The 54,915-nt window shown below is 69.5% G+C and carries 54 protein-coding genes and 2 pseudogenes; 24 read left to right on the top strand and 32 right to left on the bottom strand.

The window, feature by feature from the left end:
* The first annotated feature begins 71 nt into the window (after positions 1-71).
* The 3 genes from CJZ86_RS13235 to CJZ86_RS13225 are packed head-to-tail and all read left to right on the top strand — an operon-like array spanning position 72 to position 1,682.
* A complete protein-coding gene (locus tag CJZ86_RS13235) occupies positions 72-977 on the top strand; it encodes a YihY/virulence factor BrkB family protein (protein ID WP_094586543.1) in 906 nt (301 codons plus the stop codon).
* Positions 978-1,026: 49 nt separating this feature from the next.
* Positions 1,027-1,263, top strand: coding sequence for a glypican (locus tag CJZ86_RS13230; protein ID WP_094586541.1), 237 nt, complete (start codon positions 1,027-1,029; stop codon positions 1,261-1,263).
* Positions 1,263-1,682, top strand: coding sequence for a hypothetical protein (locus tag CJZ86_RS13225; RefSeq protein ID WP_094586539.1), 420 nt, complete (start codon positions 1,263-1,265; stop codon positions 1,680-1,682). The genes CJZ86_RS13230 and CJZ86_RS13225 overlap by 1 nt, the downstream gene beginning before the upstream one ends.
* A gap of 19 nt (positions 1,683-1,701) precedes the next feature.
* Here CJZ86_RS13225 and CJZ86_RS13220 read toward each other — a convergent pair whose 3' ends face one another.
* From CJZ86_RS13220 to CJZ86_RS13200, 5 genes are all read right to left on the bottom strand, one after another.
* Positions 1,702-2,109, bottom strand: a complete 408-nt coding sequence (locus CJZ86_RS13220) for a DUF2834 domain-containing protein (protein WP_094586537.1) — start codon at positions 2,107-2,109, stop codon at positions 1,702-1,704.
* Positions 2,106-2,423, bottom strand: coding sequence for an exodeoxyribonuclease VII small subunit (gene xseB, locus CJZ86_RS13215; RefSeq protein WP_094586535.1), 318 nt, complete (start codon positions 2,421-2,423; stop codon positions 2,106-2,108). The genes CJZ86_RS13220 and xseB overlap by 4 nt, the downstream gene beginning before the upstream one ends.
* Positions 2,424-2,506: 83 nt before the next feature.
* Positions 2,507-3,697: an exodeoxyribonuclease VII large subunit gene (xseA, locus tag CJZ86_RS13210; protein WP_094586533.1), complete on the bottom strand. Its 1,191-nt coding sequence runs from the start codon at positions 3,695-3,697 to the stop codon at positions 2,507-2,509.
* A gap of 4 nt (positions 3,698-3,701) precedes the next feature.
* Positions 3,702-3,896, bottom strand: a complete 195-nt coding sequence (locus CJZ86_RS13205; protein ID WP_094586531.1) for a hypothetical protein — start codon at positions 3,894-3,896, stop codon at positions 3,702-3,704.
* 142 nt (positions 3,897-4,038) lie between these two features.
* Positions 4,039-4,185, bottom strand: a complete 147-nt coding sequence (locus CJZ86_RS13200; protein WP_015109196.1) for a CAB/ELIP/HLIP family chlorophyll-binding protein — start codon at positions 4,183-4,185, stop codon at positions 4,039-4,041.
* Between the two features lie 201 nt (positions 4,186-4,386).
* On the opposite strand from CJZ86_RS13200, the gene CJZ86_RS13195 reads away from it, so the two are divergent.
* Positions 4,387-5,202: an HAD family hydrolase gene (locus CJZ86_RS13195; protein ID WP_094586529.1), complete on the top strand. Its 816-nt coding sequence runs from the start codon at positions 4,387-4,389 to the stop codon at positions 5,200-5,202.
* Between the two features lie 7 nt (positions 5,203-5,209).
* Here the strand turns inward: CJZ86_RS13195 and hrpB are convergent, their stop codons facing one another.
* From hrpB to CJZ86_RS13180, 3 genes are all read right to left on the bottom strand, one after another.
* Positions 5,210-7,774 (bottom strand): ATP-dependent helicase HrpB, encoded by a 2,565-nt coding sequence (hrpB, locus tag CJZ86_RS13190; protein ID WP_094586527.1) that lies wholly within the window; start codon positions 7,772-7,774, stop codon positions 5,210-5,212.
* Complete coding sequence (locus tag CJZ86_RS13185) at positions 7,771-8,154, bottom strand: DUF8663 family protein (protein WP_094586552.1); 384 nt, start codon at positions 8,152-8,154, stop codon at positions 7,771-7,773. Before CJZ86_RS13185 ends, hrpB begins: the two co-directional genes overlap by 4 nt.
* 64 nt (positions 8,155-8,218) lie before the next feature.
* Positions 8,219-8,509: a DUF2973 domain-containing protein gene (locus CJZ86_RS13180; protein WP_094586525.1), complete on the bottom strand. Its 291-nt coding sequence runs from the start codon at positions 8,507-8,509 to the stop codon at positions 8,219-8,221.
* Between the two features lie 252 nt (positions 8,510-8,761).
* On the opposite strand from CJZ86_RS13180, the gene CJZ86_RS13175 reads away from it, so the two are divergent.
* Complete coding sequence (locus CJZ86_RS13175) at positions 8,762-9,919, top strand: trypsin-like peptidase domain-containing protein (RefSeq protein ID WP_094586523.1); 1,158 nt, start codon at positions 8,762-8,764, stop codon at positions 9,917-9,919.
* A 46-nt stretch (positions 9,920-9,965) separates the two neighbouring features.
* On the opposite strand, the gene CJZ86_RS13170 is transcribed toward CJZ86_RS13175, so the two are convergent.
* From CJZ86_RS13170 to CJZ86_RS13155, 5 genes are all read right to left on the bottom strand, one after another.
* Entirely contained in the window at positions 9,966-10,235 is a 270-nt protein-coding gene (locus CJZ86_RS13170) for a hypothetical protein (RefSeq protein ID WP_094586521.1), read from the bottom strand.
* Positions 10,236-10,506: 271 nt separating this feature from the next.
* Positions 10,507-10,671: a DUF8642 family protein gene (locus tag CJZ86_RS17145; RefSeq protein ID WP_190612268.1), complete on the bottom strand. Its 165-nt coding sequence runs from the start codon at positions 10,669-10,671 to the stop codon at positions 10,507-10,509.
* A gap of 125 nt (positions 10,672-10,796) precedes the next feature.
* Positions 10,797-12,554, bottom strand: coding sequence for an ABC-F family ATP-binding cassette domain-containing protein (locus CJZ86_RS13165; RefSeq protein WP_094586519.1), 1,758 nt, complete (start codon positions 12,552-12,554; stop codon positions 10,797-10,799).
* A gap of 240 nt (positions 12,555-12,794) precedes the next feature.
* On the bottom strand, positions 12,795-13,040 hold the full coding sequence (locus tag CJZ86_RS13160; protein WP_094586517.1) for a DUF8665 family protein: 246 nt from the start codon (positions 13,038-13,040) through the stop codon (positions 12,795-12,797).
* Between the two features lie 90 nt (positions 13,041-13,130).
* Entirely contained in the window at positions 13,131-13,439 is a 309-nt protein-coding gene (locus tag CJZ86_RS13155) for a DUF8682 family protein (RefSeq protein WP_015109185.1), read from the bottom strand.
* 248 nt (positions 13,440-13,687) lie between these two features.
* Here CJZ86_RS13155 and CJZ86_RS13150 point away from each other — a divergent pair, with 248 nt between their 5' ends.
* On the top strand, positions 13,688-14,020 hold the full coding sequence (locus CJZ86_RS13150) for a ribbon-helix-helix domain-containing protein (protein WP_094586515.1): 333 nt from the start codon (positions 13,688-13,690) through the stop codon (positions 14,018-14,020).
* Here the strand turns inward: CJZ86_RS13150 and CJZ86_RS13145 are convergent.
* From CJZ86_RS13145 to CJZ86_RS13120, 7 genes and pseudogenes are all read right to left on the bottom strand, one after another.
* Positions 14,009-15,154 carry an anhydro-N-acetylmuramic acid kinase gene (locus CJZ86_RS13145; protein WP_094586513.1) on the bottom strand — a complete coding sequence of 382 codons (1,146 nt, stop codon included), beginning with the start codon at positions 15,152-15,154 and terminating at the stop codon, positions 14,009-14,011. The two genes, CJZ86_RS13150 and CJZ86_RS13145, sit on opposite strands and share 12 nt — an antisense overlap.
* A gap of 20 nt (positions 15,155-15,174) precedes the next feature.
* Positions 15,175-15,879, bottom strand: coding sequence for a potassium channel family protein (locus tag CJZ86_RS13140; protein WP_094586511.1), 705 nt, complete (start codon positions 15,877-15,879; stop codon positions 15,175-15,177).
* Between the two features lie 49 nt (positions 15,880-15,928).
* Positions 15,929-17,308 (bottom strand): potassium transporter TrkG, encoded by a 1,380-nt coding sequence (locus CJZ86_RS13135; protein WP_094586509.1) that lies wholly within the window; start codon positions 17,306-17,308, stop codon positions 15,929-15,931.
* Positions 17,305-17,940 (bottom strand): peroxiredoxin, encoded by a 636-nt coding sequence (locus CJZ86_RS17395; RefSeq protein ID WP_233134021.1) that lies wholly within the window; start codon positions 17,938-17,940, stop codon positions 17,305-17,307. The genes CJZ86_RS13135 and CJZ86_RS17395 overlap by 4 nt, the downstream gene beginning before the upstream one ends.
* An 84-nt stretch (positions 17,941-18,024) precedes the next feature.
* Positions 18,025-19,287, bottom strand: a pseudogene (gene hflX / locus CJZ86_RS17390) (GTPase HflX); the annotation flags it as partial.
* A gap of 347 nt (positions 19,288-19,634) precedes the next feature.
* The gene (locus tag CJZ86_RS13125) at positions 19,635-20,303 is read right to left on the bottom strand and encodes an HAD-IA family hydrolase (protein WP_094586505.1); all 669 of its coding nucleotides are present in this window, start codon (positions 20,301-20,303) and stop codon (positions 19,635-19,637) included.
* Complete coding sequence (locus CJZ86_RS13120) at positions 20,300-21,529, bottom strand: NAD(P)/FAD-dependent oxidoreductase (protein ID WP_094586503.1); 1,230 nt, start codon at positions 21,527-21,529, stop codon at positions 20,300-20,302. The genes CJZ86_RS13125 and CJZ86_RS13120 overlap by 4 nt, the downstream gene beginning before the upstream one ends.
* 51 nt (positions 21,530-21,580) lie before the next feature.
* Here CJZ86_RS13120 and CJZ86_RS13115 point away from each other — a divergent pair, with 51 nt between their 5' ends.
* Together CJZ86_RS13115 and CJZ86_RS17550 are read left to right on the top strand one after the other, a co-directional pair.
* On the top strand, positions 21,581-22,414 hold the full coding sequence (locus CJZ86_RS13115; protein WP_094586501.1) for a phosphoadenylyl-sulfate reductase: 834 nt from the start codon (positions 21,581-21,583) through the stop codon (positions 22,412-22,414).
* Position 22,415: 1 nt separating this feature from the next.
* Positions 22,416-23,189, top strand: a complete 774-nt coding sequence (locus tag CJZ86_RS17550) for a type III pantothenate kinase (RefSeq protein WP_094586499.1) — start codon at positions 22,416-22,418, stop codon at positions 23,187-23,189.
* Here CJZ86_RS17550 and bcp read toward each other — a convergent pair.
* The gene (gene bcp / locus CJZ86_RS13105; protein WP_094586497.1) at positions 23,159-23,626 is read right to left on the bottom strand and encodes a thioredoxin-dependent thiol peroxidase; all 468 of its coding nucleotides are present in this window, start codon (positions 23,624-23,626) and stop codon (positions 23,159-23,161) included. The genes CJZ86_RS17550 and bcp overlap by 31 nt on opposite strands.
* Before the next feature lie 185 nt (positions 23,627-23,811).
* Here bcp and CJZ86_RS13100 point away from each other — a divergent pair, with 185 nt between their 5' ends.
* Positions 23,812-24,522 (top strand): alpha/beta hydrolase, encoded by a 711-nt coding sequence (locus tag CJZ86_RS13100; protein ID WP_094586495.1) that lies wholly within the window; start codon positions 23,812-23,814, stop codon positions 24,520-24,522.
* A gap of 86 nt (positions 24,523-24,608) precedes the next feature.
* Here the strand turns inward: CJZ86_RS13100 and CJZ86_RS13095 are convergent, their stop codons facing one another.
* Positions 24,609-26,843 (bottom strand): AAA family ATPase, encoded by a 2,235-nt coding sequence (locus CJZ86_RS13095; RefSeq protein ID WP_094586493.1) that lies wholly within the window; start codon positions 26,841-26,843, stop codon positions 24,609-24,611.
* Between the two features lie 144 nt (positions 26,844-26,987).
* Here CJZ86_RS13095 and CJZ86_RS13090 point away from each other — a divergent pair, with 144 nt between their 5' ends.
* The 8 genes from CJZ86_RS13090 to CJZ86_RS13055 all read left to right on the top strand — a co-directional run bounded on the left by CJZ86_RS13090 (position 26,988) and on the right by CJZ86_RS13055 (position 38,705).
* Positions 26,988-28,061, top strand: coding sequence for an efflux RND transporter periplasmic adaptor subunit (locus CJZ86_RS13090; protein WP_233134020.1), 1,074 nt, complete (start codon positions 26,988-26,990; stop codon positions 28,059-28,061).
* Positions 28,062-28,071: 10 nt separating this feature from the next.
* Positions 28,072-31,482 (top strand): efflux RND transporter permease subunit, encoded by a 3,411-nt coding sequence (locus tag CJZ86_RS13085; protein ID WP_094586489.1) that lies wholly within the window; start codon positions 28,072-28,074, stop codon positions 31,480-31,482.
* Positions 31,482-31,766, top strand: a complete 285-nt coding sequence (locus tag CJZ86_RS13080; RefSeq protein ID WP_094586487.1) for a hypothetical protein — start codon at positions 31,482-31,484, stop codon at positions 31,764-31,766. The genes CJZ86_RS13085 and CJZ86_RS13080 overlap by 1 nt, the downstream gene beginning before the upstream one ends.
* A 52-nt stretch (positions 31,767-31,818) precedes the next feature.
* Positions 31,819-33,000: an efflux RND transporter periplasmic adaptor subunit gene (locus CJZ86_RS13075; RefSeq protein ID WP_094586550.1), complete on the top strand. Its 1,182-nt coding sequence runs from the start codon at positions 31,819-31,821 to the stop codon at positions 32,998-33,000.
* 6 nt (positions 33,001-33,006) lie between these two features.
* Positions 33,007-36,306 carry an efflux RND transporter permease subunit gene (locus tag CJZ86_RS13070; RefSeq protein ID WP_094586485.1) on the top strand — a complete coding sequence of 1,100 codons (3,300 nt, stop codon included), beginning with the start codon at positions 33,007-33,009 and terminating at the stop codon, positions 36,304-36,306.
* Positions 36,307-36,396: 90 nt separating this feature from the next.
* Entirely contained in the window at positions 36,397-36,888 is a 492-nt protein-coding gene (locus tag CJZ86_RS13065; protein ID WP_094586483.1) for a hypothetical protein, read from the top strand.
* 259 nt (positions 36,889-37,147) lie between these two features.
* Positions 37,148-37,999 (top strand): lytic transglycosylase, encoded by an 852-nt coding sequence (locus CJZ86_RS13060; protein WP_233134019.1) that lies wholly within the window; start codon positions 37,148-37,150, stop codon positions 37,997-37,999.
* A 76-nt stretch (positions 38,000-38,075) separates the two neighbouring features.
* Positions 38,076-38,705, top strand: coding sequence for a GUN4 domain-containing protein (locus CJZ86_RS13055; RefSeq protein WP_158219569.1), 630 nt, complete (start codon positions 38,076-38,078; stop codon positions 38,703-38,705).
* Here CJZ86_RS13055 and CJZ86_RS13050 read toward each other — a convergent pair.
* A complete protein-coding gene (locus CJZ86_RS13050) occupies positions 38,659-38,904 on the bottom strand; it encodes a hypothetical protein (RefSeq protein WP_094586477.1) in 246 nt (81 codons plus the stop codon). The genes CJZ86_RS13055 and CJZ86_RS13050 overlap by 47 nt on opposite strands.
* Positions 38,901-42,161 (bottom strand): efflux RND transporter permease subunit, encoded by a 3,261-nt coding sequence (locus CJZ86_RS13045; protein WP_233134018.1) that lies wholly within the window; start codon positions 42,159-42,161, stop codon positions 38,901-38,903. The genes CJZ86_RS13050 and CJZ86_RS13045 overlap by 4 nt, the downstream gene beginning before the upstream one ends.
* A 351-nt stretch (positions 42,162-42,512) precedes the next feature.
* Between CJZ86_RS13045 and CJZ86_RS13040 the strand changes: the two genes are divergently transcribed.
* The 5 genes from CJZ86_RS13040 to gltS all read left to right on the top strand — a co-directional run bounded on the left by CJZ86_RS13040 (position 42,513) and on the right by gltS (position 47,162).
* Positions 42,513-43,274 carry a proteasome-type protease gene (locus CJZ86_RS13040; RefSeq protein WP_094586473.1) on the top strand — a complete coding sequence of 254 codons (762 nt, stop codon included), beginning with the start codon at positions 42,513-42,515 and terminating at the stop codon, positions 43,272-43,274.
* A 26-nt stretch (positions 43,275-43,300) separates the two neighbouring features.
* Positions 43,301-44,287, top strand: coding sequence for a glutaminase A (glsA, locus tag CJZ86_RS13035; protein ID WP_094586471.1), 987 nt, complete (start codon positions 43,301-43,303; stop codon positions 44,285-44,287).
* A 73-nt stretch (positions 44,288-44,360) separates the two neighbouring features.
* Positions 44,361-45,401, top strand: a complete 1,041-nt coding sequence (locus tag CJZ86_RS13030; RefSeq protein ID WP_198960147.1) for an AI-2E family transporter — start codon at positions 44,361-44,363, stop codon at positions 45,399-45,401.
* An 81-nt stretch (positions 45,402-45,482) separates the two neighbouring features.
* Entirely contained in the window at positions 45,483-45,944 is a 462-nt protein-coding gene (locus tag CJZ86_RS13025; protein WP_353615228.1) for a hypothetical protein, read from the top strand.
* Between the two features lie 6 nt (positions 45,945-45,950).
* Positions 45,951-47,162, top strand: coding sequence for a sodium/glutamate symporter (gene gltS / locus CJZ86_RS13020; RefSeq protein ID WP_094586467.1), 1,212 nt, complete (start codon positions 45,951-45,953; stop codon positions 47,160-47,162).
* A gap of 24 nt (positions 47,163-47,186) precedes the next feature.
* Here the strand turns inward: gltS and CJZ86_RS13015 are convergent, their stop codons facing one another.
* Both CJZ86_RS13015 and CJZ86_RS13010 read right to left on the bottom strand, forming a co-directional pair.
* Complete coding sequence (locus tag CJZ86_RS13015; RefSeq protein ID WP_094586465.1) at positions 47,187-48,503, bottom strand: carbohydrate porin; 1,317 nt, start codon at positions 48,501-48,503, stop codon at positions 47,187-47,189.
* Positions 48,504-48,516: 13 nt separating this feature from the next.
* Positions 48,517-50,163, bottom strand: coding sequence for an alpha-D-glucose phosphate-specific phosphoglucomutase (locus CJZ86_RS13010; RefSeq protein WP_502690434.1), 1,647 nt, complete (start codon positions 50,161-50,163; stop codon positions 48,517-48,519).
* 152 nt (positions 50,164-50,315) lie between these two features.
* Here CJZ86_RS13010 and CJZ86_RS13005 point away from each other — a divergent pair, with 152 nt between their 5' ends.
* Positions 50,316-50,768, top strand: a complete 453-nt coding sequence (locus CJZ86_RS13005; protein WP_094586463.1) for a hypothetical protein — start codon at positions 50,316-50,318, stop codon at positions 50,766-50,768.
* A gap of 12 nt (positions 50,769-50,780) precedes the next feature.
* On the top strand, positions 50,781-51,023 hold the full coding sequence (locus tag CJZ86_RS13000; protein WP_094586461.1) for a hypothetical protein: 243 nt from the start codon (positions 50,781-50,783) through the stop codon (positions 51,021-51,023).
* Here the strand turns inward: CJZ86_RS13000 and CJZ86_RS12995 are convergent.
* The 6 genes and pseudogenes from CJZ86_RS12995 to CJZ86_RS12970 form a co-directional block, all read right to left on the bottom strand.
* Positions 51,004-51,468 carry a hypothetical protein gene (locus CJZ86_RS12995; protein ID WP_190612307.1) on the bottom strand — a complete coding sequence of 155 codons (465 nt, stop codon included), beginning with the start codon at positions 51,466-51,468 and terminating at the stop codon, positions 51,004-51,006. The genes CJZ86_RS13000 and CJZ86_RS12995 overlap by 20 nt on opposite strands.
* A 14-nt stretch (positions 51,469-51,482) precedes the next feature.
* Positions 51,483-52,712: an FAD-dependent monooxygenase gene (locus CJZ86_RS12990; RefSeq protein WP_233134016.1), complete on the bottom strand. Its 1,230-nt coding sequence runs from the start codon at positions 52,710-52,712 to the stop codon at positions 51,483-51,485.
* Between the two features lie 29 nt (positions 52,713-52,741).
* On the bottom strand, positions 52,742-53,020 hold the full coding sequence (locus tag CJZ86_RS12985; protein WP_094586457.1) for a hypothetical protein: 279 nt from the start codon (positions 53,018-53,020) through the stop codon (positions 52,742-52,744).
* Between the two features lie 17 nt (positions 53,021-53,037).
* Complete coding sequence (locus tag CJZ86_RS12980; RefSeq protein ID WP_094586545.1) at positions 53,038-54,414, bottom strand: phospholipase D-like domain-containing protein; 1,377 nt, start codon at positions 54,412-54,414, stop codon at positions 53,038-53,040.
* Between the two features lie 143 nt (positions 54,415-54,557).
* Positions 54,558-54,767: a DUF8677 family protein gene (locus CJZ86_RS12975; protein WP_094586455.1), complete on the bottom strand. Its 210-nt coding sequence runs from the start codon at positions 54,765-54,767 to the stop codon at positions 54,558-54,560.
* Positions 54,767-54,915: pseudogene (locus tag CJZ86_RS12970) on the bottom strand (DUF4912 domain-containing protein); the annotation flags it as partial. The pseudogene CJZ86_RS12970 and the gene CJZ86_RS12975, both read right to left, overlap by 1 nt.

Below are 54,915 nucleotides of genomic sequence, written 5' to 3'. Positions count from 1 at the left end.
ATGGGCCCCGGGCCTGGGAGAGGGCAGGATGCAGGCATGCTGCAGCCCCAACCCCTGCCGATGGTTCTGTCGTGACATGGCGTCGTCGCTTTCGTCCGTTCTGGAAGGCCTATCTGCTGTGGCTGCGCGCGGACTGCGTGGACCTGAGTGCCGCTTTCGCCTATCACACGCTGCAGTCGTTCTTCCCGGCCCTGCTCATTGCGCTGTCGGTGGCTTCGCGGCTGCTCGGCCGCGACGTGGAGCGCTTCGATCGGCTGATCGTGCTGGTCGGCCAGGTGCTGCCCGCCTCCGCCCTGCCTGGCTTCGAAGCCACCTTGCGACGCTTCACAAACCAGGGATTCGGCGCCGGCATCCTCGGCCTGGTGCTTCTGGCGCTCAGCGCCAGCAACATCTATCTCACCCTGCAGCGCGGGGCCGATAGGCTCTGGTGGAATCGGCCCTTCGGCTTCGATCACCTGCGCTGGCAGGAGCACGTGCGTCGCTTCCTGGCCCTGCGCCTGAAGTCCCTGGTGCTGCTGCTGTTCGTCGGCCTGTTGATCGTCCTCGACCAGCTCTTCAGCACGGTGCGGCTCTTCGGCTCCAGGGGCTTCCATGACCAGCTGCAGGCCTTTCTTCCGGAACCCTTGCTGTGGGTCAGCTCCCTGTCCTTCGGCCTGGATCTGCTCGTCTCCCTGCTGATCGGTTTCGGCGCCACGCTTCTGTTCCTGTGGATGCTGCCGTCGCGCCGGATTCCCTTCCGCCCGCTGATTCCCGGGGCTCTGCTGGTGAGCGGCAGCCTCACCCTCTCCAACCTGCTGCTGGGCAGGAGCCTGCTCGCCCTCGGGGCGCGCTTTCAGGCCTACGGGGTGGTGGGCGGTGTGCTGCTGTTGACGCTCTGGGTGTGGCTGGTGGGTGCCGTGCTCTATTTCGGCCAGTGCTTCAGTGTGGTGCTTTCCGGCGGTGCCGCTGGGGGGCCATCGACACCTCTGCCGCGCTGAGGATCGACCCGTTTCGGGTCAGGATGGACTGATCTGATTGGATCGACTCTTGGCCAAGCCTGCCCTCAGGATCCCGCCTCTTCCGGCCAGCCTGGCGCTGGTGTCCATGGCCGTCGGCGCGGTGGTGCTGATCGGTCTCACCACCCTGGCGCTGATTCCGCTGCTGGTCGGCATCGGCCTGCTGGCGGCCTGGCTGGTGGCGGCCCTGCTCCTGGGCTGGGCCGGCCTCGAGGGCCTGGCGGCCCTGGAGCGCTGGATCGAGAACGATCCACGCTTCCAGCGCTGATGGAACGGCGCATTCCCTGGTTGTGGATCGGTGTGGCGGCGGCTCTGGTGCTGGTGCCCACCTCGGCCGGCCGCCTGCTGCTCGATGTCATCGGCGGACTCACCCTGACCCTTCTGCTGCTGCCGCTGCTGGCGGGCGGGGTGGCCCTGATCGGTTGGCAGATCGTCCGGCGTCGCCTGCGCACCTGCCCCAGCTGTGGCTTCGCCAGCCTGGGCACCGAGGTCTGCCCGGCCTGCGGCAGTCTGTTCACGTCCGGCGATGGATCAGAAGCGGCGCCGGAACCCTCCGGCCCGTTCTTCTGGGGATCCGGGTCAGACAGGGAGATCGACGCCCGCGACGTGACGATCAACGTCGACGCCGTCGATGTGGAGGCCAGCGCCAGCGGGGAAACGGGCGGCCGCGGTGGCGATGGCTCCTGAGCCCGACACGCGCTGAGTCTCATGCGGCCGGATCCGGTGCCTCCGTGCTGAGGCGGGCCAGCTCCAGCAGCCGGCGTTCACGCAGATGCAGGAACAGGGGGGCCCCGAAGGCGAACGCGATCGTCACGCAGCTGAGCAGAACCCAGACGAGCCCGCGCATGCCGAGCCGGCGGCTCTCGCGCACCATCCAGATCGTGACGGCCGTCGCCCCGATCGCCAGGTCTCTGGAGAGGGACTGGGCGGCGGGATTGACGTTCGCCTGGCGGATGAACAGTCCCAGATCGAAGGCCGCCCCCTCGCTGCGGATGAAGTCCAGATTGGCCAGCCAGGGGAGCACCCCGCCCGCCACGGCCAGCAGCAGATAGAGCCAGGCGATCCAGCTGATGCCGCCGGGGCCGCTGCTGGTGGGCTGGGCGTCGTCACTCATGGGGCGTAGGACGTGGGGGCCAGGTCCGGCTGGCCGGGATCCCATTGCATCACCTGCTGCTCCACCCGGGCCAGCACCGCCTCGCAGCGTTCGGCGTAGGCCAGCGCCCGCCGATAGAGATCGGCCATCGACTCCACGTCCAGGTCCTGGTCCTGCAGCTGGGCCAGGCAGAGCTCAAGGGCCGTCTGGGCTTCCCGGAAGCTCAGGTCCTGGGCCACGTCGTGCACGTCGTTCCCCTCACCAGCGGCGTCCTGGCTGGAGACGTCATCGGCGGGCTGGGCCGAGGCTCTGGATCGGGGCGAGGACTTAGCCATTGGAGCAACGGGGGGCAGGAGTGGCGAGGAGTGCGCGGCGGGGTGGCGGCGGATCCGATGGAGAGAACGTGGGGGTCTGGGGCTCAGGGACCGGGGCCGTCCGGCTCGACCGCCCGCACCTGCAGGGCCACCCGACCGTCCGCCAGCTCGGCGGTGATCCCTTCCCCTGGCTGCAGCTGGGCCACCGAACGCAGCAGGCGTCCGTCACCATCCCGGAGCAGGCTGAATCCCCGGGCGAGCAGGTGGCGCGGCGAGAGCGCCTGCAGCAGCTGGCGTCGCTGGGCCAGCCACTGGCGCCGCTGGCTGAGCAGCCGGGCGGGGTGGAGCAGGCGCAGCTGGTCCTGGCGTGCGCCCAGCCGTTGGCGGGCGGAGGCGATCCGCAGCGTCAGCGTGCGGTGCAGATGGCCCCGTTCCTGCTCCAGGGTCCGGATCATCTGGCTGCGGTCCGGCAGCAGGGCCACCAGAGCGGCCGTGGGAGTGGCCGCCCGGTAGTCGGCCACCAGATCGGCGATGGTCACGTCATCCTCATGGCCGATCCCGCAGATGACGGGCCAGGGACAGGCCGCCAGGCAGCGGGCCAGGGACTCCCCGTCGAAGACGGCCAGATCCTCCCGGCTGCCTCCGCCGCGGGCCAGCACCAGGGCCTCGAGGCCGAGGCGGTCGGCCTGTTCGCCGAGGCTCTCGATGGCGGCCACGATCTGGGCTTCCACGTTCCCCTGCACGGGGATCGGCACCACCAGCAGGTCGGTGGCGGGCCAGCGTTCCCTGGCGGTGCGCAGCATGTCAGCCAGGGCGGCGCTGGGCACGCTGGTGAGCAGGGCGATGCGGCGGGGCCAGCGGGGCAGCGGTCGCTTCCGCTCCGGGTCGAGGAGCCCCTCCGGCTCCAGCCGGCTGCGCACCTGCTCGAACTGGCGCAGGACGGTGGTCAGGCTGGGGCGCACATCCAGCACCTGCACCGTGAGGCTGGCCCGCGCCGCCCAGAAGTTGAGCTTGCCGACCACCACCACCCCATCCCCCTCCTGGGGCACGAAGCTGAGCTTCTGAAGCTGGGACGACCAGATCACCCCCTGGATGCTGGCCTGGCCGTCGACGAGGGTCAGCCAGAGATGGCCCTTCTTCTGCTGGGGGCGCCCCACGGTGGCCTCCAGCAGGAAGCGGGGGGCGAAGCCCCGCTCCAGCAGGGCACCGATGGCCTGGTTGAGCTCGGCGACCGAGTACCTGGGGATGCCGTCGTGCTGGCGGGGGGACGCGCTGCTGCCAGGGACCGTGAGCATGGAATCAGTGCTTGAGCTGGCGGTAGCAGAGCCACCAGTAGAGACTCAGCAGGCCGGCCACAAGGGCCACGGCCCGGCCCACCGGATGGTCGATCCGGACCAGGCCCGCTCCGGCGATCACCAGCGCGCTGCTCAGCAGCCGGGCGCCGTCGCGCCGGTTGCCGACATAGAAGCGGGGAGCGGTGGCGGAAGGGGCCATCGGGGGGCGCTGCCTGGGTTGGGCCTCAACCTAGGACCGCTTGGGACAGCTGCCTGAGCCATGAAAAAGCCGCCGGCTGGGCCGGCGGCCTACGTCTTTAACGGGCTTCAAGGACGCTGGTGCTGGGGGAGACAGCCGGGCTTCAGCCGAGGCCGACCTGGGCCAGAATGCCCTGGCCGGTGAGAATTTCGGTCGCCAGGCCGATCACGAAGCCCATCATGGCCAGGCGGCCGTTCCAGGTTTCGGCGAAGTTGACGAAACCGAAGCGGGGCTGGGAAGCGTCAGACATGGAAGGAACCCTCGGTGGAGCCCTGACTGTAACGAAACATGGAGTGGTCTTGACAGTGGCAGGGACTACAAAGCTGGGTGTGGGTTGCACGGTTGACAGCCGCGCCCGGCCATGGCACTGAGGCCTCCACGGGTGCCAGGCCCCGGCCCCGGCGCCGGCCCGTTGCCGGCAGCTGGCTCTGCCTCCGTCTGGGGTCCCGGGTTGGAGGACCGCCGGCGGGCGCCCCGGGCCCGCCTCCAGCGCCATCTGGCGGCGCCCCTGCCCAGCGAGACCGATCTGGTGCTGGTCACCGACCTCGACGGCACCCTGCTGGAGGGGTCCGTCCCGACGCGCCGCCGGGTCTACCGCTGGCTGGCCTCCCAGCGCCACCGGGTCCTGCAGGTGTTCAGCACCGGCAGGGATCTGCGCTCCGTCGCCCGGCTGCTGGCTGCGGAGGCCGCCCTGGGACTCCATCCCCCCCATCTGGTGATCGGTGATGTGGGCTGCACCGTGGCCTGCGGCGCCAGCCTCACCCCCCTGGCCCTGGCCCTGGAGCCGATCGAGGCCCTCTGGCGGGGACGGGCGGAAAAGGTGCTGCCCCTGCTGGCCCTGGTGCCGGGCCTGTCCCCCCAGCCCCTCAGCAGCGACCGGCGCCTGGCCTATGGCATCGACCCGCTCCGGCTGGACACCAGCCGGCTGGCGGCCATCGAGGCCCATGGGGTGGACTGCCTGGTCTCCGGCGACAAGTACCTCGACGTGCTGCCGCCCGGCGTCAACAAGGGCAGCACCCTGCTGGGCCTGCTGGAGTGGCTCGAGCTGGAACCGGCCCGGGTGGTCACCGCGGGGGACTCCCTCAACGATCTGGCCATGTTCGAGACCGGCCTGCAGAGCGTCATGGTGGGCAATGCCGAGCCGGGCCTGGTGCGGGCCCTGCCGGGGCTGGCCCGCACCTACCGCGCCCGCGCCCATGGCTGCAAGGGCATCCTGGAGGGACTGCGCCACTTCGGCTTCGGCCATCTGCTCGACGGCCTGCCCTAGGCAACGCTCAGCGACTCTCCCCGCGTGCCTCCCGGGCCAGGGCCGCCTTGGTGCGGGCACTGGCGACGCCCTGGCGGGGATCCTCGGGCCAGGGGTGGCGGGGGTAGCGGCCGCGCAGCTCCCGGCGCACCTCGGCGTAGCCCTGGCTCCAGAAGCCGGCCAGGTCGCTGGTCACCGCCGCCGGGCGTCCCGCCGGAGACAGCAGCTCCACCCGCACCGGCAGCCGGCCGTCCAGCACCGTCGGCCCTTCCAGGCAGCCGAACATCTCCTGCAGCTTCACGGCCAGCACCGGCGTGCCGCTGCCGTAGTCCAACGGCACCCGGCGGCCGGACGGCACCGGCTGGCTGAGGGGCAGCAGCCGATCCAGTTCCCTGCGCAGGGACCAGTCCAGATCCCCCCAGAGGATCTCCGAGAGGTCGAGCTGCTGCAGGTCCTGGAGGCTGCGCAGGCCCCCGAGGTGGGGGCCCAGCCAGGCTCCCGGGTCCTGCTGTAGCCGCTCCGGTGAGCGGTCGGGCCAGGGCGCCCCCAGGTGCCGGTGGGCCAGCATCAGGCGCTGCTGCAGCTGGCGGCTGGTGCGGCACCAGGGGAGCACCTCCAGTCCGAGCCGTTCGAGACCCTCCAGCAGGGCTCGCTCCACCAGCTCCCCGCTGGCGTCCGGCCAGGGGCGGCGCTCCAGCACCAGGGCCCCGCTCCGCCGCAGCCGCTCGCACCGCACCCGCTGGTCGGTGCCATCCCAGCGGGCTTCGGTCTCCTCCTCGATCTCCTCCGCCACCAGCTCCTCCAGGCCGCTGCGGGAGAGGGCCACCGCCAACCGCACCCGGGCCTCCTGGCCCTGGCCGTCGACGCTGGCGATCGCCAGGGCTTCGGCGGCGGCGAGGGGATCCCCCGGGGGCAGCACGGCGCCGCGACCGCCGCGCATCAGGAAGCGCCCGTCGCCCCGGCCCCGCCCCAGGGCCAGCCGTTCCGGATAGGCCCAGGCCAGCAGCTGGGCGGCACGGACGTCGTCAGAGCCACCGCCGGAGGCGAACGCTGCGGGGGCCGCCACCGGGGCCGCCGCCTTCCGCCCCTCCCGGAGCTGGCGCAGCAGCTGGCTCTGGAGGTTGGTCCAGGGGGCCCGGCCCGCGCCGCGCCCACTCCCCTCCGGGCCCGGGCTGCGCCGCAGCCAGTCGAGGCGCCGCATCAGATCGCTGCCGGCCTCGCGGCGGTCAAGGGGATCGCGCTCGCTGAGCAGCACGGCCATGGCCGTGGCGAGGGACTCCCAGCCCCTTTCCTTTGCCCGCAGCAGCATGTGGGCCAGGCGCGGATGCAGGCCCAGCCGGGCCATGGCCCGCCCGTGGCCGGTGATGCGCCCCTGCCCATCGACGGCCCCCAGCTGCAGCAGCAGGTCGCGGGCCTCCGCCAGGGGCCGGCGGGGGGGCGCGGTGAGCCAGGGAAGGCTGTCGTCCTCCGTTTCGCCCCATTCCGCCAGCTGCAGGGCGATCGGCAGGGGATCCACCTCGAGCAGTTCCGGGGGATCGAAGGCGGCTCGCCGCTGCTGCTCCGCCGGGGACCAGAGCCGCAGGCATCGCCCCGGCCCCAGCCGCCCGGCCCGCCCACTTCGCTGCTCGGCGCTGGCCTGGCTGGCAGGCTGGGTGACGAGGCCGTCCATGCCCGTGGCCGGATCGAAGCGGCTGCGTCGGCTCAGGCCGCTGTCGATCACCACGGTCACCGCCGCGATCGTGAGCGAGCTCTCCGCCACCGACGTGGCCAGCACCACCTTCCCAGCCGCCCCCTGGGGAGCCGCAATGGCCCGTCCCTGGGCCGCCAGCGGCAGCTGGCCGTGCAGGAGGGCCAGCTCCAGCCCCTCGCCCCACGCGGTGGCCTCGATGGCCCGCCGTGCCGTCTCCAGCTCCCCCAGGCCGGGAAGGAACACCAGCGCGGTGCCCCGGGGTTCGGGTTCGGCCAGCCAGTGGCCTTCGAGGGCCCGCAGCACCTGGCGATCCAGCCGCTCGTCCGGCCGCGGCGGCTGGTAGGTCACCGCCACCGGATGGCTGCGGCCTTCGCAGCTGATCACGGCGGCCCCATCCAGCTCGCTGGCCAGGGGCGCCAGATCGAGGGTGGCGGACATCACCAGCAGGCGCAGTTCGGGACGCAGCAGGCTGCGGGCCTGGCGCACCAGGGCCAGGGCCAGATCCGCCTCGGCCTGGCGCTCATGGAATTCGTCGAAGATCACGCAGGCCACCCCGTCCAGGGCGGGATCGGCCTGGAGCCGGCGCAGGAACAGGCCCGCGGTGACCACCTCCAGCCGGGTGGCCGACGAGGTGCGGGACTCCAGGCGCACGCTGTAGCCCACGCGCCCGCCGACGGGTTCACCGAGGCCGGCGGCGAGGCGCTGGGCGGCATTCCGGGCCGCCAGCCGCCTCGGTTCCAGCAGCAGCAGGCGACCCTCAGCGCCGAGGCTCTCGAGCAGGGCGAGGGGAACCCGGGTGGTCTTGCCGGCGCCGGGTTCGGCCTGGAGCAGGAGGGTGGATCCGGGCCCGAGGGCGGCGGTGATGGCCGCGAGGCGGCCGTCGATGGGCAGGGACGGGTTCAGCGCACGTGGCGGAGGCCATCCACCGGGTGATAGGCCTCACCGGTGGTTTCCTCGTAGACGATGGCGGGAAGGCCGGTCTCGAACATGGTCTGGAGCGCCTCCTTCAGGTAGGGGTTCCAGCCGCCGGTGGTCACCTTGCCGTGGCGCACGGTCCAGTCCCAGGTGCCCTGGAGGTCACGGGGGATGCGCCCCTCCCGGTCGCGCCGGGCCACCAGATCCTGGGATTCGACGATGCCGACAAGAATCGGATCCTTGCCGTAGGACGGCGTCAGGCTGAGCTCGAGCCGGATCGGGTCGTCCTTCACCATCTTGAGTCGAAACCGTGGCGGCAGCTTCAGTGCTCCGAGCACGGCCGCCACGATTCGCGTTCTCTGATCCACCATCGATCTCCGCCGGTTGGCGCATTCACCTCAGGGAGCCTATTCAGCGACCGGCCGGCCGCGCTCAGGTCGGGTCGGCGGGGAAGGCGGGCTGCTCGTTGTCGCCGCTGAATCGGACCGTCAGCAGGTCCTCCTGGGTCAGCTGGCCGTCCGCGTCCAGCAGCTCCGGGTGGATGGTGAGACGGCCGGTGCGATCACCGGCGGGGCCGGCTGGATCGGTGGCGGCGGCTCCGGCATCACCGGGACGGGGAATGGCGCGGAAGCCCTGGCCCATGACCCGGAACGCCTGCCACAGGAGAACGATGAAACAGGCCCCGTAGACGATCGGGAAGATCTGCGAGAGGAGGGAGGTCATGGCGCGATGGGAACCCCGCAGTCCGCGGACTCTCCCCCATCATCACCCGTCCGACGGAGCGGTGGTGGTGGCCAGCATCCAGGCCCAGAGGGAGGTGCAGGCGGCTCCGAAGGCGAGAAAGGCCAGCAGCAGGCGGCTTGTGTCCATGACCCGATAAAAAACTTTACAAAGCATAGCCGGTCAGGCCGGTTTGCCTCCCCTTTCTCCTTCCCGGGGACTTCCCTACGGTTTTTCCATCTGAGCTTTTTCACGATGCGTTCCTCCCGCGTTCTTGCCGCGGCCGCCGCCGGGCTGGCCACGGTCACGGCGGCGGCCACCGCCACGGTCACGGCCACCACGGCCCTCGTCAGCCCGACCCTCACCTCCCCCGGTCTGGCCAAGCCGGCCGCGGCCGTGCTCGGGCGGCAATCTTTCGTGGCGGCGGCGATCCGTCGGGCGGGCCCGGCGGTGGTCACCATCGACACGGAACGCACCGTCCAGTCAGCCGCCACCGGGGGCCTGCCCCGGGGTCTGCTGAACGACCCCCTGTTCCGCCAGTTCTTCGGTATCCCCCAGCAGGGTGCCCCCTCGCGGCGCACCGAACGGGGCCAGGGAAGCGGGGTGATCCTCCAGGCCGATGGGCTGGTGCTCACCAACGCCCACGTGGTGGACCAGATCGACCGGGTGACCGTGGGTCTCGAGAACGGCCAGCGCGTCGAGGGGCGGGTCGTGGGCCTCGACAAGCTCACCGACCTGGCGGTGGTGCGGCTGGTGGGGGCGGGCCCCTGGCCCGTGGCGCCCCTGGGCAATTCCGATGCCCTCCAGGTGGGCGACTGGGCGATCGCGGTGGGGAACCCCTTCGGCCTCGACAACACCGTCACCCTGGGGATCATCAGCAGCCTCAACCGCAACGCCAGCAAGCTCGGCATCACCGACAAGCGGCTGGATCTGATCCAGACCGACGCCGCCATCAACCCGGGCAACTCCGGCGGACCGCTGCTGAACGCCGACGGCGAAGTGGTGGGAATCAACACCCTGGTGCGTTCGGGGCCGGGGGCCGGACTGGGCTTCGCCATTCCGATCAACCGTGCCCGCGGCATTGTCAGTCAACTGGTGGCGACCGGCCGGGCCACCCACCCCATGATCGGCGTGGGGCTGGATGAGGTCCGGGCGGGAAGCGGCTCCGGGGTTTCCCAGGGTGCGGTCGTGGTTTCGGTTCAGCCCAACGGACCGGCGGCTCGGGGAGGTCTCAGGACCGGTGATGTGATCGTCGCGGCCCAGGGGGCCGTGGTGAAGGATCCCTCCCAGGTGATCAACGCCGTCGAGCGGGCGGGGGTGGGGGGAACCCTCAACCTGACGGTGAACCGTCAGGGGGCGATGGTGAACCTGCGGCTCATCCCTGGCGACATGGCCCTGCTGCGTCAGGGATGAGGAGGTTGCCCGAGCTCATGGCCTAGAGGAGGCTTGAGCTCGGCCCTCAGAGGACGTCCATGCCCCCCTTGCTGCTGTCGGGGCGAAGGGCGTCGAGCAGGCCGGCGTCCATGGTGAGTTCGGCGCCGAAACGGGCGGGGGCACCCAGCTGCTGGCGCATGACCCACTGGGTGGCGGCCTTCTGGCTCTGCCAGGCCTGCAGGAGTTGCTTGGCCAGACCCCGCAGGACCTGCGGATCGCCCGTGGCGTCGATCGCCCGGGTCATGCGCTCCAGTTCGAATTTCTGACCGAGGCTGAGGGCGAGAGGTTCGGACATGGTGGGCTGTGCGATGGGGCGTTTCTGACCGGCCCAAAGCTACGAACTGTTTCAAGATGCCACGTAGCGGCTGTTACAGGGCCTGTGCCCTGGTTAGGAAATCCGCTCAACCCCTGGCTCTGGTCCGTTTCCCCTTGCCGCCGGCCCTGTGCCGCGCTAGCCCTGCGCCGCGGTGGGCCCTTTGCGGCGGTATGTCCCTTGCGCCGGTATAGGGATGGGCCTGTCCCGTCCAGGCCCTGGCCCCATCGGCATCAGCGGCGCGAGCCTGACTTCAGTGGCGCTCGCGCAGCTCTTCCACGCAGCGGGTGACGCACTCGCCGTCCTCAAGGGAGCAGGTGGTGATGCATTCGAAGTACACCTCCATGGCATCGCTGGTGCCGGCGGTGTCCTCGCGGTCCACGGTCCAACCGTCGGTGACGACGTTCTGGATGGTCATCGCTGCTCCTGGATGGGTGACCCTGTCAGCCTATGCACACAGAACCGCCCACACCAGAGAAATGAGTCTTCCTGCCTAGGCAACGATGAAGTTGTATTTTGCGCCGCGCCCCTGACGGCGCCGCCTCAGCTGTCGGCGGTGCCCGCGGCTTTCCCCTTGGACGTGCCGCCGCCCTTCTGGGCGGCTTTGGCCTTCTGCTTCTGCCGCTGTTCCTCGCGTCTGGCGGCGAGGCGGCGCTCCTGCTCCAGCCGCTCGCTCTCTTCGGCCTCCTCCCGTTTCTTCTCCTGGTAGTAGGCGTAGTCGCCGCGGTAGAGCACCAGCTCCCCGTCGCGCACCTCGACGATCCGGTTGGCCACCCGGCCGATGAAGAAGCGGTCGTGGGAGACCAGCAGGGCGGCGCCCTCGTAGGCCATCAGGGCCTCCTCCAACATCTGTTTGGCGGGGATGTCGAGGTGGTTGGTGGGCTCATCGAGCACCAGCAGGTTGCAGGGGGTGAGCAGCATCAGGGCCAGGGCCAGCCGGGCCTTCTCGCCGCCGCTGAGCTTGGCCACCGGCTTGAAGACCGTGTCGTTGCTGAAGCCGAAGCTGCCCAGCAGGGAGCGCACCTGGGTCTGGGTCCAGTCGGGAACGGCCTCGAACAGGGTGTCGATCACCGTCTTGGTCAGATCCAGGGCTTCGGCCTGGTTCTGCTCGAAGTAACCGGCCACCACGTGGTGCTCCCCCAGGCCCGCCTGGCCCTCGAGGGGAATCTCGTAGCCCATCACCAGCCGCAGCAGGGTGGACTTGCCCGCGCCGTTCGGGCCGACGAAGGCGATCCGGTCACCCCGCTCCACCTCCAGGTTCGCCCCCAGGAACAGGATCTGGTCGTCGTAGCCGTGGGTGAGGTTCTCGATCGCCGCCACCACCCGACCCGAGCGCGGGGCGGGGGGAAAGGCGAAGCGCGGCCCGCTCACCGATTCCAGCGGCGCCTCGATCCGCTCCACCTTCTCCAGCAGCTTCTCGCGGCTCTTGGCCTGGGTGCTGCGGGTCGCACTGGCCCGGAAGCGGTCGATGTAGGCCTGCTGGCTGCTCAGTTCCTTCTGCTGGCGCTCGAAGGCCGCCTGGCCGGCCTCCCGCTCCAGGGCCTTCTGCTCGAGGTGCTGGCTGTAGTTGCCCAGGTAGGTGCGCGAGACGCCGCGTTCGGTCTCGACGATCTGGTTGCAGACCCGGTCGAGGAAGGCCCGGTCGTGGCTGATCACCACCAGGGGAACCGTCTGATCCACCAGGTAGCTCTCCAGCCACTGGATCGTCTCGACGTCGAGGTGGTTGGTCGGTTCGTCAAGCAGCAGCAGATCCGGCTCCTGCAGCAGGATCTTGCCCAGGGCGATGCGCATCTGCCAGCCGCCGGAGTAGTCCCCCACGACCCGCTCGGCGGTCTCCTGGGTGAAGCCGATGCTGGGCAGCAGCTTGTCGATGCGGGCATCGAGCTCGTACCCATGCAGGGCCTCGAACCGACTCTGCAGCTGGCCGAGCTCGTCGATCAGCCGGTCGAGCAGGTCCGGATCGGCGGCGGCCTCCTCGCTGGCCATCGCCTCCTCCACCTGCCGCTGGCGGTTGAGCACCTCGGCCGCCTCCCCGAAGGCCTGGAACAGTTCCTGGCGGACGCTGCGGGCCAGGTCGACATCGAACTCCTGCTGCAGGTAGGCGATGCGGGGATCCCCCTGCCGCACCACCTGGCCGCTGGTCGGCTCCTCCAGCCCGGCGATGATGCGCATCTGGGTGGATTTGCCGGCCCCGTTGACCCCCACCAGGCCGATCCGGTCCCCCGCTTTCACCTCCCAGGTGATGTCCTTGAGCACCTCACCGGTGGGATAGATCTTGCCGATGCGTTCGAGGCGCAGCACGGAGCGGAAGGCGGTCGCGGTGTGCGCATCATCCCCTGCGGGGCGTCCTGCAGACTGTCGATCGGGTCCGGTCGCGTCGTCAGGATGATCAAGCGCCTCGAGCAGATCGCCGCCCTGGTGGTGGCGGCGGGACTGGCGCTGACGAGCTACTGGCTGTTCTTCAGCTGGGCCCAGGGAGGGGGATCCCAGCGTCGGGAGCAACCCCGCCGGCCCCAGCAGGAGGGCCTCCGGTCGCCGGCCTCAGAGTCCGCCCCGGGCCTTGATCAGCCATTGCTTGGTGGCGCCGTCATCGAGGCCGGCCAGATGGGCCTTCACCTCCTCCGCGCTGACCGGCAGGCCCTCCTGCTCGCCGAGGGCGACGATCCTGCGCAGGGCGCCGCTGGGGTCCTGAAGGGCCTGGCGGAACAGTGACTGGGTGAGCTCCACGTCGTTGCTGATGCGTCCGTAGAGCTCTGCTGCGTTGCCGGTGGCGTTGCTGGTGGTCATCCTGGCCGGGATTCTTTCCTGACCTTATGGGCACCGGGGCCGTGGGCGCAGCCCCTTGCGGGTGGTTCGTGAGGGAGGGTGCGCAGCGGATCAGGCGGCGCGGGGACTGGTGTCCTCCTCGGCGCCGCTGGCGGAGGCGTCCTCCATGCTGCGGGCATCGAGGCAGAGCACCTTGCGCAGCTGGGCGTAGTTGGCGGCCAGGGACTGGCGCCCCTCCTGCTGGGCGCCGAACTCGGCCCGCTGCAGCACATGGTGCAGATGGGTGAGCAGGTAGGTGCTGATCACGGCCGACACCAGCACATCGCTGCGTTCCGCCGTGCTCCGCCGCCGGCTCTGGCGGGTCTTGGGCTGCAGGGGGGTCTCGGAAGCGGTCGGACGGGACTGGGTGGTGCGGGCCATGGCGGAAGCGGCCGGTGGGCCGTCGGAGAGGACGGGGTGGGGACGGGGGCGTGGAGCAGGTGGGCTTGGGCCTGGGACTGGTTCTGGGCTGGGCTTGGGCCGGTCTGGAGCTGGAGAAGGGGATCCCGAGGGGGCGGGATGGTCCACAACCCTACTTTTGGATACTACCCATGACGGTCACTGTACACTTTTTCCTATCCCGCCGGATCCCAGCGGCACCCTCTCTTCGGCCCCCACCCAGAGGCACCGTGCCCACCCGTCAGACCTCCTCCAGCGGCAAGCCCAAGTCGCCGCGGATCCAGGTCGTCCTGCCGGAGGAGCTCTGCGCCCGGCTGGCGGCCCTGGCGGAGAGCGAGTCGCGCACGGTCAGCAACATGGCCAAGGTGCTGATCCAGCAGGGGGTGGAACGGCTGGAGCGGCAGCGTCCCCCCGAGCCGGCCGCGGCGCCCTACCCACTCGGGCCCGCCGTCGCCGCCGATCGCTTCCGCCGCGAGCTCGAGCAGCAGGAGCAGGCCGGCACCCGTCGGCTGCGGGGTGCGCCCCGCCGGCTGCGCCTGCGCCAGCCCCCCTCAGCCCCCTGACGGCGGCGGCAGGGCCATCACGCCCAGCACGGCGGCCCGCCGGGCCCCGGTGACCGAGGGCAGCGAGCCCGGATGGCCGTGGTGCCGCCACCAGGCCAGCAGGGCGAAGGCCAGGGCCTCCCGCTGGTCATCGGCGATGCCCTGGCTGGCCAGCGGCAGCACCGCCGTGCCGTGGCAGCGCCGCCGCAGCTGCTCCATCAGGAAGCCGTTGCGGGTGCCCCCGCCGGCCACCAGCAGCTCCAGCGGCCGTGGGCGTTGGGGGCGCGCCAGGTCCTGGCCCACCACCGCCGCACTGAAGGCCGTCAGGGTGGCCAGGGCATCGGCCGGCTCCACATCGGCGCCGAGCTCCGCCAGGCGCCGATCGAGATCGGCGGCCCCGAACAGCTCCCGGCCCGTGGACTTGGGCGGCGCGGCCTGGAGGTAGGGCTCCCGGAGCCATTGCTGCAGCCGTTCCTCGTCGATGCGGCCCTGCCGCGCCCAGGCCCCGTCGGCATCGAAGCTCAGCCGACCGCCGCTGAAGCGGGCCACCGCCAGATCCAGGAGCGTGTTGGCCGGGCCGCAGTCCCAGCCCAGCACCGGCGCCTTGCGGTCGGGACCGGCGGGGGGAGGCAGCAGGGTGAGATTGGCGATCCCCCCCAGGTTGAGCAGGGCCCGCCAGCCGCCGATCCTTCCCAGCAGGGCGTCGTCGGTCGCCGGCACCAGGGGGGCGCCATGGCCGCCCAGGGCCAGATCGATGCTGCGGAAGTCGAACACCACCGGCCTCCCCAGCAGCTCCGCCAGCAGCGGCCCCTGCAGCAGCTGCCAGCTGGCCCCGCGGCGCTCCCCCTCCGGCGGGCGGTGCCAGAGGGTCTGGCCGTGGCAACCCACCAGTTCGGCCCGGCCTTCGGAATCGCAGGCGCGGGCGGCCAGGGCCTGGTGCTCGGTGAGCTCCTCGGCCAAATGCAGCAGGGCCTCGGCGTCCAGAGGCACCCCCTGACCGACGGCCACGAGCCGCTCGCGCAGGTCCGCCGGGTAGGGGGTGTGGGCACTGGCGAGGATGCGCCAGCGCGGCCGGGCCGGGCGACCCTCCAGGTTCACCAGCACCGCATCGATGCCGTCGGCGCTGGTGCCGCTCATCAGCCCCAGCACCCGCATGGCTGTCCTTCGCAAGGGAATCAGTGGGAAGGCAGGGCCTCAAGGGCTTCGCTGCTGCCCATCACCACCAGCAGCTCGGAGGCGTTGAGCACATGGGAGGCGGGCGGGTTGACCGTGAGCTGGTTGGCGGGGCCCGCCGCCAGCACGCTGACGTTGTAGTTCTTGCGCAGGTTCAGATCCCGCAGCGACTGGCCGACGAAGGAGCCGGGAACCTTGATCTCCTCGATGCTGTTGCGGTCGTCCAGCCGCAGCCGCTCCAGCAGGTTGGGCCGGACCAGCTCCATGCCCAGGCGGGTCCCCTGCATCTTCGAGGGGAAGACCACCTTGTCGGCGCCGACGCGCCGCAGCATCTTCTCGTGCAGATCGCTGGTGGCCCTGGCGATCACCTGCTGGACCCGGCTGCCTTCGCTGTCCTTGACGATCAGGGTGGCCGTGATGCTGGCCGCGATCGGCTCGCTGATCGCCACCACCACCGTGCCCACGTCGAGGGCGCCGGCGGCCCTCAGGGCCTCCTCGTCGGTGCAATCCACCACGCGGGCCTCGATGGCCGGATCCATCTGGCGCAGTTCATCGATGGCCCGCTGGTTGAGGTCGACCGCCAGCACCTCGGCCCCGTGGCGCAGGAGCTCCTTGCACACGGCACTGCCGAAGCGGCCGACGCCGATCACGGCGTAGCTGTTGGAGGTGTCGGACTCGCTGCCCTGCCACTGCCACCACTGGTTCATGAAGACGACGACGCAACGGGAATGGGCCGGTGAACGAAGGGGACCGGGTTCAGATGTAGAGCTCCTCGCGGGGAAAACCCACCCGATTCTGGGGCCGGCTGCCATAGACGGCAGAGAGCAGAAGGAGAATACCGATCCGGCCCACGAACATCCCCACCATCAGCACCAGCTGGCCCCAGCGGTTGAGCTGACTGGTGACCCCGACGTCGAGGCCCACGGTGCCGAAGGCGGAAACACAGGTGAACAGCTTCTCCAGAAAGGTGAAGGCCTCGCTGCCGGGGGTGCCGGCGGTGGTGTTGCCGAGCCCCAGCAGCAGGGCCATCAGCAGGATGAACAGGCCCGATCCGAGGGTGACACCGACCGCCTTGAGAATCACCTTGGCGGGGATCTCCCGGTTGCGCACCACCACTTCGTCGTGGCCGCGCAGGGTGGAGCGGGTGGCGGCGATCAGGGCAGCGAAGGTGGTGGTCTTGATGCCGCCTCCGGTGCCGCCGGGGCTGGCGCCGATGAACATCAGCATGATCATCAGCAGCAGCCCCGAATCGGAGATTGTCTCCAGGGTCAGGGGCACGGTGTTGAAGCCGGCGGTGCGGGTGGTGATCGACTGGAAGATCGTCACCTGCAGTTTGTCCCAGAGACTCAGCTGCTCCACCATCCCTTCGGTGGCGAAGTGCTCGGTGAACAGCAGGCCCACCGCCCCCACCACGATCAGCAGGATCGTGGTGCGGATGACGAGGCGGGTGTGCAGGCTGAGGCGTCGGATGCGGGCCAGCCGGAAGCGGTTGACCCAGATGTCGTTGGTGACCCGCCAGCCGATGCCGCCCATCACGATCAGCAGGCCGATCACCGCATTGACGACGGGCTGGCTGCGATAACCGACCAGATTGTCGCGCCAGAGCCCGAAACCGGCGTTGTTGTAGGCGCTGATGCAGTGGAACAGGGAGGCCCAGAGCCGCTGGCCCTTGTCTGGAATATCGGTGAAGCCGAAGTTGTAGAGCGTCAGCGTGCCGATGCCGATGACGATGCCGGCGATCAGGAGGATCTGGTTGAGGGTGGGCCCGATGCCCCCGACGCCGAAATCATCCAGGGCACGGCCCTTGTCGAGGCGCTGGCGCAGGCCGGAACGCCCCTGGACGAAGCCCTGCAGGAAGGTGGTGATCGCCATCAGGCCCAGACCACCGGTGAGGATCAGCCCGGCCAGGGTCACCTGGCCCGGGAAGGTGAGCTCGGCCCCCACGTCGACGATCGACAGGCCGGTGACGGTGATGGCCGAGGTGACCGTGAAGAGGGCCTCCCAGAGGCCCACCTCATCGCTGGAGCAGAGCGGACTGGCGAGCAGCAGAGTGCCGAAGGTGATCACCAGCAGGCCGGTGACCACCGTGAACTGCGGCACCGTCAGCCGGTGCCGCCAACTCTGCCGTCGATTCATTTGTTGGGCTGGGGGGTCATCCGCAGGTAGGGGCGGATCTCGGTGACACCCTTGGGAAACTTCGCCCGGGCCTCGTCGGTGGGGATCGACGGCACCACGACGCAGTCATCACCCTCCTTCCAGTTCACCGGCGTGGCCACCTGGTGGTGGTCGGTGAGCTGCAGGGAATCGATCACCCGCAGGATCTCATCGAAGTTCCGGCCCGTGCTGGCGGGGTAGGTGATCTGCAGGCGCAGCTTTTTCTTGGGGTCGATGATGAACACCGAGCGCACCGTGAGGTTGCTGAGGGAATTGGGATGAATCATGCCGTAGAGGCTGCTCACCTTCTTGTCGCTGTCCGCCAGGATCGGGTAGTCGACCGTGGTGTTCTGGGTCTCGTTGATGTCGCCGATCCAGCCCTTGTGGCTCTCGGCGGAATCCACGCTCAGGGCGATGGTTTTGACATTCCGCTTCTCCCATTCGGCCCGCAGCCGGGAGACCTCACCCAGTTCGGTCGTGCAGACGGGGGTGTAGTCGGCGGGATGGGAGAAGAGCACCACCCAGCTGTCGCCGGCAAAGTCGTAGAGGTTGATCGGGCCGAGCTGGGACTCCTGAGTGAAATCGGGAACGGTGTCGCCCAGTTGCAGGGTCATGGGAGAGAAATTGGCGCCGGCTGATGCTGGCACAGCAGCGGGGGCGTCGGTCGTGGCCGCGGCGGTCCAGGCCTGCAGCTCCTGGAGCAGGTGCTGCAGGCCCAGGTCGGCGGTGGCTGAGACGAACAGCATGCCCGGTTCCAGGGCCCTGGCCCGCTCCAGCTCGCCGCTGGCGCAGCGGTCGATCTGGTTGCCGACCACCCGCCGGGGGATGGTGGCGTTGAGGGAATCGAGGATGGTCTGGACGGTGGCGAGCTGCTCGGGCCAGGCCGGATCCGCCAGGTCCACCACGATCAGCAGCCCGTCGGCGTCGAGGGCCTCCTCGAAGGTGGAACGGAAGGCCTCCATCAGCTGGGGCGGCAGCTCCCGGATGAATCCCACCGTGTCGGTGACCAGCAGCGGGTCGCCGCCGCTTCCCCCCCACCCGATCCGGCGGGTGGTGGGATCGAGGGTGGCGAAGAGCTTGTCCTCGGCCAGCACCGCCTGCGGGCCGCTGGCCCCCGTGAGGGCGTTGAGCAGGGAGCTCTTGCCCGCATTGGTGTAGCCCACGAGGGCCACCTTCGGCAGGTCGCGCCGGCCCTGGCGCAGCCGGGCCCGGTGGTCCCCCAGCCGCTGCACCTCCCGCTGCAGCCGTTCGATGCGGCGGGCGATGGCGCGCCGGTCCTTCTCCAGCTGGGTCTCGCCCGGGCCCCGGGTGCCGATGCCGCCCCCCTGCCGCGACAGGCTCAGGCCGCGGCCGGTGAGCCGCGGCAGGCGGTAGCGCAGCTGGGCCAGCTCCACCTGCAGGCGTCCGGCCCCGCTGGCGGCCCGCTGGGCAAAGATGTCGAGAATCAGTTCGCTGCGGTCGCTCACCGACAGATCGAGCAGGTTCTCCATGTCCCGGGCCTGGGCCGGCGTCAGTTCCCGGTCGGCCACCACCAGGCTGGCGCCGACGCGGCGGGCCTCCAGGGCCGCCTCCCGCAGCTTGCCCTCCCCCCAGGGGTTCCGGGTGGCGGGGCCCTGGCGGCGCTGCTCCACCCGCCCCACCGGCACGGCGCCGGCGCTGCGCACCAGACCCTCCAGTTCGGCGATGCGACGGTCGCTCAGGGCCCGGTCGCCGCTGGTCTGCACCAGCAGCAGCACCCGCTCGGGGCCGTCCGGGGTCGGGGCCGGGGCCGCGGCGGCCGGCGCCTCCTCGCTGACGAGGGCGGCGGGATCGTGGTCGCAGAGGTCGGCCAGATCCCCCTCCAGGACGCCCTGCCAGGCGCGGTCGCCGCTGGCGGCGGGGGTGTGGATGGCCGCCGGCCAGCGTCCGCCGGCCTCCGGTTGCTGGCCGAAGCGCAGCCACAGGTCCGGGGCCAGGTCCATGCCCACCACGGCCTCCTGGGGGGAGGGCTGCAGCTGGGCCTGGCGTCCGGCCCCGGCGCAGGTGAGCAGGCGCAGGTTGTGGCCCTGGCGCCGGGAGGGGCCGGGAAGTTTCTCCAGCAGGCGGGCGGCGTGGTCCAGTTCCCCCACCCACAGCAGCCGGCAGAGGCCGCGGCCATCCACCACCAGGGTCAGGGGCAGCTCCAGGCCCCGACCCTCGACCGCCAGGCGCTGCAGGGTGAGCAGGTCGGCGATCGCATCGGCGGGGTGGCGCCGGTGACAGATCTGCTCCAGCCGCCGCCGCTCGGCGGGCCGCAGGCCCGCCGTCCTGCCGGCCAGCACCCCCTGTCTCAAGGACGCCGCACCAGGAGGCAGCGCACCCCGGCGGCCCTGGCCCCGGCCCCATCCTCCGGGCTGTCGCCCACGTGCCAGACCTGGGAGGCGCTCAGCCCCAGGGACTCCAGCGCGATCCTGAAAGGCTGGGGCGATGGCTTGGCGGCCCCGGCGCTGCTGGAGACCACCACCGTCGCGAACAGATCGGCCAGGCCCAGGCCCTCCAGCAACGGCTGCAGGCGACGGTCGAAGTTGCTGACCACGGCCAGGCGCAGCCCCGCCCCGTGCCAGCGGCGCAGCACCGCCGGCACATCGGGGTAGACGCGCCAGAGGGAGGGGTCGGCGAAGCGATCGAACAGGGCGTGGTGCAGGGCCGTGGGGGCCGGCGCATCGCTCCCGCCGGCCGCCGCCAGCACGGCGTCGATGCGCTCCCCCCACCAGCCGCGCTCGGCCTCCAGCAGGCGGTCGCCCTCGAGGCCGGGGAAGGCCAGGGGAGGGGCCTGCCGCAGCACGCCCGGGAAGGCCCGGTCGATGGCCGCGGGGGCCACATCGATGCCGTGCTCGGCGGCCACGGCGGCATAGGTGGCCCCGACCGGCGAGCGCAGGCCGATCAGGGTGCCCATGGCATCGAGCAGCAGACCGCGGGGCCGGGGCCAGGGGGGCGCTGCAGCGGGCGTCGCCGTCATGGTGTCCAGTCGGCCAGCCAGCCGGCGGCCACCCGCAGCTGATGGGACCGGCCAGGCAGGCGGGTCAGGTAGGCCAGGCGCCGCAGCTGGTAGGCGGCCGGCCCGGCCAGGGTGACGCCGGAGCCGGTGAGGCTGGCTTCGCCGACGCCGAGGCTCATCATTTCGCCCAGATCCTTCCAGTGGAAGGGTTCCAGCGGTTCGCCCGCCAGGGAGCGGATCAGGTTGGCGGCCAGCACCGGGGCCTGCTGGAAGGCCACCTGGGCCGTGGAGGGGGCGCCGGGACCGGGGCCCTCGACGGCCGTGTCCTCCGGGTCGACCGGGGCGGCCAGATCGCCAGCCACGAAGAGATCGGAGTGCTCCAGCAGGCGCAGATCGGGCCCGCAGAGCAGGCGGCCGCGGCTGTCGCAGGCGGGAGCGGGGTCGATCCGTGGGGCACGGAAGCTGAGTCCGGCCGTCCAGACCACTGCCCGCACGGCGAGGGTTTCGGCGTGGGCGGGGCTGTCCCCGTCCGGTTGGCACCGGAGCGTGATCGCCTCGGCCTCGACCGCCTCCACCTGGGTGCGGGTACGCAGCCGCACATCACGGCGCCGCAGGGCCAGGGCGGCCTGTTCCCGGTTGAAGGCCCTGGCCTGGGGCAGCAGCTGCGGACCCTGCTCGATCAGTTCGATCACAGCGCTGCCCTCGGCCATGTCGGCGAGCTTGCAGGCCAGCTCCACCCCGGTCGGACCGGCTCCGACCACGGCGATGCGCTGCAGGGGCCTGCGCTGCTGTCTGAGCTCGGCCAGCAGGCGCTGGAGCCGCTCCACATCGGCCAGGCTGCGGAAGCCCAGGCAGTGGCGATCGGCCCCAGGTACCGCGAAGGTGTTGCTCTCGGCCCCCGTGGCGATGACGAGGCGGCCGTAGGGGATGGTGCGGCCGCCGGCGGTGTGCAGCCGATGGCCATCGGCGTCGATCCGCTCCACCCGGTCCTGCAGCCAGGCCAGGCCGCGGCCGGCCAGCAGGCCGTCGTAGCGGGGGGCGATCTCCCAGCCGCGGAGCTCCCCACTCAGCAGCTCGTAGAGAAGCGGCAGGAACAGGAAGCGGTCGTTCGGCTCGATCAGCAGGACGGGGGGATGCTGCTTCCGCTGGGCCAGGGCCAGGGCGGTGTACAGGCCGCCGAAGCCACCCCCGACGATGACAACGTTGTTCTGGGCCGGATTCCGGGCCGGATTCGGGTGCCCTTGCATGGCGTCACCCTAACCACATCGACCGGATCGCCGAAGGGCGATGATGGGTCCATGGTGTCCATCCCTGTCACGGCGTCCACCACGGCGTCCACCAGCCCCGCGGGCGGTGCGGCGGACCTGAATGCGGCTCTGGAGGCTCTGCCCCGCGATCGCCATGGCGCCGCCATCGATCTCGATGCTGCCCGGGCGGGCCTCGATCCCCTCGATGCGATCGGGCGGATGCGCTGGGCCCAGGAGGCGTTCGCCGGCCACTTCGCCGTCACCACCAGCTTCGGCATCCAGTCGGCCGTGATGCTGCACATGGTCAGCGCCCTCGACGGCTCCGGTGCCTGGCCCGCGATCCCGGTGCTCTGGGTCGACACCGGCTACCTGCCCCCCGAGACCTACCGCTACGCCGACCAGCTCTGCGATCGCCTCAAGCTGGATCTGCAGGTGCTTCAGGCCGACATGAGCCCGGCCCGGATGGAGGCTCTGCATGGCCGGCTGTGGGAGACGGGGGCGCCTGAAGACATGCGCACCTACAACCGCATCCGCAAGGTCGAACCCCTCGACCGGGGCCTGGAGCGGCTGCAGGTGCATTGCTGGGCCAGCGGGGTGCGGGCCCGCCAGACCGACCATCGCGGCGCCATGAACTGCCTGGATCCGGTGCGGCAGCGCTGGTCGCTGCGGCCCCTGCTCACCTGGAGCCGTCGCGACGTCTACTACTACATGCAGGAGCACGACCTGCCCCAGCATCCGCTGTTCGAGCAGGGCTATTCCACCGTCGGCGACTGGCACACCAGCGCCCCCGACGACGGCACCACCAACGGCCGGGCCACCCGCTTCGGCGGGCTGCAGCAGGAGTGCGGTATTCACCTCCCGGGCCTGATGGGCGAGGGCATCTGAGGTGCCGGGGCGCCAGCCCCGCTGGCTGCTGATCGGCAACAGCCGCTGGCACTGGGCCCTGGCCGACGGGGACGGCGGGGAGAGCGGCGAGGGCGGGCCGACCGAGGCGGGTCTGCGGTTCGTGCACCTGCCGCCGCCGACCTCGGCCGTGGAGCCGCCCCTGGCCTGGGCGGCGGTGGGTGCGGTGCCCCCGGAGGCTGCCCTGCCAGCCGCGTCACGGCTGCAGCTGGAGGACGTGCCCCTGGCCGGATCACCCCCCTGGCTCGGCATCGACCGGGCCCTGGCGGGCTGGTGGGCGGCCCGGCTGAGCGACGGCCCGGTGCTGGTGGCCGATGCGGGTACGGTGCTGAGTCTCACCCGGGTGGACGGCCGGGGCTGCTTCGCCGGCGGCCGGCTGATGGCGGGGGGCGCGCTGCAGCTGGCGGCCATGGGGTCGGGCACCGCGGGGCTGCCCACCCTGGAGGGGGACCTGGCGGCCGGCGCCGAGGCGTGGCCGCTGGCCACGGAGGAGGCGATGCGACGGGGGGTGGTGGAGGGTCTGGCGGCCGCGGTGCGGGAGGCCGGGCGCCAGGCCCGGGCGCAGGAGCCGGGCTGCCGGATCGTGCTCACCGGCGGTGACGGGCCCGCCCTGCTGCCGCTGCTGCGGCGATGGCCGGAGCTGGGGGAGGACGCCCTGACGCACCACCCCGAGCTCTGTCTGGAGGCCCTGGTGGCCCTGCGCCCCGCTGCGCCGGAGGGCGCGGCTCAGGCCAGGCCCAGGTCCTCGAGGATCTGATCGGCCATCTCCTCGGCCTTCACCTTGAGATAGATGCGCTCCAGCTTGCCCTCGGCGTCGACGACGAAGGTGTGCCGCATCATGCCCATGTACTCCTTGCCCATGAACTTCTTGAGCCCATAGCTGCCGTAGGCCTCGGCCACGGGACAGGGCTCGGCGTCGGTCAGCAGGGTGAAGGGCAGGTCGTACTTGGCGACGAACTTGCCGTGGCTGGTCGCGCCGTCCTTGCTGATCCCCAGCACCCGGATGCCATGGGTTTCGAAGGCGCTCCAGCGGTCGCGGAAGTTGCAGGCCTCCTTGGTGCAGCCCGGCGTGTCGTCCTTTGGATAGAAGTAGATCACCACCCGCTGGCCCCTCAGCCCGGCGAGGGAGACGGCCTCACCGGTCTGATCGGGGAGGGTGAAATCGGGGGCTGGATCTCCCACCTGCAGGGCCATGGGTCGAACCTTGGAGCGAATGACAACCACTTCACCCTAGGGGCAAGCTCCTGGATGGGGTCTCCCGCCGGGTCACCCCCAGGCTCGGAGTCCCACACCCGAGGGCCACGGCCGGGGGTGCCGCTTGCCGTTCTGTGTGGAGAGGCAAAGAAACTGCACACGAGATGTAGGCAGAATCACCTTCAATGCTTAGGTTGATAGCGAAGTCAACATCGCCTCCCGTGTTCAAGAGAATTCTCGCCGGTCTCTTTGTGGGAACGGCCGTCTCGGCCTCCGTGCTTCCCGCCTCCGCGGCCGTGGACAACGATCTGCCTGTCCGTTGGAACACCGGCGGTGCCGTGTGGTCCACCAACCAGGCCGCCTTCGATACGTTCCTTGGCTCCGGCGACATCACCGATCGCGGTCTGGAAGGCGGCCTGGCCCGCTCCGGCTGGACCTCCGACGAAGTCAAGTCGGGCATGACCAAGACCTACTCGGTCAATCTGGTCGGCGTGTCCCGCTTCCTCTACTCCGATGCGGGGGTGAAGTTCCTCAAGAACGCCACCAACAGCTACTTCCCGTACTACAGCATGAACACCTATGCGGTTCAGGCTCTGCGTTCGGCGATCATCTCCGATGCCAAGGACGGCTCGATCTCCTCGGCCGGCATCATGACGGCCCTGCCCACCGACTTCCGTCTTGCTGATTTCTGCAACACCTACACCGGTGCGCAGAACATCTGCGCCGAGGGTCGTTGCGCACCCGGCACCGCCCAGTGCACCTCCCTGCTCTCCTGGTACGTCTTCCTGCCCGCCTGCATCCAGGCCAACCAGATGGCCGACCCCGTCGCCATGGTCCGCGAGACCACCCCTGCTCCCGCTCCGATGATGGATCAGCCCGTCCGCGGCCTCTGGTGATTCACCGGGGGAGACCTTCTCCCCCCACACCTGTCGCCCCGGCCTCGCCGGGGCTTTTTTCATGGCCCTTCTTCATGGCGCCCTCCTCATGGCCCAGTGCGGCGATGGGCCAGCAGCAGGGTGTGCCCCAGGGGCTGGGGAAGGGAGGCCCCGCGCCGCTCCCGGAACAGGGCTTCGAGGGTCCTGCGGCCAGCGGCAGCCACCGCCGGGGTCAGCTGCTTCCGGTAGCTGGCCCCCTTGCCGAACCAGCGCTCCAGCAGGGCGTCGCTGAGGGGCAGCTCGAGGGCCTCCTCCCAGAAGCGTCGCTGCACGCTCCAGCCGAGGGATTCCAGGCCCTCCTGCACGCGATCGGCCTGATCGGCGTCGGCCGCCAGCCACTCCCGTTCCAGCTCGGCCGCCGTCTCGAGCACAGCCGGCGTCGCGCCGGTGGCGCTGCGTCCCACCAGGGCGCGCAGGCTCCCCGCCGGCCCCAGCAGGGGATGGGTGAACAGCAACCGGGCCCGGGCACCGGGGGCCGCCAGGGCCGTGAGCAGCTCCAGCCAGGCCCGCCGCTGCTCCGCCGTGCAGCCACGCCACGGCTGGCGCGCCGCGATCCACTCGAAGCGCCCCTCCTCTTTGGGCCACGGCTCCAGCTGGGCCTGGAGCGGTTCGGGCCCCTCCGGGGCCGCGGCCAGCAGACGGGGGCGCCGCAGCTGATCCAGCAGCTGCAGCTGGGCCTGCAGGCGATCGAGCACGGCCGCCGATGGCGTGGCCAGCACCACCTCCCCCTCGCTGGCCGCCTCCAGCGGATCGAGGGCCCAGAGCAGGGAGTGGGCCTCCAGCACCAGCACCCGGTCGAGGCGGCCGATGGCGGCCTCCTCCCAGAACCGTCGGCGCAGGCGGTCGAGCCGCTCGCCCTCGGCCCCGGCCTGGCGCTGCAGCCAGCGGTTGAGCAGGGGATCGTCCGGGCTGCTGCTGAGCAGGTCGCCGCGGTCGTCGGCGGCCGTTTCGGCCGCGGCGGCCAGCTGGGCGGCCCGGCGCTGCTGCAGCCGTTTGCGCAGTCCCCCTTCCCAGCCCAGGGCCCCCGGCTGCCAGAACACCTCCCCCTGCAGGGACTGGGGCAGGTACTGCTGGGCCACCCAGTGGTCGGCATAGGCGTGGGGGTAGCGGTAGCCCACCCCATCGCCGAAGGCCTGGCCGTCCCGGTTGGCATCGCGCAGATGGGCGGGCACCTGCTGGCGCCGGGCTTCGCGCACCGCCTTCACCGCATCGAAGAAGCCGAGGCTGCTGTTGCTCTTCTCGGTGCCGGCCAGGTAGAGGGTGGCGTGGGCCAGGGGGTAGAGCCCCTCCGGCAGCCCGACCCGGTCGAAGGCCGCGGCGCACGCCTCCACCACCACCATTGCCTGGGGATCGGCCAGGCCGATGTCCTCACCGGCGGAGATCAGCAGGCGCCGCAGGATGAAGCGTGGGTTCTCGCCGGCCTCCACCATCCGCGCCAGCCAGAACAGGGCCGCATCGGGGTCGGAACCCCGGATCGACTTGATGAAGGCGCTGATCGTGTCGAAGTGGGCATCCCCCTGCTTGTCGTAGAGCACCGCCCGCTGCTGGATCGATTCCTCGGCGATGGCCAGGTCGATGCGGATCACACCGTCGGCCTCGGCTTCGGTGGTCTCCACCGCCAGCTCGAGGGCGTTGAGCAGGCTGCGGGCATCGCCCCCCGCCACGTCCAGCAGGTGGGCGCCCGCTTCCTCGGAGAGCTCGACGCGGCGCTGGCCGTAGCCGTGTTCCGGATCGGCCAGGGCCCGCTCCAGCAGCAGGCGCAGGTCTTCCGGCTCCAGGGGCTGGAGGCGGAACAGGCGCGAGCGGCTGACCAGGGCCTTGTTGACCTCGAAGTAGGGGTTTTCGGTGGTGGCGCCGATCAGGGTGACGGTGCCGTTCTCCACCCAGGGCAGCAGGGCGTCCTGCTGGGCGCTGTTGAAGCGGTGCACCTCATCGATGAACAGGATCGTGCGCAGGCCGTGGTGCTCCAGCCGCTGCTTGGCGGCGTCCACCTCGGCGCGCAGGTCCTTCACCCCCGCCAGCACGGCGTTGAGGCTGCTGAAGTGGGCCCGGGTGCTGCCGGCGATGATCCGCGCCAGCGTCGTCTTTCCGGTGCCGGGGGGGCCGTGCAGGATCAGGTTGCCGACCCGGTCGGCGGCGATGGCGCGGCGCAGGAGACGCCCCGGACCCAGGATCGCCGCCTGGCCCACGAAGTCGTCGAGGCTGCGCGGCCGCAGCCGGTCGGCCAGCGGGGCGATCCTGCGCCTGGCCTGCTCGCCCTGATGCCAGAACAGATCACTCACCGCCCCATCATCTCGCCGGGAGAGCCTCCGGAGCGGTACGGTCTGGCGGAAGCCTTGTCCGTCGCTGAACCCGTGATCGGCCATCCGAGCAGGCCGCCTCTTCCCGGGGCATCCACGGGGCGCCTGCGACGCTCCCTCAACGCCTTGCCCGCTGCCGCCGCCCTTTTCTGCGCGGCCCTGCTGGGGGCCTGCCAGGCGGAAGCTCCCCCTGGCCGACCACCGCTGTCGGTGCGTGCCGAGCCGGCCACCCTGGCCGCCTTCACCGACAACGTCGACACCGTCAGCACCCTCGAAGCCATCGAGGAGGTGCGGCTGGCGGCCCAGGCCGGCGGACGGATCGAGCGGCTGCTGGTGGGCCAGGGCGACAAGGTGGCCGTCGGTCAGATCCTGCTGGTGCTCGATCAGGCCCAGGCCCGCGCCGATGTGGCCCGCCTGGAGGCGGAGGTCCAGACCAACAAGCTCAACTACGAGCGCTACGAGTATCTGGTGCGGCAGGGGGCCGCCAGCGCTTTCCAGCGGGACGAATTCCGCCAGCGCTACCTCTCCTCACGGCAGGACCTGGTGGCGCGCCGGGCCGACCTGGCCTTCCGCGATCTCAAGGCGCCCATCGCCGGGACCGTGGGGGATGTGCAGGTGAAGCTCGGGGATGTGATCGCCGCCGGCGATCCCTTCACCACGATCATCCGCAACGACCGGCTGATGGCCCGGGTGGATGTGCCGGCGGTGTTCTCCAGCCGGCTGCGGGTGGGGCAGACGGTGATCCTCATGGATCCGGCCACCAACAAGCCGATGGCCCAGGGGGTGGTGGGCTCCCTCGATCCGGGTGTGGTGGCCGGCACCCAGTCCCTGCTGGCCAAGGCCGAGTTCGCCAATCCGGGCGGGGTTCTGCGCACCGGGTTGCGCACCCGCACCCGCCTGGTGCTCGACAGTCGCCAGGAGCTCTCGGTTCCCTTCGCCGCCGTCACCCAGGTCTCCGGCCAGAGCTTCGTCTACGAGGTGGGCAGCCTGGCCGATCTGGAACGGCGCCCCGGCCGCACCGACCTTGCCGTGGCCCGCAAGCTCCCCGCCGGCACCAGCTTCGCCCTCCAGACCCCGGTGCAGCTGGGCCCCCTGCAGAACAACCGCTATCCGGTGCTCAGGGGACTCCAGCCCGGCACCCGCGTGATCACCACCAACCTGATCAACCTCCGCAACGGCGCGCCCGTCAAGGTCAACTGAGTCCAGCCTGATGTCTCCTTCGAACACGTTCATCCTCAGGCCGGTGCTCACCACGGTGTGCAGCCTGTTGATCGTGATCGCCGGCCTGATCGCGATTCCGCTGTTGCCGATCGAGAGCCTGCCGGACATCGCCCCGCCCACGGTGCGGGTCACCTCCCGCTACGTGGGGGCTGACGCGGTCAGCGTCGAGCAGGGCGTCACCAGCGTGCTCGAGCAGCAGATCAACGGGGTGCAGAACATGGAGTTCATTACCTCCACCAGTGCGGCCGATGGCTCCAGCTCCATCTCCGTCACCTTCGCCAGCGGCAGCGACGGTGACATCAACCAGGTGAACGTCCAGAACAGGGTGTCCCTGGCACAGCCGAGCCTGCCGGAGGAGGTGCGGCAATCGGGCATCACGGTCAACAAGGCCTCGAACTCGATCCTGCTCGTTTACAACTTCACCAGCGAAGATCCGAAGAACCAGTACAGCCTCGAGACCATCAGCGGCCTGCTGGATCAGAACCTCACCGATGCGGTGCGGCGGGTGCCCGGTGTCGGTGAGCTCACCTATTTCGGCAACCGGCAGCTGGCCTTCCGCCTCTGGCTGGATCCGGACCGCCTGGCCGCCAACAAGCTTTCCGCCGCTGATGTGGTGGCGGCCCTGCGCAGCCAGAACCGGCTGGTGCCCGTGGGCCGCATCGGCGGTGCCCCCTCCCCCGAGGGCCAGCAGTTCACCCTCACCGTGCAGCTGCAGGGCCGGCTGCGGACTACGGAGGAATTCGGCTCGATGATCCTGCGCTCCACCGCCGACGGTGGCCTGGTGCGTCTGCGGGACGTGGGTCGGGTGACGCTCGGGGGTGAATCCTTCGACATCGAGGCCACCGACCTGCGCGGTGTCCCTTCGGTGGGCATGGCGGTCTATCAGCTCACCGGCAGCAACGCCCTCGATGTCTCCAACGGGGTTGAGGAGGTGATCAAGGAGTTCGCCGAGACCTTGCCGGTCGGGATGACGATCCAGAAGATCTACGACAACACCGAATTCGTCGAGGCCTCGATCGAAGGAGTCACCACCGCCCTGCGGGAGGCGGTGGTGCTGGTGGTGCTGATCCTGTTCCTGTTTCTGCAGAACTGGAAGGCCACCCTGGTGCCGGCCATCGCCATTCCGGTGGCCCTGGTGGGCACCTTCCTGTTCGTGCAGGCCTTCGGCTTCACCCTCAACCAGCTCACCCTGTTCGGCCTGGTGCTGGCGACGGGCCTGGTGGTGGATGACGCCATCACCGTGATCGAGGACACCTCCACCAAGAAGGGCTCCGGCCTCAGTGCCCTGGAGAGCGCCAAGGCCACCATGGACGAGCTGTTCGGCGCGGTGATCGCCACCTCCCTGGTGCTGTTCGCGGTGTTCGTGCCGGTGCTGTTCTTCCCCGGAGCCACCGGGACGATCTACAAGCAGTTCGCCGCCACGATCATCTTCTCGATCCTGATCTCCACCTTCAACGCCCTCACCTTCTCGCCGATGCTTTCGGCCCTGCTGCTGGCCCGGGAGAGTGAGCCGCCCAGCCGCCGCACCTATGCGATTTCCGGTGTGTTCATCGGTTTCGTCTACGGGCTGCTGGCCAGCGGCGGCGGCATCCTGGTGGCCCTCGGCGTTCTGGCCCTGGCCGCGGCGATCGGCTTCGGCCTGCACCTGCTCACCCGCCTGCCGCTGCGGCTGCCCTTCGCCATCGGCGGTGCCGTCGCGGCCGTGATGCTGGGGCAGCTGAACAGCCCGCTGGAGGTGCTGGTCTACACGCTGATCGGCGGGCTGCTCGGCTGGGGTGCCCCGTTCATCTTCCGCCGCTTCAACGTCATCTATGCCGGCGTTGAGCGGCGCTACCACGCCGGTCTGGCCTGGGTGCTGGGCAAGCGCCGGCTGATCATGGCCCTGCTGGCCGGCGGCATCGTGCTCACCGGTTTCGCCTTCACCTCGATCCCGACAGGCTTCGTGCCAGTCGAAGACCAGGGCTACGCCATCGGCATTGTCCAGGGCCCTGACGGCGCCTCCCTGGAGACGACGCGCCGCATCAACCAGCGGGTGGCGGAAATCCTGCGCAGCGAGAAGGACATCACCACGGCGGCGGTGTTCAGCGGCGCCAGCCTCGATGGCAACGCCCCCAACCGGGGCCTGTTCTTCTTCGGCACCCGCAACTGGGACGATCGGACCTCCGATGAGCAGTCGGTGGCGTCGATCACCCAGCGGCTGAACCGCAAGCTGTCGGTGATCCAGGAGGCCCGCATCATCGTCGTCGAACCCCCCGCCATCCCCGGCTACGGCACCGGGGCGGGCTTCGAGATGCAGATGCTCAACCGCAGTGGGGGTGCGCTTTCCTCGGCCGATTTCTTCGCGGCGGCCACCCAGCTGGTCAGCAAGGCCAACCAGAGCGGTCTGTTCGATCGGGTGTTCACCCAGTTCTCCCCCGAGGCCCCCCAGCTGCAGATCCTCGTCGACCGCGACCGCATGGCGGCCCTCGGGGTCGACTACGGCACGGCGATGCAGACGTTCAGCTTCAACATCGGCTCCTTCTATGTCAATGACACCTTCGATGCCGGCAGGGTTCGCCGCATCTTCGTCCAGGCCGATGAGCGCTACCGCGCCAATCCGGAGCAGCTGAAGTCCCTGTACGTGCCCAATGCCAGCGGTGAGCAGATCCCCCTGTCCGAGTTCATCAGCGTCGAATCGACCACGGGCCCGTCGGTGATTCCCCGCTTCAACCTGTTCCGCTCCATCAAGGTGGAGGGGTCGGCCCTGCCGGGCCGCAGCTCCGGGCAGGCGATCAAGGACATCCAGGACCTCTTCAACAACCTCTCCACCACGGGCGTCGGCTACGACTGGACCGGCATCTCCCGGGAGGAGGTGGCGGCGGGGGCCCTGGCGATCGTGATCTTCGCCCTCGGCATCCTCACCGTCTACCTGGTGCTCTCGGCCCAGTACGAGAGCTACAGCGACCCTTTGATCATCCTGATGACCGTGCCGACGGCCATGCTCGGGGCCCTGGCCTTCCTTTACCTGAGGGGTGAAGTTCTCAACATCTATGCCCAGGTGGGTCTGGTGATGCTGATCGGTCTGGCGGCCAAGAACGGCATCCTCATCGTCGATCTCGCCAACCAGCGCATGCAGGAGGGTGAATCCGCCCTGGAAGCTGCGCGGGCCTCTGCCCAGTCCCGCTTCCGGCCGATCCTGATGACCGCCATCTCCTCCCTGTTCGGCTTTCTGCCCCTGGTGTTTGCCAGCGGTGCCGGTGCCCGCAGTCAGGCTTCTCTGGGTACGGTGGTCTTCGGGGGCCTGGCCGTGGCCACCGTGCTGTCCCTGTTCGTGGTGCCCGTGTTCTACGTCGTCATGAAGCAGCTCACCGCCGGATCCCCGCCCACCGAGGCCGAAGCCTCCCCCGGCATGGGCGCCTGATGCCGGCCCCCTGCCCACCGCTGAGCGGCCGCCGGGTGCTCTGCGCCGGCCTGCTCACCGGTGTGGTGGGCCTGGCCATCGCCCTGTTCCTGCGTTCCATCGTCGAGCACACCCCCCTGCGGGTCACCCCCCAGGCCCTCTTCTGGAGCACCGTGGTGCTCGGTGGTTTCGGTGTGGTGGCCGGCATGGCGGTGGAGGCGGTGCGGCAGTTGCAGGAATCCAACCCGGAGCCCGACTACCACCGGCACCATGGCCGGGGCGGCGGGCGCGGCCCACGCCGCTGAGGGGCCGCATGGCGCTCCGGCCCAGTGGGGCGGTCGGACCTTTTCCGGTACCTTGCGGGGGTATGAACCCGGTCCGGTGCGCTGGCAGGCTCTCCCTTCTCTCCTTCCCCTGACGTGGCTGCTGGCCGCCTGCGGCTCCGCCGCCCCTGAGGCCAGGCCGCCCCTGGTGGTCCAGACGGTGACGGTGGGGGAGTTCCGCTTCACGCCGGGCATCGAGACGATCAGCACGATCGAGTCCACCTCCAACGTGGTCATGCGGCCCCAGTCGGATGGCCGGGTGGTGCGGATCCTGGCCAGGGAGGGCCAGCAGGTGAAGGCGGGCCAGCCGATCCTGGTGCTCGACAACGTGCAGGAATCGGCCACCCTCGATTCCGACCGGGCCGAGGCGATCAAGGATCGCGTCAACGCCGAGCGCTATGTCTTCCTCAACGAGCAGGGGGCTGTCTCGACCAAGGACCGGGATTACTACATCACCCAGGCGATCCAGAGCCGCGACCAGGCCCGCTCCAGTGCCGCCACCTTGGGGTACAAGTTCGTCACCGCGCCCATCGACGGGGTGATCGGCAACCTCGATACGGTCAAGCTGGGGGATTACGTGCGCCAGGGCCAGGCGATCACGGGAATCGTCAACAACTCCTCCCTCTGGACCCTGATGGATGTGCCGGCCACCCAGTCCAGCCAGGTGAAAATCGGTCAGCCGGTGCAGGTGGAGAGCCAGGGCAATCCCCCGGTGCGGGGCGAGGGGCGGGTGGTGTTCGTCTCCCCCTACTTCGCCAATGCCACCCAGTCCTCGGGCCAACCCAACACGGTGCTGGTGAAGGCGGAATTCCCCAATCTCACGGGGGTGCTGAAGACCGGGCAGTACGTGCGCAACCGCATCATCACCGGTGTCAGCGACCAGCTGGCGGTGCCGGTGGAGGCGGTGATGATGCAGGCCCAGCAACCGTTCGTGTACCGGGTGCTGCCCCTCTCCACGGTCCTGCCCCAGATCAAGGCCTCGGATCAGATGCTGCCCGCCCAGAAGCAGAAGCTGGAGAAGCTCCCCGGCACCACGCCGGTGGTGGTGCAGACGGCGGTGAAGCTGGGCAAGCTGCAGAACAACGCCTATCCGGTGCTCTCCGGCCTGACCAAGGGCGATGAGGTGGTGGTGAGCAACACGGCCCTGCTGCGCTCCGGCATGCCGGTGCGGCGGGCACCGGCTCCGGCTACGACCCCGGCACCGGCGGCGAGCTGAACTCCGATGTCGTTCTCCGATAACTTCATCAAGCGGCCGGTTCTGACGACCGTCTGCAGCATCCTGATCGTGCTGGTGGGCCTGATCGCCATCCCCACCCTGTCGATCGAGAACCTCCCGAACATTGCCCCACCCCTGATCCAGGTGACCTCCAACTACGGAGGTGCCAATTCCCTGGTCACCGAGCAGGCGGTGACCAACCCGATCGAGCAGCAGATCAACGGCGTTCCGGGCGCGAATTATATCTCCTCCACCAGCAATATGTCTGGGACGAGCACGATTCAGGTCTTCTTCAACGAAGGCACTGATATCAACATCGACCAGGTGAACGTGCAGAACCGCGTTTCTCTGGCGATGCCCCAGCTGCCGCAGCAGGTGCAGGCCACCGGAGTTTCGGTGATGCAGAGCACCCCATCGATCCTGCTGGCCTATCAGGTCACCTCGACGGAAGGCCAGTTCGATGCCTCCTATCTCAACGGCCTCATCTATCAGAACCTGTATTTCCAGCTGGAACGGGTGCCCGGGGTGGCCACCGTCAACCTGCTGGGGGGCAGCAATCCGGCCTTCTGGCTGTTCGTCGATGCCAACAAGCTCTCCGCCAACAACCTCACCGCCGATCAGGTGGTCAATGCGGTGGCCAGCCAGAACACCGTGGCGATCGGTGGCCTGGTGGGCGGGCCACCGGCCGCCGGCAACCAGAAGTTCGCCTACCCGATCCTGGTGGAGAACAACGGCAACCTGGTGTCCGTCGAGGAGCTCAACAACCTGATCGTCGGCCGCACCTCCACCGGCAACCTGCTCCGTCTCAAGGATGTCGGCGAAGCCACCTACGGCACCAACACCTTCGCCCAGCAGGCGGTGAGCATCGAAGGCCACCCCTCGATCACCGTCGCCGTCTTCCAGACCCCCGAGAGCAACGCCCTCGACGTCTCGAACCAGGTGGTGCAGGTGATGAACCAGTTCACCCAGAGCGTCCCCCCGGGCGTCAAGGTGTTCGAGATCTACAACATCGGCCAGTTCATCGAGTCGGCCGTGGAGGGGGTGGTGGATGCCCTCGGCCTGGCCATCGTGCTGGTGCTGCTGATCCTGTTCCTGTTCCTGCAGGACTGGCGAGCCACCGTGGTGCCCAGCCTGGCGATTCCGATCTCCCTGATCGGCACCTTCGCCTTCGTCAAGATCTTCGGCTTCTCGATCAACCAGCTCACCCTGCTGGGCCTGGTGCTGGCCACCGGCCTGGTGGTGGATGACGCCATCGTGGTGATCGAGGCGGTGGAGAAGAACCTGGAGAAGGGGATGCGTCCCCGCCAGGCCGCCATGGAATGCATGGGGGAGCTGTTCGGCGCCCTGGTGGCCACCGCCCTGGTGCTGATGGCGGTGTTCGTGCCCGTGGCCTTCTATCCCGGCGGCATCGGCATCATCTATCGCCAGTTCGCCCTCACCATCGCCTTCTCGATCGCGATCTCCGCCTTCAACGCCCTCACCTTCTCCCCCATGCTCTCGGCCCTGCTGCTGCGGAGCCAGAAATCAGCACCCCCGGGGCGGCTGGTGGGGATCATCGGCGGTGTGGTGGTGGGCCTGGCCTTCGGCCGCTTCAGTGCCGCCTCCTTCGGCAGCATCACCTATGTGGTCGGCGTGGTCGGCGGTGTGCTCGCCGGCGCCAATCTGGTCTGGATCTTCAGCCGCTTCAACGCCTTCTTCACGCGCCTGGAGCGTGGCTACGCCGCGACGGTGGGGGCCCTGATCGCCCGGCGCCGCTGGATTCTGGTGGGACTGGGCGCCGGCATCGCCCTCACCCTTTTCGCCTTCACCGCCCTCCCCTCCGCCTTCATCCCCGAGGAGGACCAGGGTTACGGCATGGGCATCTTCCAGCTCCAGAACGGTGCCTCCCTCAGCCAGACCCAGGGCACCGCCCTGGAGGTGGCCAAGGTGCTCAATGCCGAGGAGGAGATCATCGCCGGCTCGGTGGTCAGTGGCTATGGCTTCAACGGCGCCAGCCCCGACCAGGGGGTGTTCTTCTTCGGCTTCAAGCCCCTGGAGGAGCGCAGCGGCACCGACCAGAAGGCCCCGGCGATCATCAACCGGCTCAACGCCAAGCTGAGCCAGATCAGCTCCGGCATGGCGGTGGCGGCCCAGCCTCCGGCGATTCCGGGCTTCTCGGCCCAGGGGGGCTTCTACTTCCAGTTCAACGACCTCAGCAACGGGGCCTTCACCTTCAACCAGCTCGATGACCAGGCTAAGCAGCTGATCCAGGCCGGCACGGCCAGCGGCGGCTTCTCCACCCTTTACACCCAGTTCATCCCCAGTGCGCCGGCCTTCGGGCTGAAGATCGACCGCTCGATCGTGGGGGCCCTCAACATCGACTTCCAGCAGGCGATGCAGACGATCGCCGTGCTGGCGGGCAGCAACTATTCGGGCCTCACCTACGAGAGCGGCCAGGTGAGGAACATCTACGTGCAGGCGGCGGCCGCCAACCGCAAATCCCTGGAGGATGTCCTCAGTTTCTACGTGCGCAGCAGGGACGACAAGCTGGTCCAGGTGTCGGAGTTCGCCACGGCGGAGCTCACCAGTGCGCCGCCGGTGATCAGCCACTTCAACCTCTACCGCACCATCCTGATCCAGGGGGCCGAGGCGGTCGGCAAGAGTTCCGGGCAGGCCCTGACGCTGATCCAGGACCTGTTCCGCGCCCAGGACTTCAACAACATCGGCTATGCCTTCACCGGTCTGGCCGCCCTGCAGCTGTCGGCGGGCAACGCCAGTGTGCTGGTGTTCGGCCTGGGGATCCTGGTGGTCTATCTGGTGCTCTCGGCCCAGTACGAGAGCTACGTGACGCCGGTGATCATCCTGATGACCGTGCCCCTGGCCATGCTCGGCGCCCTGGTGTTTCTGGCGCTGCGCTCGATCGACCTCAACATCTATGCCCAGGTGGGTCTGGTGACCCTGATCGGGCTGGCGGCCAAGAACGGCATCCTCATCGTCGAGGTGGCCGAGCAGCACATGAAGGAGGGCATGACCGCCGCCGAGGCCGCCATCGCCTCGGCCGAGTCCCGGCTGCGGCCGATCCTGATGACGGCCATCGCTGCCCTGGCCGGCTTCCTGCCCCTGGTGGTGGCCACCACGGCGGGGGCCAACAGCCAGCAGTCTCTGGGCACGGTGATCTTCGGCGGCCTGCTGGTGGCCACCGTGCTGTCGCTGGGGGTGGTGCCCCCGTTCTATGTGGTGGTCAAGGCCCTGGAGGCCCGCTGGTTCGGTGAGTCCGAGCCTGAGGTGGCGGACCTGGCCACGGGCCGGGACCAGCCCAGCGCCTAGTTGTGACGAAACATGGAGCGCCCCGCCGGCTTCATTGCGGCGGCCGGCACAGGCCGTGAGGATCGTTACAGGAGATTGAGGATCGATCCCATGCTGCCCACGCTTGCCGAACGGCTGCGGGAGCAGCACGCCAAGACCAGGGGCCGGAGGCCCGCCCGCCCGCCCTGGCCGGTTCCGGGCGAGCCGCCCACGGCCCTGCTGTTTCAGGTCCGTCCTGAGCTGGAGCCCGCAGCTGCGCCCGTGGGGCCTGCCCTTCCCGCGGCGGCCGCGGTGGCCGACCCCGACCCGTTGCCCCGGGTGAGCGCGGTCGTCGTCACGGAGATCGCCAGGCTGGAGCTGGTGGCACCGTTGCCCACGGTGCCGCCGGCACCCGCGCCGCCCATCACGGTCCCGGAGCGGACAGCCCTGGCGGAGCTGCTGCTGCTGCTGGTCTGGGCCGTGCTGGTGGTGATCGATGGCGCCCTGGCCCTGGTCACCCTGATCGATGGCGCCGCGGGCCGTCAACGGCGGCCGCAGGCGAGCGCGGCGGACGCCCCGCCGTCGGCGGCGCCGCCCTTCCTGATGGCGGCTGCCGCGCCTTGAACCCCTGCGGCTGAGGGGCCACCGATCAGCCGGTCGTCGCCCGGCTTTTCTATCGCTGCTTGATGAAATGTTGCGACGTTTCTTTCAACGGTCGGGGCCACGATCTGCAGGGTCTGGAATGTGCTGACTCGGGGATGGTGTCCGCTTCTGGTAGCTTTCTTGTGCAGGAAGTGAGGGAATCATGGGTCGACAGGCATCGGCGACCGGGGCTGTTCTTGCCGCCCTTTTTCTCTCCTTCAGCGGGCTCGGCTTCAGCCCCGTGGCCTTCAGCCAGGGGGGGCCTCCCGCCCGCGGTGTGAAGGTTGTCCAGGGCGACACGCTGGAGGCCATCGCCGCCCGGTATGGGGTGAGCGTGCAGGAGTTGATGCGTCTGAACAAGATCACCAAGCCCGAGGAGCTGCAGATCGGCCAGCAGCTCAAACTGCCGCCATCGAAGGGGCTCGTTCAGGTGCGCGCCGGGGACACCCTGGCTCTGCTGGCGGCGCGCCATGGCACGACCGTGGCGGCCCTTCAAAAGGCCAATCCCAGCCTCAAGCCCGACCAGCTTAAGGTGGGAGCCTGGCTGAAGCTGCCGCCAGCCTCGGCGGCGGCCACGGCGAAACCCACCGCGAAGCCCTCGGCCACGGCCAAGCCCTCGCCCACCGCGAAGCCCTCGTCAGCGGCCAAGCCAACCCCCGCCGCAAAACCAGCGTCCCCCGCCACCCCCTCGCCCGCGGCCACCGCCTCCCCGGCCCCCACCACGCCCCCGGCCGTGACCGCTCCGGCCCCCACCGCACCCCCTTCGCCCCTGCCGGCGAAGCCGGGCGAGTCGGTGCGCTGGCGCTTCTACGGCAACACCCTCGTCGACTGGGGCGGCTGGAAGCTCCATCCCGGCGGCGTGCGGGTGACGCTGGTGCAACCCACCCAGGCGGATGTGGGGCCGATGCGGGCCCAGGCGACGGCGGTGGCGGTGCATTGCAGCAGCCTCCGCCAGGCCTGGTTGGTCAATGGCGCCTGGGAGCCCTGGACCGTGCCGCTGGGGCGGTCGCTGGGTCAGCAGATCGTCCTGGACGTCTGCGCCAACGTCACGGACCCGACCGGTCCGGCGGTGGCGCCCCCTTCCGCCCCTTGAGGGCCGGGCGGCCCACGGTCCCGGGGACCTCCCCGGCGCGAGCGGAGCGATGATGTTCTCCTCTGGGCCTGGCCCGATGGGGAGCAGCAACGGCGGGGAGGGTGAGAGCGTTCATCGCCTGGCAGCTTTGGAGGCGGCGATCACCGCGCTCAACGCCCGGCTGGACGAGCTTTCCGCGCGGGTGCAGGAGCAGGCCGAGAGCCTGGAGCTGAGCTCCGATGTGGCCCTCTATGCCCCTCTGCGGGACCTGCTGAGAGCGGGTCGCTTCGGGGAGGCCGATCAGGAAACGGCCCGGGTGCTGTTCGACTGCATCAACTCCACCCTGGAGGATGTCACCCCGGAAGCGATCGAAACCTTTCCGATCACACCGCTGCGCATCATCGACCGGCTGTGGTGCAGCCATAGCGACAACCGGTTCGGATTCAGCGTGCAGCTGAAGATCTACCGCGAATTGGGTGGATCGCTCGAGACCTTGATCGCCCAGGACGTGGATCGTTATCTGGCCTTCTGCGATCGCATCGGCTGGCGCCAGGACGGCCGCTTCATGGACCCCGAGGATCAGGATCTCCCGGCAGCTTCCATTCTGGGAAGCCTGCCCAGACGCTGCTGGAGCAGCCCCTATGGCATGAAGATCACCAATCTGCTGATGGCGCGATTGATCAGCGGCGGGCTTTCCCCTGCTGGCGGCGGCGAGCCGACTGGCTGATCACCGCGAAGCCGGCACCGCAGGCGGCACCGAGTCCGGCGCCGATCAGCGGCGTGTGCCGGTAGAGGCCGCGGTAGAAGGGGCTTTCGTAGCGGAGGCCCCCCTTGTTGGGTTGGCCGATGTAGGAAAGCGTGGTGCCGAACAGGCCACCGAGCAGGGCTGAGATCACGGCGGCGAAGGCGACGAGGCGCAGGTTCACGGCTGGGAGGGGGGGAGGACGACAGGCTTTTCTGGCGCCTTGAGCAGGTAGGTGCGCTCCAGCCCCTTGATCACGATGAACAGCACGGGGGCCACCCCCAGGCTGAGCACGGTGGCCACCAGATAGCCACCGAAACTGACCGTTCCGATCGACCAGCGGCTGATCGCACCGGCGCCGGAGGCGGTCATCAGGGGGATGTAGCCGACCAGACCCGAGGCTGCGGTCATCACGATGGGCTGGAAGCGTGCCTTGGCGGCGCCGATCCCTGCCTCGCTGAGGCCCATGCCCAGACGCAGGTATTCATTGGCCTGCTCCACGATCAGGATGGCGTTCTTGCTGGCCATACCGATCAGCATCAACAGGCCCACCTGGGCAAAGATGTCGTTGCTGATCACCGGCCAGAGGCTGCCCGCCTGCAGGGCATTGGCCCGCACCCAGATCGCCACCATCGCCCCGAGGGTGGCCAGGGGAACCGTGAGCAGGATGATCAGGGGATCGATGTAGCTGCCGTACTGGGCTGCCATCACCAGGAACACCAGCACGAAAGCCAGGGCGAAGATGGCACCGGTGGCCCCGCCCGCCGCCCGCTCCTCCAGGGACAGGCCGCTCCACTCGAAGCCGAAGCCGGGATCGAGCACCTTGGCGGCGATCTCCTCCATCGCCACCAGGGCCTGGCCGGAGCTGTAACCGGGTGCGGGACCGCCTTGAATCTTGATCGCTTCGTAGACGTTGTAATTGGTGATGGTGGGCGGAGCGAAGAACCGCTCCGTGACCACCAGATCATTCAGCTGGACCATCTGTCCCTTGCGGGATCGTACATAGAACGAGGTGATCGCCTCAGGATCGGCACGGAAGGGTCCTTCGGCCTGAACATAGATGCGATACTGCTTCTTCGCAAAGATGAAGTCATTCACATAGGTTCCTCCCAGGTAGGACTGCAGGGTCTCGAAGACCGAATTGATGTCCACATCCAGCGACTTGACGAGGTCGCGGTTTATGCGGATGGCCATCTGCTCCACCCCTGGGGTGAAGGTGGTGGTGACCCCCTGCAACTCGGGCCGCTCCCGGGCGGCCTGGATCATGGCATTGAGATTCTTCAGCAGCGCTTCGGTGGGAAGGCCGCCGCGATTCTGGAGCTGGAAATCGAAGCCTCCGGTGGCTCCCACGCCATCGACGGGTGGCACGTTGGCGGCGAAGACGCGAGAGCCCGCGATATCCTTCTGTAGCCGTTGATTCAACCGGGCCAGCACACTGAAGACGGATTGCTCCTGACCGGGCCGTTGGTCCCAGGCCTTGAGGCGAATGAAGAAGAGGTATTTGTTGTAACTGTTTCCCTCCAGTCCATAACCCGCCAGGCCGAGGTAACTATCGATGTCGGTGAAATCCGCCAGGATGGAGTTGACTTTCTCCACCTCCTTACGGGTGTGGGAGAGGGAGGAGCTTGCCGGGGCCTCGCCAATCACGATCATCAGGCCCTGATCCTCTTCCGGAATGAAACCTGTGGGGACGACGCGCAGCATGAACACCGTGGCCAGCAGCCCTGCCACGAACAGGGTCACCACCACGTGGCGGTGGCGCACGAGGGTTTCGATGGTGCGGCCGTACCAGGCGAAGAGACGGGCAAAGCCCCTGTTGAAGGGACGAAAGATCCAGCCGAAGAGGAAATTGATGCCCTTGTCGATCGCTCCGGGTGGCGCCCCCTCTGGGCGCAGGAACAATGCCGCGATCGTGGGGGAAAATGTGAGGGCATTGAAGGTGGAAAACACGATTGCTGCCGCCAGGGTGATGGCGAACTGGCGGTAGACGATGCCCGTGGTGCCGGGGAAGAAGCACACCGGGATGAAGACGGCCAGCTGGACGAGGGCGGCCGTGATCGAGGGCGTGGCGAGCTCGTTCATCGCGTCCAGGGCGGCCTGCATGGGCCGCATCCCCTGGCCGAGCTTGTCTTTGATCGCCTGCACGATCACCACCGCATCATCGGTCACGGTGCCGATGGCCAGGATGATGCCGAACATCGTCAGCTGGTTGATGCTGAAGCCGAAGCCCAGCACCACAGCCATGGCGCCGACCATCGCCACCGGCATCGCTAGCGCCGGCACGACCGTGGAGCGCCAGTCCTGCAGGAACAGCAGGATCGTGAGCACGGCCATCACGATGGCCTGGAACAGGTTGGAGGTCACATCCTTGAGAGAGGTGACCACGAACAGGGTGGAGTCGTAAGGAATTTCGTAGTTCAGGCCAGGCGGGAACTCAGTCGCGAGGCGTTCGACCAGCACTTTGACTCTGTTGCCAGTATCCAGGGCATTGGCTCCTGGCAATTGATAAAGCAGTAGAGCGACGGAAGGCCTGCCGCCGATGCTGGCGGAGACGTCATAGTTTTCAGCTCCCAACTCGACCCGGCCGAGATCCCTGATTTTGTTGACACCGCCATCGGGCGCGATCTTGACAATGAGATCTTCAACGTCCTTGACACTGGTGAAGCGACTGTCGGCCTTGAGGGGGATCGCGAATTTCTGCCCAGGATCAATCGGCTCCTGCCCGATCCTGCCGGCGCCCGCCTGGAGGTTCTGCTCCCTGAGCGCCTGCTCCACATCAAGGGGTGTGAGGTTCTGGGCGGCCAACTTGTTCGGATCGAGCCAGATCCGCATGGCGAGTCTTCGATCTCCGGTGATCTTTACCTGGCCGATCCCCGGGATGCGCTTGATCTCGTTGACGAGATTGCGATCGACGTAGTTGCTGATGAAGAAGGGGTCGTAGAGCGGCTGACCCTGGTCATCCTTGTCGGCATAGAAGCCATAGGCCAGCAGCAGGCTTGGGGAAGCGGCCTCCACCGTCACGCCGGTCTGCTTGACGACATCGGGCAGCCCCGGTGTGGCCTGGTTCACACGGTTCTGAACATTCACCTGGGCGATGTTTCGGTCGACCGCCACCGGAAAGGACACCACGATGTTGGCGATGCCGTCGGAAGAGGTGTTTGAGGACATGTATTTCATGTCTTCAACACCATTGATCTCTTCCTCCAGGACGTTCGTCACCGCGTCGACGGTGGTACGCGCATCGGCTCCGATGTTGGTGGCCGTGACCTGGATCTGGGTGGGCGCCAGCTGGGGCAGCTTCTCAAGGGGCAGCAGCGGGATGGCGATGCCGCCCATGATCAGGATCACCAGGGAGCAGACGGTGGTGAGGACCGGTCCGCGGATGAAGCGATCAGAGAGGCTCATGGCGCCGCACCCCTGGTCGCCGAGGGGACGATCCACCGTGGTGGCTGGCCTGGGGGGTGCAGGCCGGTTTGGACCGCGATCTTCGCCTCTTCCATCGCCTTCCCTTCCGCCTTGGCCAGCACGGTCATGGCTTTAGCTGAAGGATGGCATCGGGATTGGCCGGCGACACCGCGGCAGAGGCGGGTCGTCACCGTTGGCCACAGTCGATGGCGTTGATCACGTCTGTGTCGCCTTCCGTGTCGGTCCCTTCGCCATCCCGTGAGGGCCGACCGCGGGCTTCAGGTCTGCTGAGAAGACCTCGGCGTGCCCGTCGTCTCCATCACCTCGGGAGTCGGCCAATTGGCGTAGTGAGCTAAGTTGGATCTTTCGTATTGGCGGCCAACCAGGGTGACGTACTGCATCGGCTACTGGCTGGAGAAGGGCCTGGTCATGGCCTCCGATTCCCGCACGAATGCAGGGGTTGACTATATTTCGAGCTACAGCAAGATGTATGTCTTCCAGCCGGCCTCCGACCGGCTGTTCGTGCTTCTCGCCGCCGGTAATCTGGCCACCACCCAGGCCGTGGTCAGCTGGATCCGGCGCGATCTCGACCGGGCCGCCGAGGACTCCGCCAGCGGAACCGGGGATCTGCGTTCCTGCGATTACCTGTTTGAGGCGGCGGCCTACATCGGCCGGGTGAGTGTGGCGGTGCAGCGGGAGAACGGTGCGGCCCTTCAGCAGGCCGGCGCCAGTGCCGGGGCTTCGTTCCTGCTGGGCGGCCAGATCGCCGGGGAGCCCCACGGCCTGTATCTGGTGTATCCCCAGGGCAACGCCATCATGGCCACCCGCGAAACGCCCTACCTGCAGATCGGCGAGACGAAATATGGCAAACCACCCCTCGATAACGTGGGCCACACCAACCTCTCCCTGGAGGATGCGGCCCGGCTCTGCCTGATCTCGGAGGTGCTCACCCAGCGCTCCAACCTCACGGTCGGTCCCCCGTTCGAGCTGGCCATTGTTCCCGCTGACGCCCTGACGATCGCCCACCGGCTGACCTTCGCCGCCGACGCCCCGGAACTGGCCGCCATGGTCGAGACCTGGAGCGACGCCCAGCGCGAGGCGCTGCACCGCCTGCCCAGCTTCCCCTGGGAGCAGGCGTCGCCGGCCTGAGTTCCCCACCTGCCCCGCTTCCCGCCATGTGGTCCGTGTCCGAATGGGTGTCCAACGGCCACCTGCCCACCGCCGAGGTGGTGCAGGAGCTGGTGGCGGAGGCCCATCGCCGCTTCGCGCCGGTCGGTGAGGGCCAGGTGGCCGACTACATCCCCGCCCTGGCGGCGGCGGATCCGGCGCACTTCGGCCTCTGCGTCTCCAGCTGCGGCGGGGCCCTGTTCGAGGCGGGCGAGGCCCGGGTGGCCTTCAGCATCCAGAGCATCTCCAAGCCGTTCCTGTTCGCCCTGATCTGCCAGGCCATCGGTGAGGAGGAGGCCCGCGAGAAGCTCGGCGTCAACAGCACCGGCCTGCCCTTCAATTCCGTGCTGGCGGTGGAGCGCAGCGGCGACGGCCTCTCCAATCCGATGGTGAATGCCGGGGCGATCGCCGCCACCAGCCTGGCGCCGGGCGCCAGCAGCGAGGAGAAGTGGGCCTTCATCCAGGACGGCTTCTCCCGCTTCGCCGGCCGTCGCCTGGAGATCGACGCCGAGGTCTGCGCCTCGGAGCTGGCCACCAATCGGCGCAACGCCGGCCTGGCGACGCTCCTCAGCGACCATGACCGCATCTGGTGGGACCCCGACGAGGCCACCGAGCTCTACACCCGCCAGTGTTCCCTGAGCGTCACCGCCGCCGACCTGGCGGTGATGGCCGCCACCCTGGCCAACGGCGGTCGCCAGCCCGTCACCGGCGAGCAGGTGATTGAGGCCATCCACTGCCAGCACGTGCTGGCGGTGATGGTGACGGCGGGGTTGTACGAAACCTCCGGCGACTGGCTCTACGCCACCGGCCTGCCGGGCAAGAGCGGCGTGGCCGGCGGCATGATCACGGTGGCGCCAGGGAAAGGGGGGCTGGCGACCTATGCGCCCCCCCTGGATGAGGCAGGCAATAGTGTGCGCGGCCAGCTCACGGCACGGTTTCTCTCCGAGCGGCTGGGTCTGAACCTGTTCGCCTCCAGGCCCGAGGGAAGCCGCTGAATCATCGCCCCGCAGGGGAGATGGGGGGCTCGCGTGTCTACGATCCAGCTTCAGCGTGGTGCCTTCTGCCGCAATGTTCAGCACCACCAACCTCGTGCGCTATCTCCTGCTGCTGGCCTGCATCGGGGTCACGGTGGTCATCTTCAATTACTTTTCCTGCACGATTGCGGTGTTCACGGCCGCCGCCATCGTCGCGGCCCTGCTGAACGTCCCGGTGAAGTGGCTGAGCCGCTATCTGCCGCGGGGATGGTCGATTGCCGCCGTGACCTTCGGCGCCCTGATCCTGCTGATCGGATTCGTCACCGGGATTGGCCTGCAGGTGCTGAACCAGGGCCAGGGTCTGTTGCTGGATCTGCAAGGCACCTTGAAACAGCAGGACCTCACGCCCCTGCATCAATACCTCAAAACCTATGGATTCGACAGGATCACAACCCTGCTTCAAGAGGGTCTGCTGACGGGACTGGGGCTGTTGCAAACCGTCTTTTCAGGGGTTTTCACGGGCATTTTCGGTGCGGTGATCAGTCTCTATATGCTGATCGACGGCGAGAAGCTATGGAAAGGATTTCTGGGGCTGATTCCGGAGCCTCACCGTGATCGTTTCGCCGTGATCTTTCTGCAGAGTGTTCTGGGATTCATCCGCGGACAGCTGCTGTTGATGGTGTTTCTGACCGTCTCAACGGCCGTGATCTTCCCGCTGCTGGGTGTGAAATACAGTCTGATTCTGGCGGTGATTGTGGGCGTTCTTGATGCGATCCCCGGAATCGGAGCCACCCTCGGCATCCTATTGATCTCCTTGATGGTCTTTGCCTCCCAGGGGGGAGACATCGGCTTGCGGGCCTTGATCGCTTCGGTGCTGCTCGGCCAGATTCAGGACAATATTGTCCGGCCCAAGGTGATGGGCCAGGCGATGGAGCTCAATCCGGTCCTCCTCTTTCTGGCCCTCTTCATCGGACAGCGGGTCGCTGGCCTGCTGGGGGTGTTCCTTTCGATCCCTCTGGCGGGCATGCTGGCGCTCTGGTTCCATTCCGAACGACAGCGACGGGAATCCATTCTCCTCACCCCGGCCGTCGGTGATGGCACAGGGGAGCAGGGCCCTTCCACCGCAGCACGCTGACCATGGGGCAATTCCCATCTATTCCTCGTCCACCCGGCTGTCATGCTGCTCTTTGCTGATCTCCTTGGTACGCCCTTGACTGTGAACCGTGCGATCGTTGCCACCCTCACGGCCCTGGCCGCGACGGCGGCCAGCGGCGTTCCTGCCGCCCAGGCCAGCTGCCGCTTTCTGATGCCGCTGGGGGGCGGCGGCAACCCGGTGGTGTCGAAGCGGATCGGGCCGGACCGGCTGGTGGGTCGCACCAACTGGAACACCGACTTCATCGTCGATCGCGATTTCCGCAGTTATCGCTTCTTCTTCACATCGGCCTCCACCGAGCGCGCCACCTTCCCGGTGTCGGGCTTCATGGTCTTCACCGACGGCAGCAGCCTGCAGGTGGTCAACGAAACCCCGACGTTTGAACCTGGTACGGGCCGGATGTTCGGCCCGTTCCAGGCCGTTCCCGGCAAGCGCACCCGGTTGATGAATTTCCGGGTGGGCTCCTCCACCACACCGGCGGCCCTTGGATTCAGCTATCGGATCTCCGTTCAGGGTTGTATCTGATCTCCCATGCAGTTCGAGAGCTTCGCGACCTTCAATATCGCCATCGTGGTGCTGGCGATCGGTCGCTGGCTGAACCGCAAGGTGGCCTTCCTGCGGGACTTCAACATTCCTGAGCCGGTCACCAGTGGGCTGCTGGTCTGCCTGCTGCTGGCCCTGATCCATGCCATCAACGGCACGGAGATCGGTTTCAACCTGCAGACGCGGGATTTTCTGCTGCTCTATTTCTTTGCGGCCATCGGCCTCAACGCCGACATCAAGACCCTGCTCTCGGGTGGCTGGCCCCTGCTGATCCTGGTGGGCACCACCGTGGGTTACATGCTCCTGCAGAACCTCACCGGGATCGGCATGGCGGCGCTGCTGGGGCTGAATCCCCTGGTGGGTCTGCTGGGGGGGTCGGTGTCCCTGCTGGGGGGCCACGGCACGGCGATCGCCTGGGCACCACGCTTCGCCGAGAGCCACGGCATCAGCAATGCCCTCGAAATCGGCATCGCCTGCGCCACCTTCGGGCTGGTGCTGGCCTCGCTGATGGGCGGGCCGATCGCCCGGATCCTCATCCGCCGCCACCGGCTCAAGACGCCGCAGGCCTCTGCCGCCGCCTCCGCCTCCTCTGCCGTGGAGGGCGCCACCCCGGACGGGGCCCTGGAGCCGGTGACCTACTTCACCCTGCTGGGCACCCTTTTCTGGCTCAACGTCAGCCTGGGCCTGGGCGAGGTGCTGCATGAGCTGCTGAAGGCGGCCGGCAGCAACCTGCCCCTGTTCGTCTGCTGCCTGTTCGCGGCGATCTTCCTCACCAACACCGTGCCGCGGCTGCTGCCGATCCGCTGCCTGGCCGCTCCCCGCTCCCTGGCCATCGTCTCGGACATCGCCCTGGGCATCTTCCTGACGATGTCCCTGATGAGCCTGCAGCTCTGGACCATCGCCTCCCTGGCGGGCCCGATCCTGGCCATCCTCGCCGCCCAGTTCGTGGTGTCCTTCCTGTTCGCCCTGTTCGTGGTGTTCAAGGTGATGGGCCGCGATTACGAGGCCGCCGTGATCTGCGCCGGCTTCGGGGGCATCTCCCTGGGGGCCACGCCCACGGCGATGGCCAACATGTCGGCGGTGGCCCAGACCTACGGCCCCGCCCACCGGGCCTTCATCATCGTGCCGCTGGTGTCGGGCTTCTTCGTGGACATCAGCAATGCCGTGGTGATCCAGCGCTTCCTCAACTGGTTCGGTTGATCCGGGCACCCAGCCGGGCTGGGCTCAGAAGCGCAGCGTCGTGCGGATCAGCCCCGCCCACACCCCCAGGCTGGCCTCCCCCGAGGCCGGGGAAAACAGCAGGGCCTCGGAGAGCGTGGCGCTGCCAGTGAGGGCCCCGCGCGGCCGGCTCAGCCAGAACACCGCCGGGGTCACCGAGAGGTCATCGCTGATCTGGATCCGGTAGTAGAGCTCCATGGCCAGGCCCCGGTCGTCGAGGTTGCTCTGGGCTGGTGTCTGGATCGCGCTCACGTGGGCCGGCGAGCCGACGGCGAAGCCCAGGCTGTTGCCCACCCCCAGCACATCGCTCCAGACCAGCCCGGTGTACCAGGAGCGGCTGCGCACCCCCGAAAGGCCAGCCACCGGGTAGGAGCCGAAGCGGAACGTGTCCTGCCCCCAGCCGGCGCTGATCGAGGGCAGCCAGCCGGAGCGGCGGGGCTGCCAGTAGCCCGCCAGCGACCAGGATCCCAGGCTTCCCTCGCCGGCGCCCGCCGCCAGCTGGCTGGCCAGGGGCGTCCCCCTGAGCCGCACCTGGGGCCCACTGAGGGTCCAGGCCCCGGTGATGTTCCACTGGGGCCGGCTCAGGGCCAGCTGCACGGTGCTGGTCTGGGAGGAGGTCCCGCCGAACAGGCCGCCCCCCTGGGGGGACCCCCCGGCCCGGCCGGCGACGTAGGCGTAGCCCAGGCTCAGCCCCCGCAGGTCGCCGCGGGGCTGCCACCAGATCCCGAAGCCGCCCCCGAGCCGCTTGCTGTAGGTGCCCGGTGAGCCGGCGTACTGGAACAGATCGAGGATGGGGGACTGGTTATAGACGCTCGGCCAGACGGGGAGCATGTCGAGCTGCATGATCCGGGGGCCGACGCTGAGCCGGATCTCGGGGCTGAGGGGCAGCTGCAGGTAGGCCCGGTTGATGCTCACCAGCCGGCCGGAGCACCCCTCCTCCCCGGCGCCGCAGGCCGGCTCCTGGAAGGCCACATCCAGTCGGCTCAGGGGGGTGGGCGGGTTGGAGAAGAAGCCGGAGGGGGCGAAGTCGCCCGTGCGCAGGCGGATCCGGAACAGGTCCTGGCCCGTGAAGCTGGTGTCGATGGTGAGGCGGGCCTCGTGGTTGAAGCTGACCCCGTTCAGCAGCGGCGCCCCATCAGCGCTGTTGCCGGCCCGCTCCACCGCACTGCCGGCGTACTGAAGGGCTCCGAGAACGGCGTTGATCTGCAGGTCCACCGTGGTGGTGGGGGCGAAGCGGGTGGCCTCCTGGGCCGACAGGGGCCCGGCGGCAGCGCAGACCCAGGCCGCCGTCAGCCAGGGAAGGGTGGCGCCAGGGGGCTTCACGGGGCCGGGCTGTTCAGGTGATCACGGTGGGGCGATCCATGCCGGTGCGCACCCGGATCTCGGCCAGGGCGTCGATGGCGTCGATCAGATCCTTCAGGGCCAGCTGGGGGTCGAGGTCGAGGGCGCCGCTGGGGGGCACATAGCTCTCCAGGTACACCCGCAGGGTGGCGCCCTTGGTGCCGGTGCCCGAGAGCCGCAGCACCACCCGGCTGCCGTCGTCGAGCAGCACCCGCAGGCCCTGGCCCTTGCTGATCGAGCCGTCCACCGGGTCGGTGTAGCCGAAGTCGTCGGCGGCGCGGATCGTGCGGCCGGCGAAACCCTGGCCCGGCAGGTTGGTGAGCATCCCGGAGACGCGGTCGTAGAGGCCGTGGGCGGCGTCGCTGGCCACGGCCTCGTAGTCGTGGCGGGAGTAGTAGTGGCGGCCGAAGCGGCCCCAGTGGCCCGCCATCACCTCGGCCACCGAGCAGCCGCGCACCGCCAGGATCTGCAGCCAGAACAGCACCGCCCAGAGGCCGTCCTTCTCGCGGATGTGGTTGCTGCCGGTGCCGAAGCTCTCCTCGCCGCAGAGGGTGATCCGGCCGGCATCGAGCAGGTTGCCGAAGAACTTCCAGCCCGTGGGGGTCTCGAAGCAGGGGATGCCCAGCTCGGCGGCCACCACGTCGGCGGCGGCGCTGGTGGGCATCGAGCGGGCCACGCCGGCCAGGCCGTCCGCGTAGCCGGGGGCCAGGGTGGCGTTGGCGGTGAGCACGGCCAGGCTGTCGCTGGGATTCACGAAGCAGTCCCGCCCCAGGATCATGTTGCGGTCGCCGTCGCCGTCGCAGGCGGCGCCGAAGTCGTAGGCACTGCCGGCCAGCAGCAGGTCGGCCAGCTCGTGGGCGTAGGTGAGGTTGGGGTCGGGGTGGCCGCCGCCGAAGTCCGCCAGGGGCACACCATTGCGCACGGTGCCGGCCGGCGCCCCCAGCAGCCCCTCGAACAGGCGGCTGGCATAGGGGCCGGTGACCGCATGCATGGCGTCGAAGGCGACGCGGAAGTCGCCCCGCAGCAGGGCGGCGATGCGGTCGAAGTCGAACAGCTTCTGCATCAGCGCCACGTAGTCGTCGACGCCGTCGATCACCTCCACCGCCATGGCGCCGATGGTCGCCGTGCCGGGAACCTCCAGGTTCAGGGGGTCGGCGTCGAGGATGCGGTAGCCCTCCAGGCTGAGGGTGGCGGCATGGATGGCATCGGTGACCGATTCCGGTGCCGGACCGCCGTTGGCGCCGTTGATCTTGACGCCGAAGTCGCCGTCGAGGCCGCCGGGGTTGTGGCTGGCCGAGAGGATGATCCCGGCCACGGCGCCGTGGCTGCGGATCAGGTGGGAGGCGGCCGGCGTGGAGAGGATGCCGCCGGTGGTGGTGATCAGGCGGCTGACGCCATGGGCCGCGGCCATGCGGGCGATGACGCTGATCGCCGCGAGGTTGCCGTAGCGGCCGTCGCCGCCGACCACCAGGGTGCCGCCGGCGATGCCGGGCACCACCCGCAGGGAGGCCTCGATGAAGCTTTCCAGGTAGTGGGGGGTCTGGAACTGACGGGTGCTCTTGCGCAGGCCGGAGGTGCCGGGCTTCTGGTCGTCGAAGGGTCGCTCCAGCGCCACCTGACGCAGCTCGGTCGTCATCGCCATGGCCGGCGTCCTGGTGCTTTGGGAGCCCCAAGCTACCTCCGCCGATTCGGGCGGTCCTGCGGTTGCTGGCTCTCCAGTCGTTGCTGGCCGACCTGGCGTTGCTGGTGGCTGCGGCAGCTCTGGCTAGCGTGAGCGGAATTGCCTCCCCACCCATGGCGTTTCGGTCGCTTCCCACCGCCCTGCGCATGGCCACCGCCCTGCGCATCGCCGTGGCTGGCTCTGCGGTCGTCGCCGCCATGGCCGGCGCGGTGGTGCTCCATCCGACTTCGGTGCGGGGGGCGGTCATGGGCGCCCCGAAGGCCCTCCCCTATCCCGAAGCGGTGAGCCGCACCCACACCGCCGCCGAGGCGGTGCTGGCCGGAGCCGGGGCCGAAACCTGTCTGCGGGGCAAGCTCACCAATGCCCTGCTGGGGCTCTCGAGCAGCTGTGAGGCCAAAGGAGAGCGCAACCCCCTCTGCCAGCTCGCCGACAAGGCCGCCGTCGTCACCCCCATGAGCCTGGCCTTCATGCGGGACACGGCGACTCAGCTGCTGGCGCTGATCGATGGCGCTGCCACCCAGACGTCAGCCTCCGGCAGCCCCGAGCCGACCCTGACCCAGCCCTGACCCCGCACCACCATGGAAGTTCAGCACCCCTTGGATGACGGCCCCCTGTCTCCCCAGCAGGCCCAGCTGCTGGAGCAGTTCCGCCAGCGCGTGGACGCGCGGATCAGCAGCCACGGCCTCACCAGCACCGACGTGGCAGATCTGGTGAAGGAGCTGCGCGACCATCCCGATGTGAGCCGCCAGATGATGGCGGAGCTGACCCAGGAGCTGCAGCGGTTGCTGCCCGGTCAGCGCTTCAGTTTTGATTGGGATTGATCAGGTTGATGCCCCCCTGCCTTGGGGCGGCATTCTCCGCCGGCTTGGCCACCGGCAGCTGCAGGCGGCAGACGGCCGTGAGGCTGCGGGCGGCGCGGTCGATCGGTTCGCGCCGCTCGAAGCTGTTGCTGGCCGCCACCACCGAGCGCTGACGGATCGTCCAGAGCACGTCCTTGCAGCTGGCGGGCAGACGCGGATGGTCGAGCAGGGGGTTGGCCAGGCTGCGGGCCTGGTCGCAGGATTCGGCGGTGTTCTCGCGGCTGCAGGCCAGGGTGATCAGCTGCAGGGAGCGGAACTCGGAGGAGGGGGGAAAGGGGGGCGGCTCCGGGGCGGCCCGCAGCGGTGACGCCCCCGCCAGGGGCAGGCTCGCCAGCAGGGCCAGGTGCGGCAGGGCCGCTCCGAGGCGGCGCGGGGCCGGGGAGGTGGCGCGAGGGGACCGGTCCATGGGGGGCGGGGAGGTCACCCAATCATGGCCGCCGCCCCGGGATCCTTGGCGATCGGCGCGATGCCGTCGCGCAGCGGCCGCTGGGAGGCCAGCCAGCGGCGGGCCAGCAACGGGCCGCTCCAGCGGGCGGTGCGGGCCAGCAGGCCCCGCAGGCGGTGCCGGCGGCGCAGCAGCTCGGCCCGGCGGGCCTCCTGCTCCTGCAGCGCCTGGATCCGCCGGATCTCCGGTTGCCGTTCGGCGACCACCGCCGCCGCGGCCGCGTCGATCGCCTCGGGGTCCCCGTCCAGCAGGGCGGGCCCCAGGTGCCTGGCGGCCACCAGGGCATCGCGCAGGGCCATGTTGATCCCCTGGGCCCGCAGCGGGCTCATCGGGTGGGCGGCATCACCGAGCAGCAGCAGGCCGTGCCGCTGCCAGCGGGGGCAGAGCCCCACCCGCACCGGCAATCGCACCGGTCCCTGGACGGCCGCCGCCGGCAGCTCCCGCAGCCGCCGGGCCAGGGCCTCGGGAGCGTCGCCGGCCCAGAGTTCCGCCCAGGCGCCGGGGCCGGCCGGGGTGGGCACCGGCGGCGGCTCCGGTGCGATCGCCCAGCCCAGCTGGACACCACCGCGGGCGGAGGGGAACAGGGCATAGCTGCCCGAGGAGCCCACCACCGTCACGAAGCGGCCGGCCAGCCACTCCAGCACCGCATCAGCCCCCGGGGACTCCAGCCGGAACCAGAGCACGTCGAGGGGGCTGGGGGCACGCTCCAGCTCCAGGCCGCCCCTGCGGCGCAACAGCGAATCCCGGCCGTCGCAGGCCACCACCAGTGCCGCCTCCAGGGACGTGCCATCCGCCAGGTGCACGCCGGCGACGCGGCCGTCGTGCAGCAGCAGATCGCTGACGGCCTGGCCAGGGTGGAAGCGGAAGCCCGGCTGGCGGCCCGCCTGCTCCAGCAGCTCGCTCAGCAGGGTGTCCTGGTCGATCAGGGTGCAGGGGGCGGCGCTGCCCATGGGCTCGGCCGTCTCGAACAGGGCCTGGCCGTCGAGGAAGAAGCTCCAGGCCGTCAGGGGCCGCTGCCGCACCGCCGCAGGCAGCGGCTCGAGGCCCATGGCCGCCAGGGCCGCCAGGCCACTGGGCATCAGCCCTTCGCCGCGGAACGGCCGACCACCGGGCCCGGTGGCATCGATCAGGTCGACCGCTAGGCCGCGGCGGGCCAGGAGCAGGGCCAGGCTGGCTCCGGCGGGGCCGGCCCCCACCACCAGCACCCGGGCGCCAGGGGCTCCGGAGGGGGCGTTCAGGTGAAGGAGTTGTAGTTGAGGCCTTCCTCGGGGCTGCCGTTCTCCGCCCCCTGCAGGGCGTTCTTCTTGCTGAGCAGGTAGTCGACCAGTTCCTGCTGCAGGGTCAGCAGCTCACTGGTGCAGCCCCGGAAGGCGGCCCGGTGACGGATCTCGTCGTGGCGGGTGTGCAGGTCCCGCAGCATCAGGTTGATGGCGTCCAGGCGCGGGGTGACCTCGCGGGAGCTGGCGGTGGACACAGGGCTGGGGGTGGTGACGGAGCCGGACGCCGGGTCCATGGATCGATTTCTACGCGTCAACGGATCGTAGACGGCGCCGCCATCGCCGCCCCACCGGCGGCAGAGGGCCGTTCACGGCCGCTGCCGCAGCTGCGCCGGCGCTGCTCCATGCGGCGGGCCAGCCGGCCGCTGACGCCCAGTTCGGCCCCGCGCCAGAGGCGGTCGATCTCCGCCTCGAAGTGGCGCGCCAGCAGGGGGGAGCGGATCAGCAGCAGGGTCTCGTCGTTCTGGAAGGCGGCACTTGGGCTCCAGTTGAAGCTGCCGGTGATCACGGCGCGGCCGTCGATCACGGCGAACTTGTGGTGCAGCTTGTCGCCGGAGGCCAGCCGCGGCGTGCCCACCCCTTCCAGGGGCGCGCTCCAGGCCCGGTTGTCCGCTTCGATGCGGCAGTCCTGGTCGGGCAGGGTCACGCCGAGCAGGTCGAGGGTCTCGCTGAAGGCCCGGTTGGCGAAGCCGGGATCCGCCAGCAGGCGGAGCTTCACGCCGCGGCCATGCAGCTCCTGGAGCCGGTCGGCCAGGTTCTGGCCCGAGAAGACGAACAGGGCCAGATCGAGGCGCCGGCCGGCACCGGCCAGCTGGGTTTCGAGCCAGGCCAGGCCGTGGTTCGGGTCGCGGCGGCGGTGGGGGGAGAACAGCACCTCCACCGGCGTGCCAGCCACGTCGACCACCTGGGCGCCGCCGCCCTCCTTGGCGATGCCGAAGCGGCTGTCGGGCCGGCCGCCGGGGCCATCGCCCCAGAGCCGGGCGAATTCGGCGGCGAACACACCGGCCAGGGCGGGGCTGTCGAAGCGCAGCAGGTGGTTGACGTTGCCGCGGGTGCTGGGTGCGCCCGCATCGCCGTGGATGCAGGAGGGGCTGAAGTTGGCCGAGCCGGTCACCACCACCCGGCCGTCGACGACGAGGAACTTGTGGTGCATCAGGCCGCTGCCGCGGCTGCCGTCGGCGGTGTCATCAAGCAGGGGCACCCCCGCCCGCTGCAGCACGGCGACGGCGTCCCCCTGGCCGAGGGCGGCCAGCTGCTGCTGGCGATGGCGCTGGTGGGGCGGCAGATCGACGGGATGCTGCTGGCTCCAGGGGGTGCTGTAGAGGTTCTCCAGCACCACCCGCACCCGCACCCCGCGGCGGTGGCGTTCCACCAGAGCCTCCGCCACCGCCGGCAGGGAGAGCTCCTGCACCGCCACCAGGATCTCCACGCGGGCCTCGCGGATGCTCTCCAGCAGCAGGGCCTCCAGGTCATCCCCCTGGCGCCACTGGCCGCTGATCGGGCTGCGGTAGCGGCTGTCGCCGCGGTGGTTGAAGGCCACCCGGATGCCCGGCGGCAGGGGCAGGGCCCGGTGGTCGCCGCCGCTCAGGGCGGCCGGTGCCGGGCCGCAGCCCCCGAGCAGGCCGGCCATGGCCAGGGCGAGCAGGGGCCGGGAAAAGACGGCGAGAGGGTCCACGGGCTGGAGGGGGCGGCGGGTTCCGCTCCTTCAGCCTTCCCGGCGGGAGACAGCGCTCTGACGGCTCGCCAGGGGCGCGCCGCAGGCGCAGGGGGGCCTCAGTGGTGGCCGGGCATCTCCGAGGTGCGCAGCATGACGGCGAACCAGAGGCTGCCGATCACCACCGCGGCGATCACACCGGCCGAGATGCTGACCCGCAGCATCAGAATCGGCACCACCAGCGGGAACAGGATCGAGCCGGCCAGGGGGGTGAAGGCCACGACCGCCTTGAGCAGGCCGCGGTTGGAGCCGGTGGCGGTGTTCTCCATCAGAACCACTCGGCGACGGCCTGGCTGGCGGGGTTGCTGTTGTCTTCCGGCGTGGAGCGCCGGAACTCCATGGTGATGCTGCGCTTCTGCTCGCCATCGGCCGCCAGGGCCTCGATCGGGTAGAGCTGCTGGCCGTCGCGGAAGGGCA

This window comes from Synechococcus sp. BO 8801, assembly GCF_002252675.1.
Taxonomy (GTDB): domain Bacteria; phylum Cyanobacteriota; class Cyanobacteriia; order PCC-6307; family Cyanobiaceae; genus Cyanobium.
Note: the sequence above shows the minus strand (reverse complement) of the source record. Positions and strands in the feature narration are given on the sequence as shown.

What these genes read in the sequence shown, in the direction of transcription:
- CJZ86_RS13225 (WP_094586539.1), top strand. Translation starts at nt 1,263, where the DNA reads ATGGAACGGCGCATTCCCTGGTTGTGGATCGGTGTGGCGGCGGCTCTG.
- CJZ86_RS13220 (WP_094586537.1), bottom strand. Translation starts at nt 2,109, where the DNA reads ATGAGTGACGACGCCCAGCCCACCAGCAGCGGCCCCGGCGGCATCAGC.
- xseB (WP_094586535.1), bottom strand. Translation starts at nt 2,423, where the DNA reads ATGGCTAAGTCCTCGCCCCGATCCAGAGCCTCGGCCCAGCCCGCCGAT.
- xseA (WP_094586533.1), bottom strand. Translation starts at nt 3,697, where the DNA reads ATGCTCACGGTCCCTGGCAGCAGCGCGTCCCCCCGCCAGCACGACGGC.
- CJZ86_RS13205 (WP_094586531.1), bottom strand. Translation starts at nt 3,896, where the DNA reads ATGGCCCCTTCCGCCACCGCTCCCCGCTTCTATGTCGGCAACCGGCGC.
- CJZ86_RS13200 (WP_015109196.1), bottom strand. Translation starts at nt 4,185, where the DNA reads ATGTCTGACGCTTCCCAGCCCCGCTTCGGTTTCGTCAACTTCGCCGAA.
- CJZ86_RS13180 (WP_094586525.1), bottom strand. Translation starts at nt 8,509, where the DNA reads ATGACCTCCCTCCTCTCGCAGATCTTCCCGATCGTCTACGGGGCCTGT.
- CJZ86_RS13175 (WP_094586523.1), top strand. Translation starts at nt 8,762, where the DNA reads ATGCGTTCCTCCCGCGTTCTTGCCGCGGCCGCCGCCGGGCTGGCCACG.
- CJZ86_RS13170 (WP_094586521.1), bottom strand. Translation starts at nt 10,235, where the DNA reads ATGTCCGAACCTCTCGCCCTCAGCCTCGGTCAGAAATTCGAACTGGAG.
- CJZ86_RS17145 (WP_190612268.1), bottom strand. Translation starts at nt 10,671, where the DNA reads ATGACCATCCAGAACGTCGTCACCGACGGTTGGACCGTGGACCGCGAG.
- CJZ86_RS13160 (WP_094586517.1), bottom strand. Translation starts at nt 13,040, where the DNA reads ATGACCACCAGCAACGCCACCGGCAACGCAGCAGAGCTCTACGGACGC.
- CJZ86_RS13155 (WP_015109185.1), bottom strand. Translation starts at nt 13,439, where the DNA reads ATGGCCCGCACCACCCAGTCCCGTCCGACCGCTTCCGAGACCCCCCTG.
- CJZ86_RS13145 (WP_094586513.1), bottom strand. Translation starts at nt 15,154, where the DNA reads ATGCGGGTGCTGGGGCTGATGAGCGGCACCAGCGCCGACGGCATCGAT.
- CJZ86_RS13140 (WP_094586511.1), bottom strand. Translation starts at nt 15,879, where the DNA reads ATGAACCAGTGGTGGCAGTGGCAGGGCAGCGAGTCCGACACCTCCAAC.
- CJZ86_RS13135 (WP_094586509.1), bottom strand. Translation starts at nt 17,308, where the DNA reads ATGAATCGACGGCAGAGTTGGCGGCACCGGCTGACGGTGCCGCAGTTC.
- CJZ86_RS17395 (WP_233134021.1), bottom strand. Translation starts at nt 17,940, where the DNA reads ATGACCCTGCAACTGGGCGACACCGTTCCCGATTTCACTCAGGAGTCC.
- CJZ86_RS13125 (WP_094586505.1), bottom strand. Translation starts at nt 20,303, where the DNA reads ATGACGGCGACGCCCGCTGCAGCGCCCCCCTGGCCCCGGCCCCGCGGT.
- CJZ86_RS13120 (WP_094586503.1), bottom strand. Translation starts at nt 21,529, where the DNA reads ATGCAAGGGCACCCGAATCCGGCCCGGAATCCGGCCCAGAACAACGTT.
- CJZ86_RS13115 (WP_094586501.1), top strand. Translation starts at nt 21,581, where the DNA reads ATGGTGTCCATCCCTGTCACGGCGTCCACCACGGCGTCCACCAGCCCC.
- bcp (WP_094586497.1), bottom strand. Translation starts at nt 23,626, where the DNA reads ATGGCCCTGCAGGTGGGAGATCCAGCCCCCGATTTCACCCTCCCCGAT.
- CJZ86_RS13100 (WP_094586495.1), top strand. Translation starts at nt 23,812, where the DNA reads ATGCTTAGGTTGATAGCGAAGTCAACATCGCCTCCCGTGTTCAAGAGA.
- CJZ86_RS13085 (WP_094586489.1), top strand. Translation starts at nt 28,072, where the DNA reads ATGTCTCCTTCGAACACGTTCATCCTCAGGCCGGTGCTCACCACGGTG.
- CJZ86_RS13080 (WP_094586487.1), top strand. Translation starts at nt 31,482, where the DNA reads ATGCCGGCCCCCTGCCCACCGCTGAGCGGCCGCCGGGTGCTCTGCGCC.
- CJZ86_RS13070 (WP_094586485.1), top strand. Translation starts at nt 33,007, where the DNA reads ATGTCGTTCTCCGATAACTTCATCAAGCGGCCGGTTCTGACGACCGTC.
- CJZ86_RS13065 (WP_094586483.1), top strand. Translation starts at nt 36,397, where the DNA reads ATGCTGCCCACGCTTGCCGAACGGCTGCGGGAGCAGCACGCCAAGACC.
- CJZ86_RS13055 (WP_158219569.1), top strand. Translation starts at nt 38,076, where the DNA reads ATGGGGAGCAGCAACGGCGGGGAGGGTGAGAGCGTTCATCGCCTGGCA.
- glsA (WP_094586471.1), top strand. Translation starts at nt 43,301, where the DNA reads ATGTGGTCCGTGTCCGAATGGGTGTCCAACGGCCACCTGCCCACCGCC.
- CJZ86_RS13030 (WP_198960147.1), top strand. Translation starts at nt 44,361, where the DNA reads ATGTTCAGCACCACCAACCTCGTGCGCTATCTCCTGCTGCTGGCCTGC.
- gltS (WP_094586467.1), top strand. Translation starts at nt 45,951, where the DNA reads ATGCAGTTCGAGAGCTTCGCGACCTTCAATATCGCCATCGTGGTGCTG.
- CJZ86_RS13010 (WP_502690434.1), bottom strand. Translation starts at nt 50,163, where the DNA reads ATGGCGATGACGACCGAGCTGCGTCAGGTGGCGCTGGAGCGACCCTTC.
- CJZ86_RS13005 (WP_094586463.1), top strand. Translation starts at nt 50,316, where the DNA reads ATGGCGTTTCGGTCGCTTCCCACCGCCCTGCGCATGGCCACCGCCCTG.
- CJZ86_RS13000 (WP_094586461.1), top strand. Translation starts at nt 50,781, where the DNA reads ATGGAAGTTCAGCACCCCTTGGATGACGGCCCCCTGTCTCCCCAGCAG.
- CJZ86_RS12995 (WP_190612307.1), bottom strand. Translation starts at nt 51,468, where the DNA reads ATGGACCGGTCCCCTCGCGCCACCTCCCCGGCCCCGCGCCGCCTCGGA.
- CJZ86_RS12985 (WP_094586457.1), bottom strand. Translation starts at nt 53,020, where the DNA reads ATGGACCCGGCGTCCGGCTCCGTCACCACCCCCAGCCCTGTGTCCACC.
- CJZ86_RS12980 (WP_094586545.1), bottom strand. Translation starts at nt 54,414, where the DNA reads ATGGCCGGCCTGCTCGGGGGCTGCGGCCCGGCACCGGCCGCCCTGAGC.
- CJZ86_RS12975 (WP_094586455.1), bottom strand. Translation starts at nt 54,767, where the DNA reads ATGGAGAACACCGCCACCGGCTCCAACCGCGGCCTGCTCAAGGCGGTC.